The sequence below is a fragment of the Kribbibacterium absianum genome, from assembly GCF_030067705.1.
GTDB classification, from domain to species: domain Bacteria; phylum Actinomycetota; class Coriobacteriia; order Coriobacteriales; family Atopobiaceae; genus Kribbibacterium; species Kribbibacterium absianum.
On sequence record NZ_JASJEX010000001.1, the window covers coordinates 1 to 57,457 of the forward strand.

Annotated in this window: 48 protein-coding genes, 1 tRNA gene and 1 rRNA gene (1 of these 50 cut by a window edge); 43 read left to right on the forward strand and 7 right to left on the reverse strand. The window is 67.8% G+C overall.

The features are described 5' to 3' along the window. The 12 genes from rrf to QJ043_RS00060 all read left to right on the forward strand — a co-directional run. Nucleotides 1-104, forward strand: a 5S ribosomal RNA gene (rrf, locus tag QJ043_RS00005); the annotation flags it as partial. A 187-nt stretch (nucleotides 105-291) separates the two neighbouring features. Further along, nucleotides 292-1,746: a basic amino acid/polyamine antiporter gene (locus QJ043_RS00010; protein WP_283712119.1), complete on the forward strand. Its 1,455-nt coding sequence runs from the start codon at nucleotides 292-294 to the stop codon at nucleotides 1,744-1,746. A 168-nt stretch (nucleotides 1,747-1,914) separates the two neighbouring features. Next, on the forward strand, nucleotides 1,915-3,282 hold the full coding sequence (locus QJ043_RS00015) for a C45 family autoproteolytic acyltransferase/hydrolase (protein ID WP_283712120.1): 1,368 nt from the start codon (nucleotides 1,915-1,917) through the stop codon (nucleotides 3,280-3,282). Nucleotides 3,283-3,567: 285 nt separating this feature from the next. After that, the gene (locus QJ043_RS00020; RefSeq protein WP_283712121.1) at nucleotides 3,568-5,784 is read left to right on the forward strand and encodes an APC family permease; all 2,217 of its coding nucleotides are present in this window, start codon (nucleotides 3,568-3,570) and stop codon (nucleotides 5,782-5,784) included. Between the two features lie 220 nt (nucleotides 5,785-6,004). Then, nucleotides 6,005-7,669, forward strand: coding sequence for an APC family permease (locus QJ043_RS00025; protein ID WP_283722684.1), 1,665 nt, complete (start codon nucleotides 6,005-6,007; stop codon nucleotides 7,667-7,669). A 193-nt stretch (nucleotides 7,670-7,862) separates the two neighbouring features. Beyond that, nucleotides 7,863-8,258, forward strand: a complete 396-nt coding sequence (locus QJ043_RS00030; RefSeq protein ID WP_283712123.1) for a desulfoferrodoxin family protein — start codon at nucleotides 7,863-7,865, stop codon at nucleotides 8,256-8,258. A gap of 205 nt (nucleotides 8,259-8,463) precedes the next feature. Beyond that, nucleotides 8,464-10,260 (forward strand): nitrilase-related carbon-nitrogen hydrolase, encoded by a 1,797-nt coding sequence (locus tag QJ043_RS00035; protein WP_283712124.1) that lies wholly within the window; start codon nucleotides 8,464-8,466, stop codon nucleotides 10,258-10,260. Nucleotides 10,261-10,337: 77 nt separating this feature from the next. Continuing rightward, entirely contained in the window at nucleotides 10,338-10,856 is a 519-nt protein-coding gene (gene ruvC / locus QJ043_RS00040; protein WP_283712125.1) for a crossover junction endodeoxyribonuclease RuvC, read from the forward strand. Continuing rightward, the gene (gene ruvA, locus QJ043_RS00045) at nucleotides 10,853-11,479 is read left to right on the forward strand and encodes a Holliday junction branch migration protein RuvA (protein WP_283712126.1); all 627 of its coding nucleotides are present in this window, start codon (nucleotides 10,853-10,855) and stop codon (nucleotides 11,477-11,479) included. Before ruvC ends, ruvA begins: the two co-directional genes overlap by 4 nt. Further along, nucleotides 11,476-12,540 (forward strand): Holliday junction branch migration DNA helicase RuvB, encoded by a 1,065-nt coding sequence (ruvB, locus tag QJ043_RS00050; protein WP_283712127.1) that lies wholly within the window; start codon nucleotides 11,476-11,478, stop codon nucleotides 12,538-12,540. The genes ruvA and ruvB overlap by 4 nt, the downstream gene beginning before the upstream one ends. Before the next feature lie 30 nt (nucleotides 12,541-12,570). Further along, nucleotides 12,571-13,023: a hypothetical protein gene (locus QJ043_RS00055; RefSeq protein ID WP_283712128.1), complete on the forward strand. Its 453-nt coding sequence runs from the start codon at nucleotides 12,571-12,573 to the stop codon at nucleotides 13,021-13,023. A 257-nt stretch (nucleotides 13,024-13,280) separates the two neighbouring features. Further along, nucleotides 13,281-13,484: a cold-shock protein gene (locus QJ043_RS00060; protein ID WP_283712129.1), complete on the forward strand. Its 204-nt coding sequence runs from the start codon at nucleotides 13,281-13,283 to the stop codon at nucleotides 13,482-13,484. Between the two features lie 76 nt (nucleotides 13,485-13,560). Here the strand turns inward: QJ043_RS00060 and QJ043_RS00065 are convergent, their stop codons facing one another. Further along, nucleotides 13,561-14,244: an HAD family hydrolase gene (locus QJ043_RS00065; RefSeq protein WP_283712130.1), complete on the reverse strand. Its 684-nt coding sequence runs from the start codon at nucleotides 14,242-14,244 to the stop codon at nucleotides 13,561-13,563. A gap of 121 nt (nucleotides 14,245-14,365) precedes the next feature. Here QJ043_RS00065 and QJ043_RS00070 point away from each other — a divergent pair, with 121 nt between their 5' ends. The 4 genes from QJ043_RS00070 to QJ043_RS00085 all read left to right on the forward strand — a co-directional run bounded on the left by QJ043_RS00070 (nucleotide 14,366) and on the right by QJ043_RS00085 (nucleotide 18,799). Further along, nucleotides 14,366-15,775 carry a Sapep family Mn(2+)-dependent dipeptidase gene (locus tag QJ043_RS00070; protein ID WP_283712131.1) on the forward strand — a complete coding sequence of 470 codons (1,410 nt, stop codon included), beginning with the start codon at nucleotides 14,366-14,368 and terminating at the stop codon, nucleotides 15,773-15,775. An 83-nt stretch (nucleotides 15,776-15,858) separates the two neighbouring features. Beyond that, nucleotides 15,859-17,217, forward strand: a complete 1,359-nt coding sequence (locus tag QJ043_RS00075) for a threonine/serine exporter family protein (protein ID WP_283712132.1) — start codon at nucleotides 15,859-15,861, stop codon at nucleotides 17,215-17,217. A gap of 56 nt (nucleotides 17,218-17,273) precedes the next feature. Beyond that, a complete protein-coding gene (locus QJ043_RS00080) occupies nucleotides 17,274-18,026 on the forward strand; it encodes a tRNA threonylcarbamoyladenosine dehydratase (protein ID WP_283712133.1) in 753 nt (250 codons plus the stop codon). After that, a complete protein-coding gene (locus tag QJ043_RS00085) occupies nucleotides 18,023-18,799 on the forward strand; it encodes a TatD family hydrolase (RefSeq protein WP_283712134.1) in 777 nt (258 codons plus the stop codon). Before QJ043_RS00080 ends, QJ043_RS00085 begins: the two co-directional genes overlap by 4 nt. Nucleotides 18,800-18,829: 30 nt before the next feature. On the opposite strand, the gene QJ043_RS00090 is transcribed toward QJ043_RS00085, so the two are convergent. The 3 genes from QJ043_RS00090 to serC form a co-directional block, all read right to left on the reverse strand. Next, the gene (locus QJ043_RS00090; protein ID WP_283712135.1) at nucleotides 18,830-20,059 is read right to left on the reverse strand and encodes a DUF1015 domain-containing protein; all 1,230 of its coding nucleotides are present in this window, start codon (nucleotides 20,057-20,059) and stop codon (nucleotides 18,830-18,832) included. A gap of 137 nt (nucleotides 20,060-20,196) precedes the next feature. Then, entirely contained in the window at nucleotides 20,197-21,366 is a 1,170-nt protein-coding gene (locus QJ043_RS00095) for a 3-phosphoglycerate dehydrogenase family protein (protein ID WP_283712136.1), read from the reverse strand. A gap of 81 nt (nucleotides 21,367-21,447) precedes the next feature. Beyond that, nucleotides 21,448-22,536, reverse strand: a complete 1,089-nt coding sequence (serC, locus tag QJ043_RS00100; RefSeq protein ID WP_283712137.1) for a 3-phosphoserine/phosphohydroxythreonine transaminase — start codon at nucleotides 22,534-22,536, stop codon at nucleotides 21,448-21,450. 125 nt (nucleotides 22,537-22,661) lie between these two features. Between serC and QJ043_RS00105 the strand changes: the two genes are divergently transcribed. From QJ043_RS00105 to QJ043_RS00150, 10 genes are all read left to right on the forward strand, one after another. After that, on the forward strand, nucleotides 22,662-23,387 hold the full coding sequence (locus QJ043_RS00105) for an HAD family hydrolase (RefSeq protein ID WP_283712138.1): 726 nt from the start codon (nucleotides 22,662-22,664) through the stop codon (nucleotides 23,385-23,387). A 62-nt stretch (nucleotides 23,388-23,449) separates the two neighbouring features. Continuing rightward, a complete protein-coding gene (locus tag QJ043_RS00110) occupies nucleotides 23,450-23,860 on the forward strand; it encodes a hypothetical protein (RefSeq protein ID WP_283712139.1) in 411 nt (136 codons plus the stop codon). A 10-nt stretch (nucleotides 23,861-23,870) separates the two neighbouring features. Next, nucleotides 23,871-25,586 (forward strand): ABC1 kinase family protein, encoded by a 1,716-nt coding sequence (locus QJ043_RS00115; protein WP_283712140.1) that lies wholly within the window; start codon nucleotides 23,871-23,873, stop codon nucleotides 25,584-25,586. A 148-nt stretch (nucleotides 25,587-25,734) separates the two neighbouring features. Beyond that, nucleotides 25,735-26,172: a MarR family winged helix-turn-helix transcriptional regulator gene (locus QJ043_RS00120; RefSeq protein ID WP_283712141.1), complete on the forward strand. Its 438-nt coding sequence runs from the start codon at nucleotides 25,735-25,737 to the stop codon at nucleotides 26,170-26,172. Further along, on the forward strand, nucleotides 26,165-27,991 hold the full coding sequence (locus tag QJ043_RS00125; protein WP_283712142.1) for an ABC transporter ATP-binding protein: 1,827 nt from the start codon (nucleotides 26,165-26,167) through the stop codon (nucleotides 27,989-27,991). The genes QJ043_RS00120 and QJ043_RS00125 overlap by 8 nt, the downstream gene beginning before the upstream one ends. Further along, entirely contained in the window at nucleotides 27,984-29,894 is a 1,911-nt protein-coding gene (locus QJ043_RS00130; protein WP_283712143.1) for an ABC transporter ATP-binding protein, read from the forward strand. The genes QJ043_RS00125 and QJ043_RS00130 overlap by 8 nt, the downstream gene beginning before the upstream one ends. A 663-nt stretch (nucleotides 29,895-30,557) precedes the next feature. Next, nucleotides 30,558-31,130, forward strand: a complete 573-nt coding sequence (locus tag QJ043_RS00135; RefSeq protein WP_283712144.1) for a Rossmann-fold NAD(P)-binding domain-containing protein — start codon at nucleotides 30,558-30,560, stop codon at nucleotides 31,128-31,130. Further along, nucleotides 31,111-31,593, forward strand: a complete 483-nt coding sequence (locus tag QJ043_RS00140; protein WP_283712145.1) for an Rrf2 family transcriptional regulator — start codon at nucleotides 31,111-31,113, stop codon at nucleotides 31,591-31,593. Before QJ043_RS00135 ends, QJ043_RS00140 begins: the two co-directional genes overlap by 20 nt. A gap of 185 nt (nucleotides 31,594-31,778) precedes the next feature. Next, on the forward strand, nucleotides 31,779-33,206 hold the full coding sequence (locus QJ043_RS00145) for an alpha/beta fold hydrolase (protein WP_283722686.1): 1,428 nt from the start codon (nucleotides 31,779-31,781) through the stop codon (nucleotides 33,204-33,206). 125 nt (nucleotides 33,207-33,331) lie between these two features. After that, complete coding sequence (locus QJ043_RS00150) at nucleotides 33,332-33,787, forward strand: PTS sugar transporter subunit IIA (protein WP_283712147.1); 456 nt, start codon at nucleotides 33,332-33,334, stop codon at nucleotides 33,785-33,787. A gap of 492 nt (nucleotides 33,788-34,279) precedes the next feature. Here the strand turns inward: QJ043_RS00150 and QJ043_RS00155 are convergent, their stop codons facing one another. Beyond that, nucleotides 34,280-36,352 carry a class I tRNA ligase family protein gene (locus tag QJ043_RS00155; RefSeq protein WP_283712148.1) on the reverse strand — a complete coding sequence of 691 codons (2,073 nt, stop codon included), beginning with the start codon at nucleotides 36,350-36,352 and terminating at the stop codon, nucleotides 34,280-34,282. Nucleotides 36,353-36,493: 141 nt separating this feature from the next. Here QJ043_RS00155 and QJ043_RS00160 point away from each other — a divergent pair, with 141 nt between their 5' ends. The 3 genes from QJ043_RS00160 to queA all read left to right on the forward strand — a co-directional run bounded on the left by QJ043_RS00160 (nucleotide 36,494) and on the right by queA (nucleotide 38,969). Further along, nucleotides 36,494-37,048, forward strand: a complete 555-nt coding sequence (locus QJ043_RS00160) for a DUF3267 domain-containing protein (protein ID WP_283712149.1) — start codon at nucleotides 36,494-36,496, stop codon at nucleotides 37,046-37,048. Then, on the forward strand, nucleotides 37,045-37,701 hold the full coding sequence (locus QJ043_RS00165) for an epoxyqueuosine reductase QueH (RefSeq protein WP_283712150.1): 657 nt from the start codon (nucleotides 37,045-37,047) through the stop codon (nucleotides 37,699-37,701). The genes QJ043_RS00160 and QJ043_RS00165 overlap by 4 nt, the downstream gene beginning before the upstream one ends. Nucleotides 37,702-37,808: 107 nt before the next feature. After that, nucleotides 37,809-38,969 (forward strand): tRNA preQ1(34) S-adenosylmethionine ribosyltransferase-isomerase QueA, encoded by a 1,161-nt coding sequence (gene queA, locus QJ043_RS00170; protein WP_283712151.1) that lies wholly within the window; start codon nucleotides 37,809-37,811, stop codon nucleotides 38,967-38,969. A 193-nt stretch (nucleotides 38,970-39,162) separates the two neighbouring features. Here queA and QJ043_RS00175 read toward each other — a convergent pair whose 3' ends face one another. After that, nucleotides 39,163-40,617: a coiled-coil domain-containing protein gene (locus tag QJ043_RS00175; RefSeq protein ID WP_283712152.1), complete on the reverse strand. Its 1,455-nt coding sequence runs from the start codon at nucleotides 40,615-40,617 to the stop codon at nucleotides 39,163-39,165. 244 nt (nucleotides 40,618-40,861) lie between these two features. Here QJ043_RS00175 and tgt point away from each other — a divergent pair, with 244 nt between their 5' ends. The 14 genes from tgt (at nucleotide 40,862) to QJ043_RS00245 (ending at nucleotide 57,378) form a co-directional block, all read left to right on the forward strand. Beyond that, nucleotides 40,862-42,007 (forward strand): tRNA guanosine(34) transglycosylase Tgt, encoded by a 1,146-nt coding sequence (tgt, locus tag QJ043_RS00180; protein WP_283712153.1) that lies wholly within the window; start codon nucleotides 40,862-40,864, stop codon nucleotides 42,005-42,007. A 356-nt stretch (nucleotides 42,008-42,363) separates the two neighbouring features. Further along, nucleotides 42,364-46,023, forward strand: a complete 3,660-nt coding sequence (gene recJ, locus QJ043_RS00185) for a single-stranded-DNA-specific exonuclease RecJ (RefSeq protein WP_283712154.1) — start codon at nucleotides 42,364-42,366, stop codon at nucleotides 46,021-46,023. 187 nt (nucleotides 46,024-46,210) lie between these two features. Continuing rightward, nucleotides 46,211-48,583, forward strand: a complete 2,373-nt coding sequence (locus tag QJ043_RS00190; protein ID WP_283712681.1) for a RelA/SpoT family protein — start codon at nucleotides 46,211-46,213, stop codon at nucleotides 48,581-48,583. Continuing rightward, nucleotides 48,584-49,216 carry an MBL fold metallo-hydrolase gene (locus QJ043_RS00195; protein ID WP_283712155.1) on the forward strand — a complete coding sequence of 211 codons (633 nt, stop codon included), beginning with the start codon at nucleotides 48,584-48,586 and terminating at the stop codon, nucleotides 49,214-49,216. Nucleotides 49,217-49,288: 72 nt separating this feature from the next. Further along, nucleotides 49,289-49,374 (forward strand) — tRNA-Leu (locus QJ043_RS00200). A 114-nt stretch (nucleotides 49,375-49,488) separates the two neighbouring features. Continuing rightward, a complete protein-coding gene (locus tag QJ043_RS00205) occupies nucleotides 49,489-49,944 on the forward strand; it encodes a potassium channel family protein (protein WP_283712156.1) in 456 nt (151 codons plus the stop codon). Further along, on the forward strand, nucleotides 49,941-50,630 hold the full coding sequence (locus QJ043_RS00210; protein WP_283712157.1) for an NAD-binding protein: 690 nt from the start codon (nucleotides 49,941-49,943) through the stop codon (nucleotides 50,628-50,630). The genes QJ043_RS00205 and QJ043_RS00210 overlap by 4 nt, the downstream gene beginning before the upstream one ends. A gap of 41 nt (nucleotides 50,631-50,671) precedes the next feature. Next, nucleotides 50,672-52,153: a TrkH family potassium uptake protein gene (locus QJ043_RS00215; RefSeq protein WP_283712158.1), complete on the forward strand. Its 1,482-nt coding sequence runs from the start codon at nucleotides 50,672-50,674 to the stop codon at nucleotides 52,151-52,153. Between the two features lie 175 nt (nucleotides 52,154-52,328). After that, nucleotides 52,329-52,778: a PTS sugar transporter subunit IIA gene (locus QJ043_RS00220; protein WP_283712159.1), complete on the forward strand. Its 450-nt coding sequence runs from the start codon at nucleotides 52,329-52,331 to the stop codon at nucleotides 52,776-52,778. A gap of 88 nt (nucleotides 52,779-52,866) precedes the next feature. After that, nucleotides 52,867-53,871: a 1-phosphofructokinase family hexose kinase gene (locus QJ043_RS00225; RefSeq protein WP_283712160.1), complete on the forward strand. Its 1,005-nt coding sequence runs from the start codon at nucleotides 52,867-52,869 to the stop codon at nucleotides 53,869-53,871. A 128-nt stretch (nucleotides 53,872-53,999) separates the two neighbouring features. Next, nucleotides 54,000-54,263 (forward strand): HPr family phosphocarrier protein, encoded by a 264-nt coding sequence (locus QJ043_RS00230; RefSeq protein ID WP_283712161.1) that lies wholly within the window; start codon nucleotides 54,000-54,002, stop codon nucleotides 54,261-54,263. Between the two features lie 128 nt (nucleotides 54,264-54,391). After that, the gene (gene ptsP, locus QJ043_RS00235; protein WP_283712162.1) at nucleotides 54,392-56,095 is read left to right on the forward strand and encodes a phosphoenolpyruvate--protein phosphotransferase; all 1,704 of its coding nucleotides are present in this window, start codon (nucleotides 54,392-54,394) and stop codon (nucleotides 56,093-56,095) included. A gap of 254 nt (nucleotides 56,096-56,349) precedes the next feature. Beyond that, nucleotides 56,350-56,856, forward strand: coding sequence for a DUF5626 family protein (locus QJ043_RS00240; RefSeq protein WP_283712163.1), 507 nt, complete (start codon nucleotides 56,350-56,352; stop codon nucleotides 56,854-56,856). Nucleotides 56,857-57,057: 201 nt separating this feature from the next. Then, entirely contained in the window at nucleotides 57,058-57,378 is a 321-nt protein-coding gene (locus tag QJ043_RS00245) for a winged helix-turn-helix domain-containing protein (protein ID WP_283712164.1), read from the forward strand. A 33-nt stretch (nucleotides 57,379-57,411) separates the two neighbouring features. Here the strand turns inward: QJ043_RS00245 and QJ043_RS00250 are convergent, their stop codons facing one another. Continuing rightward, nucleotides 57,412-57,457: the final stretch of a diacylglycerol/lipid kinase family protein gene (locus QJ043_RS00250; protein WP_283712165.1), read on the reverse strand. It continues 980 nt past the right edge of the window; 46 of the gene's 1,026 nt are visible here — the last part of the coding sequence; its start codon lies off the right edge, out of view — the gene reads right to left on this strand; its stop codon occupies nucleotides 57,412-57,414.

Sequence of the window (57,457 nt, forward strand, 5' to 3'; positions counted from 1 at the left end):
GGCGGGGGTGGCACACCCGGTCCCATGCCGAACCCGGAAGTTAAGGCCCCGAGCGCCGATGGTACTGCAGCGTCAGGCTGTGGGAGAGCAGGGCGCCGCCGGCCCGCGAGGGACGCTTCGAAGAGGCCCCGCCGATTCGTCGGCGGGGCCTCTTCGTGTTTGACGACGTGTGCGCTGCCGTCCTCTCTGTTTGGGTTCGGGCGGCGCCTCACCGCCGGCATGAAGCGATGCCATGTCGTGGCTCCTGCTGGCGAGTCGCCCTATTCTTTGCAAGCTTGTGAGGCGCGCAGCATGGCTCAGACTCCATCTCGGGATTCGTCGCCGACCACCAAGGTCGGTCTCGTCGGTCTTGTCGGCATTGTTGTGTCTGCCATGGTGGGTGGTGGCATCTACACGCTGCCCGCATCGGTGGCCACCCATGCATCAGCCGGCGCGCTACTCGTCGCGTGGCTGGTGACGGGCGTCGGTATGTGGTTCGTGGTGGACACCTTCCGTGAGCTTGCGGTCATTCGACCGGACCTCACCAACGGCATCTTCTCGTATGCGGAGACCGGCTTCGGGAAGCTTGTCGGCTTTCTCGTCGCGTTCGGGTATTGGATGACGTCCTGTTGTGCCATGGCATCGTACGGGATCTTGGTCATGGCCACGCTGTCCGCGGTCTTCCCGGCATTGGGGGCGGGCAACACGTTGCCGGCGCTCGTTGGGGCGTCTTGCCTGGTCTGGGGCGTGTTCGCCATCGCACGGCGTGGGGTGGAGCAAGCGGCGATCATCAATGTGGTCGGCACCGTAGCGAAGTTCGTGCCGGTGGCGGTGTTCATCGTGGTGGTGCTGGCGTGCTTTTCGCCGGCAGTGATGCAGGGAGACTTCTACGGTTCCGCCGTGGACGGGTCCCGTGCGGCGGGCACGTTCGACAACCTGCTGCCTCAGGTTTCGAGCGTCATGATGGTCACCCTCTGGGTGTTCATCGGGATCGAGGGCGCGGTGGTCGTGTCCGGGGAGGCGAGGAGCCAGAAGCTCGTGGCGCGAGCGACGGTGGTGGGGTTCGCGATCGCGCTCGCGTTCTATGTGCTCGTGAGCGTGCTTCCCTTTGGCCTCATGTCCCAGAGCGAGCTGGCGGATCTCTCCTCTCCGTCCACTGCGGCGATCTTACAGTCGCTCGTGGGGCCGTGGGGGCGCGTCCTGATCAGCGTCGGCATTGTGGTGTCCATCCTGAGCTCCTGGCTCGTGTGGATGTGCCTGCAGGGTCAGATGCCCACCAGTGCGACTGAGGCCGGCATCTTCCCGACGTTCTTCAAGAGTCGCAACCGGTTCGGGGCACCGGAGACGTCCCTTCTCTGGAGCGCGATTGGGACGCAGCTGTTTCTGGTGCTGGCGTTCGCGCTCGGGAGCTCCGCCTGGGGAATCCTTGTCTCCATCACGAGCACGATGGCCATCCCCGCTTACTTCTTTTGCAGCCTGTTTCTGCTCAAGTCTGCCGTGACGGGCCACTGGGCCGGCCCGCGGGCGTCCCGCGAGCGTGCCCGCCTTGTGGGCATTGTCGGTTCGTTGTTCGGACTTTGGCTCGTGTACAGCTCGGGGCTGCAGAACCTGCTGACGGCGTCGGTGGTGTTCGCGCTCGGGTTGCCGCTCTTCTTCGTCGGCCGCGCTCAGGCTGGTCATAGGGGGCCCCTGCCGCGGCGCGAGCAGGTCATCGTTGTTGTGGTCGCCTGCTGCGCCCTGGCTGCCGTGGTGATGCTCGCCGTCTGACGCGGGACGGACGCGTCCGGCACCGGCGTCCCATGCGGGACGGATGTGCCCGGCACCGGCGTCCCATTCGCTGGTTTGGTGCGGACGGTTTGCGGCTCTGTGCCGTGGGCGATATAGACCCTGGAACACCGAGGGCCCTCGCTGCCCTCCAACGGGAAGGGAGCCCACATGGCTGAGCTGACGCAGGAACAACAGGCCATCGTCGCAAAGGGGTCGCGCAGGGACATCAACGGGTGGCTGCACGTCAAGGTGCAGGGGAGCCCCTACGAGTGCGGCTTCCAAGAGGGCTACCTGACGGCCGACGAGTACGCGGACGCGATGCGCGTGTACGACTACATGACCTACCAGGTCTACGGCATGACGTACCAATGGTTCGTCGAGCAGGCCGTCAAGCTGCACAAGGACAAGATCCCCGAGGACCTCATGGAGGAGCTGCAGGGCATGGCCGACGGCCTCACGGCCGCAGGCGTGCCGCAGACGGTGGACGACCTGATCGGCTGGAACGCCTACTACGAGATCACTGGCTACTGGTGGCCGCTCAACGCCCCGAAGGTGGTGGGCGCGATGCCGGAGAACATCATGGTTCCGAAGGCGTCGCATTGCTCGGCCATCGCGGCCACCGGGTCGGCGACCAAGGACGGCAAGCCGGTGCTCGGGCACGAGTCCTTCGACGACTTCTGGAGCGGCCAGTACTTCAACGTGTGCCTCGACATCACGCCCGAGAAGGGCAACCGCATCGTGATGCAGACGGTGCCGTGCTACCTGGACTCCATGACCGACTACTACGTCACGTCCGCCGGCCTGGCGATCACGGAGACAACGCTCGCCGGCTTCTCCGGCTACGACGACAACGGGGTCCCCGAGTACGTGCGCGTGCGCCAGGCGGCCCAGTACGCCACCGACATCGACTCTTTCGTGGAGATCATCGACAAGGGCAATAACGGCGGCTATGCGAACGCGTGGCTCATCGCCGACACCAACACCGGTGAGATCGCCCGCTACGAGCAGGGCCTCAAGTTCCAGGCGCTCGAGAAGAAGACCGGCGGGTGCTTCTTTGGCTGCAACGCGGTCTTCGACCCGCGCATCCGCAACCTCGAGTGCAAGGACAACGGCTTCAACGACCCGCGCCAGCAAACGGGCGCCCGTCGCCAGCGCTGGATGGAGCTCATCGACCAGTACGAGGGCCGCATCGACGTGGACGTGGTCAAGAAGATGCTCGCCGACACCTACGACGTGTACCTCGGCTACAACAACCCGTCGAGCCGCTGCATCTGCTCGCATTACGACCAGGACCCGCAGTACTACGCGGACGACCCCAACGCCGTGTGGAACATCCCGTTCTATCCGGCGGGCAGCTGCGACGGCAAGTGCGCCGGCTACGACGACATTCGCTCGATGCACCTGTGGGGCCGCTACGGCCGTGCCGACGGCGTGGAGTTCGACGTGGACGAGTTCTTCCGCGAGCACCCGCTGTGGAAGTGGCAGGAGGGCTACCTGAAGTCGCGCCCGACGCAGCCGTGGACCTATTTCGACTAGCTCTGTGCCCGCTTGTCGGACGCCAGCAGGAAGCGCAACGAAACCCCTCGCGCACGCGAGGGGTTTCTTCTTTGGCGAGCTTGTTCATTCTGTGACGAAACCGCAGGGCAGACCCCCGAAAATCCCGCATGTGCGGGTGTCCCTTCATATCGACTGGTATTTGTACGTCCGCTTAAAAAACGGATGCGCAATTGGGGGTACAACCCCAGTGCCAATGGATGGACTCAGGACTCGCCGGCGGGCCCTGGCCGGCCCATCACGACATCTGCGTACAAAGGAAGTGCCATGAGTTTCCATCACCACCACGACGGCTCCGGCGGCGCGACGGCAGCCGCGCGGCCGGCCAAAGCCCAAAAGGGCGGGGCCCAGTACATCTCGCTGATGGCCCTCGTCATGATGAACGTCACCATCATCGGTTCGGTGGCCAATGACGTTCAACAGGCCTTTTACGGTCTTTCCTCGGTCACGCTGTTCATCATCGGCGCCTTGGTCTTCTTCCTGCCCACCGGCTTGGTGGCGGCAGAGCTGGCCTCCGGCTGGGGCCAGCGCGGCGGCATCTTCCGCTGGGTCGGCGAGGCCCTGGGCCCCGGGTTCGCCTTTGCCTGCCTGCTGATCCTCTGGTTCCAGACCTCGATCAACTTCGGCTCCGGCGTGGCGAGCGCCGCGACCACCATCGGCTTCTACACGCCCGATTGGGACTGGGCCGTCCAGTTCATGAACCATCCCAAGTTCCAGCTGCTGATCATGTGCGCCTGGCTGGCCTACTATTGGCTGCTCACTTGGATGTCCACCAAGGGCGTCAAAGTGTTCGCCAAGCTCACCAAGTACGGCGTGATCATCGGCACGTTCATCCCGCTGGCCTTCATCGTCATCTTCACGGTGGTGTGGCTGGCCCAGGGCAACGTGTCCAACGTCACCCCCACGCCCGAGGCCTTCAACCCCCTCGCTGGCGGCTTCAGCCTGACCACCATGTCCCTGGCCGCCGGCGTGTTCTTCAGCTTCGCGGGCATCGACATGAACGCCGCCCACATCAAGCAGCTGAAGAACCCCCAGAAGGAGTTCCCGGCGTCCATTTTCATCGCGATGATCCTGACGCTGATCATCTTCATCGCCGGCACTGTGTGCATCGCCATCGTCACTCCGAAGCAGGACATGAACCTGGTCTACGGCCTGTTCCAGACTTACAAGATCCTGGGCGCCACCTTCAGCTGCCCGTGGATCTATGTGGCCTTCGTCTGGGCCGGTCTCGCCACTTCCATGGCCTCGCTCGTCACCAACATGGCCGGCCCGTCGTTCATGCTGGGCCAGGCCGCCCGTTCCGGCTTCCTGCCCAAGGCCCTCCAGTCCAATAACAAGCACGGCATGCCGAGCCGCCTCATGTACGCGCAGATGGGCTTCATGACCGCCATCGGCTTCCTGGTCTTCCTGATCCCGAACATCGAGGGCTTCGTGATCCTGATCACCCAGTCCATCACCGTGCTGTACATGCTCTACTACGTGCTGATGTTCGTCTCGTTCCTCAAGCTGCGCCACGACCAGCCCAACCGTCCGCGCCTCTTCAAGGTGCCCGGCGGCAACTTCGGCGCCTGGCTCGTCTCGATCCTGGGTCTGGCCTCCTGCATCTTCGGCATCACGTTGGCCATCATTCCGCCGGCGCAGGTCAAGGAAGAGGTGGGCAGCCCCGTCACCTATGTGGCCGTGATCCTTGCGCTGATCATCGCTGTCATCGCCATCTGCTTCGTGATGTACCGCGTCTCCAAGAAGCACCCCTACAAGGGCGCCACCGACACCGGCTGGGTGGACCCCACCAACCAGTTCGCGCCCTTCACCTGGCAGATCGAGGGCCTGGAGAAGCCGGCGAAGGTTCTCTCCAACGTTCCTTCCGAGGTCATGTGCGCCGGCCAGAACCCCATGGGCATGCCCATCAAGAAGCTCTGGAACCCCGACGAGCAGATCCCGCTGCCTCCTGAGCACACTCCGGGCATCCACCATCCCAGCAGCCCTGCCATTGAGGCCGGGGACGACCCTGCGGCCCTGAACCATCCGGTCAAGACCAACGGCGTCATGAACACGGCCGTCGCCATCCCGATGAGCCAGCCGACCGTGATCTCCAAGGCCGCCGGCATGGACACTGCGGCCACTGCCGGGACCCGTGGCGGCAGGCCCTACGTGCAGACCCAGCCCGTGGCTGCCGCGCCCAACGTTCCGCCCGCGCCGGCGGCGGAGGTGGCCGCCGAGAAGATCCCGAGCGATCCGGCCGCCGACGCCAAGGCCGTCCAGGCCAAGCTGGAAGCGGTGCAGTCCGCCGAGGCCCGCGTGGCCGCTGACGAGCAAGCGTTGAAGGTGGAGGAGCAGGCCTACAAGGACCAGATCTCTGCCGACAGCCAGCTGGCCGACGCCGAACGTGCCGCCAAGACCGCCGAGGCTGCGGCCGCCCAGGCAACGGCTGACGCCGTCAAGACCGCCAAGCCCGACACGAAGGGCGACGCGTCCACCGAGTAGCTCGCATCGGCACCATGGAGGGGCGCTCTTCCCTTGGGGAGGGCGCCCCTTCTCGTAGCGGCGGGGCGAAGCGGGACAGAGGCGTCCGACACCTGCGTCCCGCGAGGGCTCCCTCATTTTCACGTGCATCGATAACAGGGGGAGCTTCTGCGGCGTTTCGCCCTGAATGAAAGCGAACCGGCTTTAGGGGAATCGAGACCTCGAACACCCCATGACACACATGCCTCGTCGCGACCGTGGGTCGCGCGAGGGCGAGAAGAGGGAGACCACGGCAATGAGCGCGAGCGATCCAACCAAAGCCACCACCCCGTCGGGGGGCGCTGCGACCAAGCCCGTGGACGCGACGGCGGAGGCCCTTGCCGCCGATGCCGCCCAGGCCACGGCGCATGCCGCCACCTCTGCGGCCGATAAGGGCGCGACCAACCCGAAGGCGCCCGCCACGACCCAGCCGACCTCCGGAAACGGGGGCGCCGGCTATCAGCGCACGCTGACCGTGTGGGACATGGTCATCTACGGCATGATCTTCATGGTGCCCATCGCGCCGTTCGCGATCTATGGCTCCATCTTCCAGACGTCCAACGGCATGCCGGCCCTGGCCTACGTGATCGCCGGCGTCGCGATGATCTTCACGGTGTTCTCGTTCGGCGTGATGATCGACCTGTTCCCGAGCTCCGGGTCCATCTTCACCTACGCGTCCAAGACGATGAACCCCGCCATCGGCTTTGTGACCGGCTGGCTGATGCTCCTCCAGTACGCCATCACCCCGGCCATCATGTACATCATGGCCGGCACGGCGTTGCAGCAGTACCTGCCGCAGGTGCCGGTCTGGGTCTGGTGCCTGGTGTTCCTGGCGTTCACCACTGCGGTGTGCACACACTCCACCAAGGCCATGATGCGCATCGACCGTATCGCGCTGGTCTGCGAGCTCGTGGTCCTCGCGATCTTCTTGGTCTGCGGCATCGTCTACTGCTTCTCGCACCCCTCCAGCGGCTTCAGCCTCACCGCCGTCTTCAACCCGTCCAAGTTCAACATGAGCGACATGATGAGCGCCGTCTCGCTGGCCGCCCTGTCCTATGTGGGCTTTGGCTCCGTCGCCACCCTCACCCAGCAGGCCAAGAACGGCAAGACCGGCCCCTCGAAGGCCATGCTGATCATCGTCGTGGCGCTCATCTGCATGTTCTTCGGCATGTGCTACATCGCCACCTGCGTCGACCCCACCGGATCGCTGTTCGACCAGAACGCCACCAACATCAACAACGGCTTCTACATCGTGGCCCAGGAAGTGGGCGGCACCTGGCTCGGCGTCCTCTGCGTGCTCGCCAACGCCCTCGCCCTCGGCCTCTTCACCGGTATCGCCGGCGTGACCTCTGTGAGCCACATCATGTACGCGATGGGCAAGGCCGGCCAGCTGCCCGAGCGCTTCGGCACGATGGGCAAGGGCAAGCGCGCCACCCAGCCGATGTTCGCCATCCTCTTCGAGTGCGGCCTCACGCTCGTGCTGATCTTCGCGCTCATCCCGGTGGGCATGGACACCGCCGCGAAGTTCTCCAACTACGGCGCCCTCTCCACCTACTGCGTGCTCAACCTGTGCGTGCTCTGGTACTGCTGGTTCAAGCAGAAGGAGCACAAGAAGGTCGGCCGCTATCTGGTGATGCCGCTGCTCGGCGCGGTCTTCACCGGCGTCATCTTCTGCTCGCTCGGCCAGCTGCCGCTGATCGTCGGCACCATCTGGGCCATCATCGGCATGTTCTACTTCATGTTCCAGACCGAGGTGCAGAAGAAGAAGGTGCAGATCAGCGACGTGGACGGCACCGAGACGACTTGGCGCTTCGGGAAGGTGCTCGAGGACGTCAAGAAGTCGGTCAAGAAGGTCGAGAAGGCGTAGCCGTCGGCTACGACGCGCGTGACCTGAGTGGGACGGACGTGCCGGACGCGTCCGTCCCACGTTTCTTGTCAATACGTGCAGGGCTCGCGATGGGCGGGGCTCCATGGTTTGCTGGGGAGTCCTCCGGGGTAGCATCAAACGTGTCTGAAAGAGCGGGCGCATCCCGCGCCCCATGAGAGAAGGGACGTCTCCGATGGCTGACGTCAAGTTCTGGTACTGCACCCACTGTGGCAACCTTTTCTACACCGTCCAGGACGGCGGCGTGAACCCCGTCTGCTGCGGCGAGCCGATGGTTCTTCTGGAGGCCAACTCCACCGACGCCGCCGGCGAGAAGCACGTGCCGGTCGTCACCAACGACGGGGAGCGCATCGAGGTCCACGTGGGCGAGATCGACCACCCGATGCTCGACGAGCACTCTATCAAGTGGGTCGCGGTCGTGGCCGACAACGGCGACGTGCAGATCCGCTACCTGCGTCCGGGCATGGCCCCCAACGTCGTGTTCTCGAGCCGCGACATCACCTGCGGCACCGCGTACGCCTACTGCGACCTGCACGGTCTCTGGAAGACGGACTTCTGCTTCGCCGAGTAGCGCACGCTCCCGGTCGACTCGAGGCGCCCTTGGCCCCACGCGGGTCGGGGGCGCTTGCCATATCCCGGGACGTATCGACTGAGCTGGGTTTTTGTCGTTCGTCGGGGCATTGGGCCTTTCTCGGGCGTCCTGCGGTCGACCCACCTATCCTGAAGGCGAAAGCGTGGGCCCGGTGCCCAAGAGACCCCAAGAGAGGAGTCCTCGTTTGAAGATCGCGCTCGTGCAGATGAACTCGACGATGGGTCACTTCGACGGCACGCGGGAGCGCGTGCTGGCCCACGACCGCGCCTTCGCGCGACAGGGGGCCGAGCTTGCCGTGTACCCGTCCACGGTCGTCACGGGCTACGATCCCCAGGCGCTCCTCACCGAGCCGGGCTTCCAAGCGGACATCGCCACAATGCTCGAGCAGTTGGCCAACGAGTGCACGGTCCCGACGCTCCTGCCCTTCACGTTCGAGTTGGCCGGCGAGCCGGTGTTCGAGGTCGCCTACCTGAGCGAGGGGTCGGTCGTGCCGCTGCGCATGGCGTCGATCCTGGCGTCGCTGGGAAGCCTCGGGACGGCCCCTGTGGGGGATGCCCCCATTCAGTTCTCGCTCGGCGACGTGGACTTTGGCATCGCCTTCGACCTCACCATGCTCGATGCCTACGCCTCGGGCTCGCAGAACGCCGACGTCGTGATCTACCTGCCCTTTGACGGCTACAACACCGACGACGAGGCCAGCGCGATGGCCCACGGCGTCGGTGACGGCTTCTACCTCAAGGAGGCGGCCGAGGCCAACGCGTGGCTCGTGGCCGTGAACGGCGTGGGCGCCCAGGACCAGATCGTGTTCTCGGGCTCCTCGTTCGTGCTGGCGCCGTGGGGAGAGCTCGCCTGCGTGCTGCCGGCCTTCGAGGAGGTCGCCCGGGTGGTGGACGTGGATCCCCTCTCGGAGGGGCCGCTGCGCTCGCCACTGGCGCCTCCGGTGTACAACCGCACCCAGTTCCTGTGGAGCGCGCTCACGCTGGCGACCCATGACTTCGCGGTCAAGCAGGGCATGGGTGGCGTCGGCGTCCTCATGACCGGCGACCTCATGAGCTCTGCGGCCGCGGCGCTCGCCGTGGACGCGCTCGGGCCAACGCGGGTGCACGGCGTCGTCGCGCCGGTGCTCGGCGCCAAGGAGGCGGCCGATGCCAAGCGGCTCGCCCAGAACCTCCGTATCCAGGTGACCGAGATCGCGGGCGAGGAGCTCGACGCGGCGGCGAACGCGCTCGGCCTGACCTATCAGGCTGCTGCCCTCTCGTTGGCGCGGATCCGCGCCAACGCGCTGTTCCGCGCGAAGGGCTACCTGAGCCTGTCCGGGGTCGACAAGACCGCGCTCGCGGTGGGCCAGGACTTCGACGCCTATGCCTCCTGCGACTTCGCGCCCTTCTCGGACGTGTACCGGACCGACCTGTTGGCGCTCGTCTCCAACCGCAACCTCAAGAGCCCCGTGGTGCCGCGCACGGTGCTGTCCCGCGTCGAGGTTCCCCGCAACCTGCGGCTGGAGACCAGGTTGCGCTCGGACGCCCTGATTCTCTCGGACCTCGATTCCATTCTCTTGCGGCACGTGGAGCGGGGTGAGACGCTCTCGGAGCTCGTCCGCGACGGCTGCGACGAGATGCTCGCCCAGTTCATCGTCGGCCGCTACGATGCCTCGGAACTCGTGCGGCGCAGCTGCCCGGTGGGGCCGGTGGTCTCGGACCGCTCGCTGCTCGAGAACCGCCTGCCCATCTGTTGCGCGTGGCACGACCACGTGCGGGAGGACGTCGTCGCGTCCGACAGCTCCGAGCCGGCGGCGCTCTATGGCCTCGACGAGCTCATGGAGCGCTTCGCGCAGGTCACGGGCACGGCCCCCGGTGCGATCGAGCCTGCCGTGGGGGGCCAGACAGACATTCCAGGGTTCCTTCGGGACTTTGCCTCTGCTGGCGGCTTCTCTGCAGAAGGCGACGACGTCTGGGGCTCGGGCCTGTTCAGCAAGAACTGAGGGGGTTTTCTCCCGGCGCGTCTGCTATCCTGTTCTCGTTGACGAACGTGTGTTCTTTGTGACGCGAACGGAGGGGCATGGTCATTCTCGGCATCGACCCGGGCCTGGCGAACACGGGCTGGGGCGTCGTGGAGACGCGGGGGTCCCTCTGCCGCGCCCGAGCCTACGGCAACATCTCCACCGGGGCGGACGAGCCGCTCGACCTCCGGCTTCGGGCCATCTATGACGGCCTGGCCGAGGCCATCGAGCGGTACCGGCCCACGGACGTCGCCGTGGAGAAGATCTTCTTCGGCCAGAACACGAAGTCGGCCATCGCCACCGCCCATGCCCGGGGCGCGGCCCTCGTGGCCTGCGCGCACGCTGGGGCGGCCGTGGGCGAGTACACGCCGATGCAGATCAAGCAGGCGGTGGTGGGCACGGGAGCGGCCGACAAGCACCAGGTCACCTATATGGTGCGGCGCCTGTTGGCGCTCGACCACGACCCGAGGCCCGACCACTGCGCGGACGCACTCGCGGCGGCCGTGTGCCATGCGAACCTGACGCGCACCCAGGCGATGGTGGGGAGCGCGGCCTCGACCCGAGGGAGGACGGCATGATCGTCCAATTGACCGGCACGCTGGTGGAGACCGCCGGCGCCTCTGTGGTGCTCGATGTGAGCGGCGTCGGCTACGAGCTGGGGGTCTCCCACGCGACGTTGGCCGACCTGCCCGCGCGGGGCACCCCGGGCGTGACGCTGCTCGTGCGGATGCGGGTGACGGACGCCGGCCCCGCGCTCTACGGGTTCTCCACCCGTGAGGAGCGCACGCTCTTCGACCGTCTCGTCCAAGTGAGCGGGGTCGGCCCCAAGATGGCCCTCTCGGTGCTCTCGAGCTTCCGCCCGCGCCAGCTGGCCGAGGTGGTGGCGACCGGCGACCTGCAGCGGCTCACGTCCGTGCCGGGCGTGGGCAAGAAGTCGGCGTCCCGGCTCCTGGTGGAGCTGGAGGGCATCTTCTCCAAGGACCCGGGGCTCAAGAGCCTCGCCGCCAGCGCGACGCTCGACCTGGACGGCCCTGCGCCTGCCGGCCCCGCGCCGTCGGTGCTGGCCGACGTGGTGGACGGCCTACTCTCGATGGGGTTCTCGCCTCAGGAGGCCGAGCTCGCATGCGAGGGGCTCGACGAGTCGCTGTCCGTTGAGCAGGCGCTCGGCCAGGCGCTCAAGCGCTTGGGAGGCAGGTCATGAGGTGGGAGGCCGACGACAACCGCGACCTTTTCGGCGACACACGGCCGGACCCGGTGGCGCCCACGGCCCGTGCGGTCACGCCCGAGCTCACGGCGGACGACCTGGACCAGGAGCGCAACCTGCGTCCGCAGACGCTCGCGGACTATTGCGGGCAGGCACGCGTGCGCGAGAACCTGCGCGTGCTCATCGATGCCGCGAAGAGCCGGCACGAGCCCTTGGATCATGTGCTGTTCTCGGGCCCCCCGGGTCTCGGGAAGACCACGCTCGCCGCCATCGTGGCCAACGAGATGGGCACGTCGATGCACGCCACCTCGGGCCCGGCCATCGAGCGCGCCGGCGACCTCGCGGCGGTGCTCACGAACCTCGAGGAGGGCGACGTCCTCTTCATCGACGAGATTCACCGGCTCAACCACAACATCGAGGAAGTGCTCTACCCGGCGATGGAGGACTTCTTCTTGGACATCGTGATCGGCAAGGGCCCCGCCGCGCGCTCCATTCGGCTGGACGTGCCCCGGTTCACGCTCGTGGGCGCCACGACGCGCACCGGTCTTTTGACGGGGCCGCTGCGCGACCGCTTCGGCATCTCGTACCGGCTCGACTTCTACCGCGTGGAGGAGCTGGCCCAGATCGTGCTCAGGAGCGCCGGGATCCTCGGCGTGGCCATCGACGAGGGCGGCGCGATGGAGATCGCGAGCCGCAGCCGCGGCACGCCGCGCCTGGCGAACCGCCTGCTCAAGCGCGTGCGCGACTACGCCCAGGTCAAGGCCGAGGGCGACGTCACGTGGCAGGTGGCGGCGGAGGCCCTGTCGTTCTTCGAGATCGACGAGCTGGGCCTCGATTGGATGGACCAGAAGGTGCTCGGCGCCCTCTGCCGCACGTTCCGCGGGCGCCCGGTGGGCCTTTCGACCTTGTCGAGCGCCGTGGGCGAGGACGCGTCCACTCTGGAGGATGTATACGAGCCCTTCCTGCTCCAGCAGGGCCTGATCGTGCGGACGCCGCAAGGGCGCAAGGCGACGCTGGCCGCGTTCGAGCATCTGGGTATCCCCTTTGTGGGCGACTGAACCACTGACGACCGCGCGGGAGGCTGCGCCATGATTCAAAAGGACTATCTGAGCAAGATCATCGAGTCGTTCAACAAGCAGGTGAACGTCACGCTCAAGGACGCGCTCGTGGTGCGCTCCGAGGAGGGCATCCGTGCGACCGAGGAGGCGGTGGGCGAGCTGCTCGAGCTGGACGCGGCCACCGTCCTTGCGCTGACGCCGGAGTCCTTCCTGACCATGGTGCAGCTGAGCGGCACCGGCGACGTGGTTGGGGACTACCTCGCCTACGCCTTGGACGGCCTGGCCGACGCCTACCTGCTCCAGCTGAACGGGTCGATGAGCGAGGAGCAGCGGGCCGAGGTGCGCGCCGTCGCCAAGTTGCGGAGAGCGCAGGCCCGCGCCGTCGCCCTGGCCTTTGGCATCGACCGCAGCGGGGTGCCGGAGCCGTTCCGGGAGCTGGACCGCGAGGTCCAGCGGGCACGCAGCGAGGCCGGTGCCCGCTAGGGCGGACTTCACGGCTCTGAAGGTCCCACAAAGCGCATGATTCCGGAACCACGGCAGGGTGTACCTGCGGCTTTATATGGTGCGTATCCATCAGTGTGAAAGCAACCTAAAGCCGTTCAGGATTCAGGGATTGAAGGCCTCCGCAATGGGCTACACTTGCCCTTGCTGTCTTCGGGCAGCGTTGTTCGAGCGTGGTTAAGAATCTCCGCGCATCATTAAGTCGCGTCCAGCCGGCGCGACGGAAAGAAGGGCACGTCATGGCTCACGGTACTGTTAAGTGGTTCAACCCCGACAAGGGCTACGGCTTCATCTCTCGCGAGGACGGCGACGACCTCTTCGTCCACTACAGCGAGATCCAGATGGACGGCTTCAAGACCCTGGACGAGGGCCAGATCGTCGAGTTCGACATCACCACCGGCCAGAACGGCAAGCTCCAGGCCTCCAACGTCCGCAAGGCCTAGTGGTCGGACTACACCAGCCAGCTTTGCCAGGGGCTCCGCGCGGGGCCCCTTTTTCGTGCGCACGGAGGGCTCGGCCCTAGGCGCAGGCCAAGGACTGGAAGTCGGGGATCGTGATGGCTGCGGCGGCCGCCAGCGCGTCCCGATCCTGGTGCGGGTCCTCGGAGAGGACGCCGACCCCCGTCATGCCGATCCGCTTCGCCGAGGAGAGCCCCACCGCGATGTCCTCGAACACGAGCGCCCTCTCGGGCCGCGCCCCGAGCCGGCGGGCACCCTCCGCATAGATGTCCGGGAAGCGCTTGTCCCGGCGCACCTCGCGACCGTAGACCTCGGCGTCGAAGAGCCTCCGGTCGATGTGGGGCCCGAGGGCCGCGATCACGCCCGGGTCGTTGTTCGTGACGAGGGCCGTCTTGACCCCGGCGCCCTTGAGGGCGCGCAGGTACTCGCTCACTCCGGGTCGCAGCCGCACCTGCTCTAGGTACAGCTCCGCGCCGAGGGCGTTCCACTCGTCGCAGACCTCGTCGACGGTCTCGTCGAGGCCGAAGCGGTCGATGAGCCAGGCGGCCCCTGCGCGGAAGCCCCGTGATGCCAGCTCGGCGCCAAGGCCGTCGGGGCAGGGAATGCCGCGGCGCGCGAGGAACGTCTCGTCCACCCGTCGCCACACGTGGTAGGACTCGGCGATGGTGCCGTCGAAGTCGAACAGCGCGGCCTCGAACCTTCCGGCCACGCGGGCCGGTGCCAGGTCCTGGTCAGTGAGCGTCATCCGTGTGCCTCCTTGCGTTCCGCCGAAAAGTATAGGCAGGCGGACTTCGAGGGACGCGAGCGGCTGCTAGGGTGTGGTTCGACAGCGTGAGGCCGGCGGACCCGGCCGGGAGAGGAGACCCATGGCAGAGAAGAACGAGGAGCGCCTCGCCGACATCAAGGCGTTCGTGGGGCGCGTGTGGCCCGATGTGCTGGACGACATCGCGACGCTCGTGGCGATCGACTCCGTCGAGGACCTCGAGGCGGCCGCGCCCGGCGCTCCGTGGGGCCCGGGGCCCAAGGAGGCGCTCGATGCCGCGCTCAACATCGCGCAACGTCTCGGCCTGGAGCCCACGGATGCCGACGGCTACATCGGCTTCGCCGACCTGCCGGGCGAGAGCGACACGCAGCTGGCCACGATCGCGCACGTGGACGTTGTGCCCGCCGGTCCCGGCTGGACCTGCGACCCCTTCACGATGGAGCGTCGCGACGGCTACCTGATCGGGCGCGGCACGCTCGACGACAAGGGCCCGCTCGTCCTGACCCTCTATATGGCCAGGTACTTCGCCGAGCGGCCCGAGAGGCCGCGCTACACGATCCGGTGCATCGTGGGCGCCAACGAGGAGACCGGCCTGGCCGATGTCGAGTACTACAACGAGCACTATCCGCAGCCGGCGTTCCTCTTCACGCCCGACGCGGAGTTCCCGGTGTGCTGCGGTGAAAAGGGCGGCTTCTCGGCCACCATCACGAGCGGCCCTGTGGCCGGCGGCGCCATCGTGGAGCTGGAGGGCGGCACGGCCGGCAACGCCATTCCGTCGCTGGCCCATGCGCAGGTCCGTGCGGACGTGGCGGCCCTCCCGCCTGCGGACAACATCGAGGTGGAGCGGCTCGACGACGGCCTCGTGCGCTTGACCGCCCACGGCATCGGGGGCCATGCGTCGCTGCCCGAGGGCACCCGCAACGCAATCGGCATGCTCGTCGACTACCTCTGGGAGAACGGCCTCTACAGCGAGGACCAAAGGCCCTTCCTGGAGATGGAGCGGCTCGTCTTTGGCTCGACGGACGGCTCGACGCTCGGGATCGCCGCGACCGACGACGTCTTCGACCCGCTCACCTGCATCGGGGGCACCGTCGCCACCGTCGACGGGCGCTTCGAGCAGACCATCGACTCGCGCTTCCCCAAGTCCACGACGGCCGAGCATCTGGAACGGACGGTGCGCGCCCTCGCCGAGGAGCACGGCTGCACGCTGACCGTGGACCTCTCGATGCCCCCGTTCTACGTGGACCCCTCCTCGCCGGAGATCCAGACCTGCATCCAGACCTACAACGACCTCACCGGCAAGGACAAGAAGCCCTTCACCATCGGCGGCGGCACCTACGCCCGCGACTTCGCGAACGCCGCGAGCTTCGGGCCGGAGGAGCCGGACCTGGTCGACCCGGAGTGGGTGGGCCAGATGCACGGCCCCGACGAGGCGGTGTCCGAGCAGCTGCTCAAGGACTCGCTCGCCATCTACATCGAGGCGATGGCGCGGCTGCAGGAGCTTGACCTGTAGCGCCACTGTTGTCTCACGAGGGCGGATGCGGACGGCTTCGGGAGTATGGTAGGGAAACCGTCCCTGCGTCTCCCGGAGCCGCTTTGCCTTCTGAACCCCATGAGCCCATCACCACCTACCTCGACCGCACCGAGCCCCGCCAGCACATGGCGGTGCCGTGGCACGAGGTCATCTCCGGCATGCAAGTGCCGGCTCCCGAGGCGCCCCTTGCCGACAAGGTCACCGCCATTCTCCGCACCGGCCAGTTGTCGCTCTCGTCCGGCGACTCCGCCTGGCGTGTGCGCGACTACATGAACCGCGTGGGCCACGTGCTCGGCGTGACGGTGCACGCGGACATCTCGCTCGTGAACATCGAGCTCACCTGCATCCAGGGCACGGAGTCCATCACCGAGGTGGCCGCCAATGCGTCGGCCGGCGTCAACACCGAGCGCGTGATGCTCGTCGACCAGTTCGTGCACGAGGTGGAGGCCATCGGCACCGAGATAACCCTCGAGGCGTACCACCACATGCTCGACGTGGTGGAGTGCAAGAGGGCCCGCTACCGACCGTGGCAGAGCGGCCTTGCGTCGGGGATCGCCTGCGCGAGCTTCATGTTCCTGCTCGGCGGCGGCCCCATTGAGATGATCGGGGCCGGGCTCGGCTCCGGCTGCGGGCAGTGGACCCGCGTGAGGCTGCTGGGTCGCCGGATCAACCAGCTCGTGGCCGTGGCGGCGGGCGTGGCGGTGGCGGGCGTCGTGTACCTGCTCTGGCTGCACCTGTTGTCGCTCGGGATGGCGGGCGCGATGAGCCATGAGGCCGGGTACATCGGCGCGCTGCTCTTTGTGATCCCCGGCTTCCCGTTGATCACGAGCGGGTTCGACCTGTTCCAGTCCGAGATGCGGAGCGGCATCGAGCGCTTGGCCTACGCGCTCGTGATCATCGTGACGGCGACCGCCGTGGCGTGGCTTGTGGCCGAGACCGTGCAGCTCTTTCCGGACGACTTTGCCGACCAGGGGCTCTCGCCGGTGACCCTCACGCTGCTGCGCGTGGTCGCGAGCTTCGCCGGTGTCTACGGCTTCTCCGTGATGTTCAACTCGGCTCCCAAGATGTGCGCGACGGCCGGGTGCATCGGCGCCGTGTCCAACACGCTCCGGCTGTCGCTCGCGGGCTTCACGGGCATGGCGCCGGAGGCGGCCGCGTTCCTCGGCGCCCTCTGCGCGGGGCTCCTCGCGAGCGTCTCGGCACGGCGGCTGTCCATTCCGAGAACCGCCGTCACCGTGCCGAGCATCGTGATCATGGTGCCGGGGCTCTATATGTACCGCGCCGTGTACTACATGGGCGTGACGCAGGTGGGCGACGCGGCGGAGTGGTTGATCCGCGCGGTGATGATCGTGCTGTTCCTGCCCATCGGGTTGATCGCCGCGCGCGTGCTGACGGACCCGCGCTGGAGAAGGACATCATAAGGAGCGAAGCGCGAACCTGTCCGCCCAAGTACAGTGCCCTGTGAGGTCGATGTGACATGGCCGAGGAAGTCCCCCTGCACGACCTGAACCACCCCAAGGAGCGCCTGGCCCGCATCATGGGCCAGGAGGGCCTCGAGCGGCTGGCCGACGCGCGCGTGCTTGTGCTCGGCATCGGCGGCGTGGGGTCCAACTGTGCGGAGGCGCTCGTGCGCGGCGGCCTCGGGGGCATTGTGGCGGTGGACGGCGACGTCGTTGCGCCGAGCAACATCAACCGCCAATCCATCGCGTTCCTGAGCACGGTGGGGCTGCCCAAGGTGCAGGTCTTCTCGGCGATGGCGGCGGACATCGACCCGGCGTGCACGGTCGAGCCCGTCCAGCGGTTCGTGCACGCGGAGGACGTGGCTGCGTTCCTCGACGAGGTCGGCCCCGTTGACTGGGTCGTCGACGCCTGCGACATGGTGTCCACCAAGCTGGCCCTCGCCGAGGAGTGCGAGCGGCGCGGACAGCCGCTCATCAGCTCCATGGGGGTCGCGAACAAGCTGGACCCGAGCGCCGTCGCCGTTGCGGACATCTATCAGACCGTGAACGACCCTCTGGCGCGCGTGATGCGCAAGGAGGCACGCAAGCGGAAGATCCGCTCGCTCACGGTGGCCTACTCCAGCGAGGTGCCGCACAAGGGCGCCCAGCTCCCCGGCAGCGAGCGGCGCGAGCGCACGGACCTTGGCACCTGCTCGTACATGCCGGCCGTCATGGGGCTCACCATCGCCGGCCACGTGATACGCCAAATCAGCGGGGTGGGGCTCGCGTGACGCCGCTCTACGACATGCACCTTCACCTGGACTGGTTCGCGGATCCAGGCGCCGCGGCGCGGGCCATGGCCGGCGCCGGGACGGGCTGCCTGGGCTGCACGGTGACGCCCGACGGCTATGTGGCCCTGGCGCCGCAGGTGGAGGGTGTCCCGGGCGTGCGCGCGGCGCTCGGGCTGCACCCGTGGCACCTCGGTCGCGGGACGCAGGCGTCCGGCACGTTCGTCCCAGCCGTGGCCGAGGCACAGACGGAGCGGTTCTGCGCGCTGGCGGCGGGGACGCGGTTCATCGGCGAGGTGGGGCTCGACTTCGGGCGCGCCCATCAGGGGACGCGCGAGGCCCAGCTCGCGACGTTCCGGCGGATCGTCGCGGCCGTGAGGCCGGGCAGCGTGGTCTCCGTGCATGCGGTCCGGTCCGCCGGCGTCGTGATGGACGTGGTCGAGGAGTGCGGCGCGCCGTCCTGCGCATGGGTCTTCCACTGGTTCAGCGGCAGCTCGGAGGAGCTGGCGCGCGCCCGGCGTGCCGGGTGGCGCTTCTCGGTGGGGCCGTTCATGCTGCGCTCCAAGCGCGGGCGCGAGTACGCGCGCCAGATTCCGCAGGGCCGGCTGCTCCTCGAGACGGACCTGCCGGAGGGGCGGGGCGCGACGATGGACGCGGAGGCTCACCGTTCGCTGCTGGCGGCCGCCTGTGAGACGATCTCGACTCTCAAGAATGTGGGCGGGCCGGAGCTTGCGACCGTTCTTGCCGAGAACAGCGCCGCGCTGCTGGACCGGTAGCCGCAGCCCACAAGGGACGCGACGGCGCTCCTAGATGCGGTGGAACAGGAGGCCGCTCCGCAGCTTGGGCTCGAACCACGTGCTCTTGGGCGGCATCAGGGCGCCGTCGTCCGCCACCGCCATCAGCTGCGCGGCGCTCGTGGGGAAGCAGCTGACGGCGATCCCGTCCTCGCCGGCCGAGGCGGCCAGCTCGTCGAGGCCGCGGTTGCCGCCCATGAAGTCGATGCGCGGGTCCTCCCGTGGGTCACCGATGCCGAGGATCGGCCCCAACACGCGGTCCTGGAGCACGGCGACGTCGAGCTGCTCGGCCGGCGGCAGTTTCGCGACCTCGGCCGCCAGCTCGGGGCCGACGGCGACGGTGAACCACCGGCCGTCGGTGAAGAGGCCGAAGACCCCCGGCGCGTCCGGCTGCACGGGGGCCGCGGCCGGAGCGACGACGAAGCCGGCCCCTTGGATGGCGCGGAGCAGTCCCTCCGGAGAGAGCCCGTTGCAATCGGCCACCACTCGGTTGTAGGGGAGCACGGTCAGTTCGCCTGCGGGGAAGAGCACGGCCATGAGCCCGGTCGCCTCGCCGCCCCGCTCGGCGGCCACGCGGGCGGCGCTCGCGGCGCGGTGATGCCCGTCGGCGATGTAGGCGCAGGGCAGCGACGCGGCGCGCCACTCCAGCTCGCCCATCGCCTCGGGGTCGCTCACGGCCCACAGCTGGTTGCGCACGCCCCATCGGTCTCTGAAGTCGTAGACGGGGGCGCCGAGCATCCGGCTCAGCTCCGTGGCCTCTCGGAGGAAGTCCCCCTCCGGCGTCTCGTCGCGATAGGCGAGGAACACCGGCCCCGTCTGCGCCGCGAGCGCCCCGATGTGCCGCACGCGGTCGTCCTCCTTGGCGCGCCGGGTGTTCTCGTGCCGCTTGACCAGGCCCCTCTCGTAGTCCGCCACATCGACCAGGCACACGAGCCCTGTCATGGCGCCCTGATCGTTTGAGAGCTCGTACACGTAGAACGCCGGTGTCGGGTCCTGGACGAGCAGACCCTGGTCGCCGTAGTCCTGGAACAGCTCGGCGCCCTTCTCGTACACGTCGGCGGCATAGGGGTCGTGGCCGGGCTCGAACGCGGTCTCCGGCAGGTCGACGGCCAAGAAGGAGAGCGGCTCGTCCGCCACGACCTGGCGCGCCTCGTCGGCCGAGACAACGTCGTAGGGGAGCGCGGCGATGCGGGGGGCCGCTTCGGGAACGGGACGAAGCGCAGCAAACGGGCGAACGTGCATGGGAACCTCCAATGGGCACCGAAGTCGCAGGCGGAGCGGGGCCGGGCGGGACGAAGGGCTACGGCACGACCGTCCCCGTCTCTCGGGGCGTGGGACACAGGGCTCCGGCACCGGTGTCCCACGTTGGCACCGGGCCGCTACTGGATCACGCGGACGCGCCACATCTGCGGGATGTCGCGGAGCGCGTCGATGATCCGGGGCTCCAGGTGCTCGTCGGTGTCGAACATCGTGTAGGCGGCCTCGCCGGCGTTCTCGTTGGTCATGCGCTGCACGTTCGCGGAGGCGTTGCTCAGCACCGCGGTGATCTGGCCGATCATGCCCGGCACGTTCGCGTGGAGGCACGCGATGCGGCTCGCCCCTCGGCACGTGCCCATGTGGCAGTCGGGGAAGTTCACGGAGTTGGTGATGTTGCCGTTCTCGAGGTAGTCCACGAGCTCGTGGATCGCCATGCGGGCGCAGCTGGCCTCGGCCTCGACGGTGCCGGCCCCGGCGTGCGGGGTCACGAGCGTGTGGGAGAGGTGCAGCGCCTTGCGCGTCGCGAAGTCCGTGAAGAACGTGCTCACCTGGCCCTTGTCGATGGCGCGCTCGATGGCGTCCTCGTCGACGATGTCCTCGCGGGCGTAGTTGAGCACCACGGCGCCGGGGTTGAGGAGGTCGAGCAGCTCGTCGCTCACCATGCCGATGGTGTCGCTCTTGCGCGGGACGTGGACGGTGAGGTAGTCGGCGCCGGCGCAGAGCTCGGCGACGTCGCTCACGCGCTTGACGTCGCGGGACAGCTGCCAGGCGTGGTCAACCGAGAGGTACGGGTCGTAGCCGTAGACGTCCATGCCGAGGTCGATGCAGGCGTTGGCCACCTTGGAGCCCACCGCGCCGAGCCCGATCACCGCGATCTTGCGGCCGCGGACCTCCTGGCCCACGAAGGCCTTCTTGGACGCCTCGGCGGCCTTGTACGCGTCCGGGTCGTCCTCATGCTGGCGGCACCACTGCATGCCGCCGAGCACGTCGCGGGACCCCATCATGAGGAGGCCGATGACGAGCTCCTTCACGGCGTTGGAGTTGGCTCCGGGCGTGTTGAAGACCACAACGCCCTGCTTGGCCAGGTCCTTGGCGGGGATGTTGTTGGTGCCGGCGCCCGCGCGGGCGATGGCGCGGACGGAGGCCGGGACCTCGACGCCGTGGATGTCCGTGGAGCGCATCAGGACGGCGTCGGCGCCGTCCATGTCGGGCACGATCTCGTAGCCCTCCGCGATGGAGTCGAGGCCGTCCTTCACGATGTCGTCGATGATCTTGATGGAGCGGGTGGGCATGGGTTCTCCTTGGATGACGGGCGCGAAACAGCAGATGAGGTGGCCATCGGGCGGACCGGTGCCAGGGGTCCGGCTCGATGGCTAGAGGAATCGCTCGAAGGAGCGCATAAGGCCGGCGAGCGCCTCGACGGACTCGAGGCGCACGGCGTTGTAGATGGAGGCGCGCATGCCTCCCACGAGCCGGTGGCCGCCGAGGCCCACGAGCCCCTGGTCGGCCGCCTCGCTGACGAAGCGCTTGTCGAGGGCCGGGTCGCCGGTGGTGAACGTCACGTTGCAGATGGAGCGGCTCTCGGGCTGCGCCGTGCCGTGGAACAGCTTGCTCTCGTCGATCGTGGAGTAGAGCAGGCTCGCCTTCTCGCGGTTGCGGCGCTCCATCTCGGCCAGGCCGCCCTGCTCCTCGACCCAGCGGAACACCTTGCCGCACAGGTAGATCCCAAAGGTGTTGGGGGTGTTGTACATGGAGCCCTTGGCGGCCTCGAGCCGCCAGTCGAGGTACGTGGGGCAGACGTCGAGCGGCCCCGCTGCAACGAGGGCCCTTCTCACGAGCACCACGGTCACGCCGGCCGGCCCCGCGTTCTTCTGGGCGCCCGCATAGATCGCGCCGTAGCGGGCCACGTCGATCGGCAGCCCGAGGAAGCAGCTGCTCACGTCCGCCACCAGGGGCACGTCGCCGGTTCTCGGCAGCTCGTGGTACATCGTGCCGAAGATCGTGTTGTTCTGGCAGATGTGCAGGTAGTCCAGGCCGCCGGCCGCGCAGGCCTCGTTCACCGGCCCCAAGTCCGGGATGCGCGAGAAGCGCTCGTCCGCAGAGCTCGCCAGCACGCGGGCGTCCCCGTACTTGGCGCCCTCCTGCGCGGCCTTCTCCGCGAAGTGCCCGGACACCACGTACCCGGCGGTGCCGGAGCGCATCAGGTTGAGCGGCACGCCGGCGAACTCCAGCGTCGCGCCGCCCTGCAGGAACAGCACGGCCCAGTCGTCGTCGAGCCCCAGAAGACGCCGCAGCGTGGCCTCCGCGTCGTCGATCACGGCCTGGTAGGCGGCCGAGCGGTGGCTCATCTCGAGCACGGACATCCCGGTGCCCCGGAAGTCGAGCAGCTCGTCGGCGCATTCCCGGAGCACGCGCTCGGGAAGGGCGGCCGGACCTGCAGAGAAGTTGTGCACGCGCGCCATGCTCGTCCTTTCTTGGGGGCTGCCCCGCGAAGGGCCGCAGGTGCAGTTGTTTTAGTGTAGGGGGACAACGGCCGCCCACGGGTTTTGGCCATGGTATTGAAACGAGAGGGTCGAGGGGGTTCCACGTGGTGTGGCTTGCGCAAGGATGGGGTCGCGGGGACTTCTCGAGCCGCGCGTGCGTGTTCTTCGACTTCGACGGCACGGTGGCCAACACGGTGGACGGCATCAAGCGCACCGCGCGCGACACGCTCCTCGCCCGGGGGCTCTCGGACGAGGAGATCGGCGACGTGGGCTGTGTGATCGGGCCCGCCTTCCCGGGCGCGTTCGAGCAGGTCTACGGCATGTCGGCCGAGGAGGCGGAGGCCGTGACCGAGGACTACCGCCGGCGCTACGACCTGCTCGGCCCGGGGGCCTACGCCGCCTATGGCGGGGTTCCCGAGCTGCTGGAACGCTTGCGCGCCGCCGGCCGCTGGCTCTGCCTCACCACGTCCAAGCGCCAGGACCTCGTCACGCGGCAGGCCACGGAGAACGGCCTGGTCGGCCTCTTCGACCGCGTGATAGGCCAACGAGGGCCCGGCCACGACACGAAGCCGCTCCTGGTGGGGGAGTCCATCGAGGCGGCCGGCGGCGACCCGGCCCGGTGCGTGATGGTGGGCGACCGCTTCCATGACGCGGAGGGCGCCGAGGAGAACGGCATCCCGTGCGTCGGCGTCACCTGGGGCGCGGGCACGGCGGACGAGCTGGCGGCCGCAGGCGCGGCGGCTCTCGTGGACACGCCGGGGGAGCTGGCCGCGCTCCTCTTGGGCGAACGTGACATGACCGTGAGTCCCCTTGCGAGGCCCTTGAGATAGGGTAGGAACCAACCATTGACGCCAACGACGCGCAGGGGCGCGTCCGGAGAAAGGATGGCACCATGGCTGACGACAAGAAGGGCCTCGACCTGGGCGAGCTGGCTCACAACCTGTTCCTGGCGGGCGTGGGCGCCGCCGCGATCGCCGGCGAGAAGGTCTCCGACGTTGCCGACGACCTCGTCAAGAAGGGCAAGCTGACCGTCGAGCAGGGCAAGGCCGTGAACCAGGAGCTCTCCCAGAAGGCGAGCGACGCCGTGGCCGAGTCCACTGCCGCGATGCTCAAGGCCCAGATGAAGCAGATGACCCCCGAGCAGCGCGAGGCGTTCGTGGAGCGCGTGCGCAAGATGGCCGACGATGTGGAGGCCAAGGCCGCCGAGGCCAACGCGAAGACCGAGGAGGCCGTCGACGACGCCGCCGAGGACATGACCGAGGACGTCGAGGACGCCGCCATCGACCCGGACGACGTCGAGTAGCCGAGGCGCCGTGGCAGAGGACGGGCGGAAGGTGTCGCTGGACGCCGACCAGGTCGACGAGGCCTTGTCGGCGTCCGGCTCTCAAGAGGTGACCATCGGGCTGTTTGGCGAGCAGGTGCACTCGTCGGGCGACCTGTCGCCGTCTGCGCGCCGCAAGCGCCTGCGCCAGATCTTCTCGATCCTCCGCAAGTACGACATCGTCAAGGGGCTCACGCCGCAGAAGCTCGTGGACATGCTCGAGGACCTCGGCCCCACCTTTGTGAAGGCCGGCCAGATCCTCTCGATGCGCTCGGAGATTCTGCCCGAGCCCTTCTGCAAGGAGCTGGAGAAGCTCCGCACCAACGTCGAGCCGATGACCTACGCCACGGTGCGCGAGGTCCTGCAGGCCGAGTACCCGGTCCCGCTCGACGACATCTTCTCGTCCATCGACGAGACGCCCCTGGGATCCGCGTCCGTGGCACAGGTGCACCGGGCGCGCCTGAAGACCGGCCAAGAGGTGGCCATCAAGGTCCAGCGCCCGCGCGTGCGCGAGGTGATGGGGCAGGACATCGAGATTCTGCGCTCGCTCGTGAAGCACGCGTCGCCCTTCATGGGGAACGACCAGTTCCTCGACCTCAAGAGCGTGGTGGACGAGCTGTGGGACTCCTTCAAGGAGGAGACGGACTTCCTCATCGAGGCCGCCAACCTCAAGACCTACCGCGAGCTCAACGCGGACGTTCGGTACGTGACGGCCCCGCGCCCGTACCTGCAGTGGTGCACGAGCCGCGTGCTCGTGATGGAGTACGTGGACGGGCTCACGATCTCGCACCCTCACAAGATCGTGGCCGAGGGCTACGACCTGACCCAGATCGGCCAGGACCTCGTGGAGAACTACGCCAAGCAGGTGCTCGACGACGGCTTCTTCCACGCGGACCCGCATCCCGGCAACATCATGATCGCGAACCGCAAGATCGTGTGGATCGACTGGGGCATGGTGGGTCGTCTGAGCGCCCACTACCGGCAGATCCTCAAGGACATGATGATGGCCGTGGCCACGCACGACTCACCGCAGCTCAAGCAGGGGCTGCTCGAGCTGTCCGAGAACCGCGTGACCGACGACATCGACCACGGCGCCCTGCTCGCGGACCTCGACGCGATCGTGGCCGCCTATGGGTCCGTGTCCCTGGAGGAGCTGGACCTTGGCGCGTTCCTCGGCGACCTCGTGAACCTGGCGCGCCGCTACAACATCGAGCTGCCTGGCGCGATGACGATGATCGCCCGCGGCATGGTGACGCTCGAGGGCGTGCTCGACGAGTTCCTTCCCGGCGTGTCGATGATCCAGATCATCCAGCGGCACATCATGGAGTCGCAGTCGCCCGAGGCCGCGGCCAAGGACGACCTCAAGGAGCTTGCCATCGAGGCCCACAAGGCCCTCCATGGCGTGCTCGAGGCGAGCGCCCAGCTGGGGCTCGTGACCGACATGCTCACCCGTGGCCAGCTCAAGCTGAACCTGGACTTCTCCGGGTCCAAGGACCCCATCGAGGACCTCTCCCACATCGCCGACCGCCTGACGCTCGGCATCATCATCGCCGGTCTGCTCGTGGGGAGCTCGATCATCTACTTCGCCGGCGCCGGCTACGACATCCTCGGCATCCCGCTCCTCGGGTTCCTCGGGTTCCTGTTGGCGATCGGGCTGTCCGTCTACATGGCCAACGACATCTTGGGGCACCGTCGCAGGAAGCGCTGAGCCCGACGCCCGGTGCCGCAGGGGGTCGGCTTAAGCCATCGTTGGCGCCATGGACGTTCTGTGGAGTTGTTCGGTACCTAATCGTTAGGCACCTTGTAATCAGCTCCTGCGGGGACTACCCTCCTTGAACCAACAAAAGGAGGGGCCAATGGGCCAGTGGACGAACGCGGACGCCGAGCGCGTCACCGCCATCATTCACGACCTCAAAATGCTCGGGCACTTCCTCAACTACCAGCGGGGCGGCATCTCTGGCCGCAGGCACATCCTCTGCCTGCTCTACGACCTCGGGGGCACCGTCCCACAGCGCGAGCTGGGGGAGCACTTCGGCATGAAGGCGGCGACGCTTTCCGAGGTCCTGGCAAAGATGCAGAACGACGGGCTCGTGGAGCGCACCCGCGACGACGATGACAGCCGCAAGCTCTGGGTGCGGCTCACCGAGAAGGGCGCGCAGGCCGGCGCCGAGGAGGTCGAGAACCGTAGGCGGTTCCAGAAGCGCTGCATGGCGGCGCTCACCGTGCCGGAACAAGAGGAGCTCCTCGGCCTTCTGGACCGCCTGCGGGCAGATTGGGAGACGATAGATGATTAGAACGCTCATGCAGAGCATCCGGGAGTACAAGCTCCTGGCCATCCTCACGCCCATTCTCGTCATCGGCGAGGTGGTCATCGAGGTGCTCATCCCGTTCCAGACGGCCACCCTCATCGACACGATCAACGCCGGCGCCGATGTGGCCCAGATCATGTCGAGCGGGTCGGTGCTGCTCGTCATGGCGGTCATCTCGCTCGGCTTTGGCACCGCCGCCGGCGTCACGTGCTCCAAGGCGTCCGCCGGCTTCGCGAAGAACCTGCGCCGCGACATGTTCTACAACATCCAGACCTTCAGCTTCGCCACCATCGACCGGTTCTCGACGCCGTCGCTCGTGACCCGCATGACCACCGACGTCACGAACGTCCAGATGAGCTTCATGCAGATCATCCGCACCGCGGTCCGTGCCCCGATGATCATCGTCTTCGCATTGGTCATGGCCTTCACCATGGCCGGCGACCTCGCGTTCGTCTACCTCTATGTGACGATCCCGCTCGCCATCGGGCTCTTCTTCGTGATCAAGAGCGTGCTGCCGGTCTTCCGCCGCGTGTTCCGCAAGTACGACGCCCTCAACGAGTCCGTGGAGGAGAACATCAAGGGCATGCGGGTCGTGAAGTCCTTCGTGCGCGAGAAGTTCGAGATGGAGAAGTTCGACATCGCCGCCACCGACGTCCAGAAGGACTTCACCCGGGCAGAGAAGCTCCTGGCCCTCAACGGCCCCATGATGAACTGCGCCGTCTCCGTGATTTTCGTCTCCGTGATCTACTGCGCGAGCCAGGTCATCGTCGTCTCCAAGGGCGTCGCCCTCAACATCGGCCAGTTCTCCTCGATGTTCACCTACGGCTTCATGATCTTAATGTCCCTCATGATGTTCTCGATGATCTTCGCGATGATCGCGATGTCGCTGGAGAGCGCCCACCGCATCGTCGAGGTGCTCGAAGCCAAGACCACGATCAGTGACCCTGAGAACCCCGTGACGTGCGTCAAGGACGGCTCCGTGGACTTCGACGAGGTGGCCTTCGCCTACAACGGCGACGCCGAGAACCTCGACCGCGCCGCCCTCCACAACATCGACCTGCACATCAAGAGCGGCGAGGTCATCGGCGTGATCGGCGGCACCGGCTCCGCCAAGTCGACGCTCGTGCAGCTGATCCCGCGCCTCTACGACGTCACCGCCGGCTCCGTCAAGGTGGGCGGCGTGGACGTGCGCGAGTACGACCTCGACACGCTGCGCCACGCGGTCTCGATGGTGCTGCAGAAGAACGAGCTCTTCTCCGGGACCGTGGCCGACAACCTGCGCTGGGGCGACCCCGACGCCACGATGGACCAGGTCATCGAGGCCTGCCGCCTGGCCCAGGCCGACGAGTTCGTCGAGCGCATGCCCGACGGCTACGACACCTGGATCGAGCAGGGCGGCGCCAACGTCTCCGGCGGCCAGAAGCAGCGCCTCTGCATCGCCCGCGCCCTTCTCGCGAAACCCAAGGTGCTGATCCTCGACGACTCCACGAGCGCGGTCGACACCAAGACCGACGCGCTCATCCAGCAGGGCTTCACGTCCTTCATCCCGGACACGACCAAGATCATTATCGCGCAGCGCACCAGCTCCGTGAAGGACGCCGACCGCATCGTCGTGATGGACAACGGCACCATCGCGGACGTCGGGACCCACGAGGAGCTGCTCCGTCGCTCGCCGATCTACCGCGAGGTCTACACGTCCCAGAACAAGCAGTCCCACGACGAGAAGATCGGGACCGTCGCGGACGAGACCTCGCAGTTCGCCGCCCAGCCCGCAACGACCACCCCGGGGGTGCAGCATGCCTAAGGAACAGACCGCGACCAAGCACGCATCGGTGAACCCCGGCACCCTGGGCCGCGTGCTCAAGAGCATTCTCAAGTTCTATCCCGTGCTCCTGCCGGTCATGGTGGTGTGCCTGCTCGTCAACGCCGTGGTCAACGCCGTGCCCGCCATCTTCATGCAGCAGGCCCTCGCGGTGGTGCAGGCCAACTGGCAGACCGGGGACTGGGCCGCTGCGGCCGGCCCCCTCGGGCAGATCGCCCTCACGCTCGGCTGCTGCTACGCGGTGGGCCTCGTCGCCAACTTCACGTGGAACCGCATCGGCGCCGTCATCACCCAGGGCTCCCTCAAGAAGTTCCGCCAGCAGATGTTCGACCACATGCAGACGCTGCCCATCAAGTACTTCGACATGCACCTGTACGGCGACATCATGTCCCACTACACCAACGACGTGGACGCGCTGCGCCAGATGATCTCGCAGTCGCTGCCGCAGATCACGATGACGTCGCTCGTGCTGGTGTCCGTGCTCTTCATCATGCTCTGGTACTCCGTGTGGATGACGATCGTGGTGCTCTGCGGCGTGGCCGTCATGGTGCTCTGCTCGCGCGCGCTGGCCGGCCGGTCCGCCAAGAACTTCCTGGCCCAGCAGCGCGAGATCGCCGCCGTCGAGGGCCGCGTCGAGGAGTACATGAACGGCGAGCGCGTGGTGCAGGTGTTCTGCCACCAGAAGGGCGCCGAGGAGGACTTCGACCAGTACAACGAGCGCCTCTACGAGGCCTCGCGCAAGGCCAACACCTTCGCGAACATCCTGGGGCCCGTCCTGATGAACATGGGCAACGTGATCTACGTGGTCGTCGCCGTCGCGGGCGGTCTCTTGCTCGCGCTCGATGCGCCGAGCCTGTCCATCTCGGGGATGGCCTTCTCCATCTCGGTCGCCGTGCCGTTCCTCAACATGACCAAGCAGTTCGCCGGGCAGATCGGCCAGATCTCGCAGCAGGTGAATCCCGTGATCATGGGCCTTGCCGGCGCCGAGCGCATCTTCGCGATGGTCGACGAGGAGCCCGAGACCGACGACGGCTACGTGACGCTCGTGAACACGCACATGGAGAACGGCATGCTCGTGGAGGCCGGAGAGCGCACGGGCATGTGGGCCTGGAAGCACCCGCACCACACGGGCGAGACCACCTACACGCCCTTGGCCGGCGATGTGCGCTTCTACGACGTGGACTTTGGCTACCGGCCGGACCACACCGTGCTGCACGACGTGTCGCTCTTCGCGAAGCCGGGCCAGAAGGTCGCGTTCGTCGGCGCCACCGGCGCGGGCAAAACCACGATCACCAACCTGATCAACCGCTTCTACGACATCGCCGACGGCAAGATCCGCTACGACGGCATCAACATCAACAAGATCAAGAAGTCCAGCTTGCGCCACTCGTTGGGCATCGTGTTGCAGGACGTGAACCTCTTCACTGGCACCGTGATGGAGAACATCCGCTACGGGCGCCTGAACGCGAGCGACGAGGAGTGCGTGGACGCCGCCAAGCTCGCCGGGGCCCACGACTTCATCATGCGCCTGCCGGACGGCTACGACACGATGCTCACCGACAACGGCTCGCAGCTCTCCCAGGGGCAGCGCCAACTGGTGTCCATCGCCCGTGCCGCCGTGGCCGACCCTCCCGTGATGATCATGGACGAGGCCACAAGCTCCATCGACACGCGCACGGAGGCCATCGTGCAGCGCGGCATGGACGCGCTGATGAAGGGCCGCACCACCTTTGTGATCGCGCATCGCCTGAGCACGGTGCGCAACAGCGACGTGATCATCGTGCTGGACCACGGGCGCATCATCGAGCGTGGCAGCCACGACGAGCTCATCGCGAAGAAGGGCACCTACTACCAGCTCTACACCGGCGCGTTCGAGTTGGAGTGACCGGCGGGGCATCTGCGTTGGAGCGACCGTGAAAGACGGGGCCGCGGCGTCTTCGGAAGGGGGCGTCGCGGCTTTTTGGTGCATGTGGTGGAATGGGCAGGTGCTAAGAACCTGCTCTAAGAGGCTATTGGCGAAGGCACCCAGGAAACTGCGAGAACACCAACGGCGATATTGATGGATCCGTGCTGGTACGATGGCAACGCTGCCGGCACTGATCCAAGGATATCGATGCTTTGCCTAGCTGACGACTGCGCCCACGCCGTCTATGTGGGCGGGATTCCTCTGGCCCGTTTTGCCACCGCCGAGGCCGAGCGCAGGGCTCTGGCCTCGTGTCAGGCGTCGAAAGCGCTGCGCCGCGAGGACCTCGTCTGGGCGCCGGTGGGCGGGTGGCTGCCTACACGACGCGCACAGTGGGCGTCCTATCGGTGCGTTCTGTAGGTCGGACGCCTGAGGGCAGGTGGCAAGAACCTGCCAAAAACGCTCTCTAGCCCTGCATCCTCCCCATATGTCGCGAGAAACCGCCAGACATGCTGGTGCGGCAGGTTCTCATCGCCTGCTGCATTCATTGGCGGCCCGCCCCTGCGGTCCCCTTTTCGCCAAACCAAGGATATCGTATAACCATGGATACGTAATATCCTTGGAATGTCGGTCGAAGGAGGCCCCATGGCTCACACCATCGTCATGCTCGGCGGTAACGGCTACATCGGACGCAATGTCATCGACGTGTGGCACCGGCAGTGCCCTCACGACCGCTTCGTCGTGGTGTCCCGTTCCGGAGTTGGGGCGCCGGCGATCCCGGAGGTCACCAATGTCATCACCAACGCCGACGACTACGACGCGGTGAGCAGGGCGCTCCCGACCTCTTTCGATATGATCTGCGACTTCGTGGGCGGCATGGATCCGTCGGCGAACATGCCGGCCGCCAAGGTGATGGCCAGGCTCGCCGAGACACATCACTGCCTCTGCATGGGCTACGTGCAGGGACGCTTGGGCGGCAGGGAGTTCGTCGAGTCCAAGGAGGCCGTCGCGAGGTTCCTGGAGCAGCAACCGGTGCCGGTTGCCATCGTCGACCCGACGCTCGTGTACGGCAATGGTCGCAACGACAAGCTGAGCCGGATGGTGCCGTTGCTCAGGTTCTGTGGCATCTTTGTCAAAGGCCTGCGCCCGGATCCTGTGGGTCAGGTGGCCGAGAAGCTCGTGAAGGAGATGCGCGCCCGTGCCAGTCAAGCCCACTGACCGCAGTTTTGAACAGGGCCTGTGCGTCCTGCTCATGCTGGCCCTGCAGGACGGCCATGTGCCCGTGGGCAGCAGCGCGCTGGCGGGATGGCTCGAGGTCTCCGACTCCTACCTCAAGAAGATTCTCCGCAAGTTGACCGTCGCGGGGCTGGTGCGGAGCCGCGCCTGCCCTCGCGGCGGCTTCACGCTGGCGCGGTCCCCTGAGGACATCACCGTGGCCGATGTGCAACGTGCGCTCCACCCGCTCCGTGCCTTCGAGCCGAGCGGCCTCGGCGCCCGGGTGTTCCCCGACGCCGAGCACGCGGTCTCGGTGGGGGAGGAGCTGCGCGGGCTCTTCTCCCGGGCGCGCGCCGCCTACGAGGCCCAGCTGGAGACCGTGTCGCTCGCCGACCTGCTGCTCCCCGACGCCTGGCCGAAGGGCTCGGTGGACTGGCGCGATCTCGCGCGGCGCGACAACGGGTAGGCGCGGTGTCGCAGGGTGGCATCTGTCGGGCGACAACAGCCTCTGCGCGCGTCCCGGCGACCGGCGCCGGCGTCAACCATTGCAGTGCCGTCACCTCCCTTGTTGGGCGCACGCCGAATGGCTAGGGTGTAGCTCTTGGACGTCTGGCACATCTCGGAAAGGGGTGTTTCGTGGCCGAGTCCCTCATGGCCCCCACTTCCCGCGTGATGGTCGAGCGCGAGGACGGCGCGATGATCTCTGCCGCGGTGTACTCGCCGGATGGCATGACCGAGGAGCCCGGCAAGCCCTTTGGCATCGACATGGGCGTCCCGCCGCTCGTGCTGCTGCACGGCAACGGCGAGGACTCGACGACCCTCGCGCCCCTTGTCGAGACGTTCCGCCAGGAGCGCTCCGTGATCGCCATCGACTCCCGCGGGCAGGGTCTCTCGTCGCGCGGCACGGCGCCGCTCACGTACGAGACGATGGCCGCCGACGCCCTCGAGGTCATGAGCCGCATGTCTGTCACGAGGGCCCACGTGATGGGCTACTCGGACGGCGCGATCATCGGCCTTTTGATGGCGTCGGGCGCCCGGCACCGCGTGCTCACGCTCACGGCCATGGGCGCCAATGTGACGCCGGAAGGCCTGACCCCCGAGACCCGCGAGGAGATCCGCGAGGCCGTGGCGTCGCTCCGCGCCTCAGGGCGCCCGGCGGTGGGCGATCCCGAATGGCACGCCGCCGCCCGCGAGCTGCTCGAGCTCATGCTCACCGGCCCGCACATCGTGGGGGAGCGGCTCCGCTCGATCGTGTGCCCCACGCTCGTGCTGGTGGGCGAGCACGACGTGGTGCTGTTGCCGCACACGTTGCGCATCGTGCGCGAGGTGCCGGACGCGCGGCTCTGCCTGATCGGCGGGGCCAGCCACGAGCTCGTGGTCGAGAAGCCGGACGTGGTCGTCGCCGAGATGCGTGCGCAGATGTCGCTCAACGACCCCCGGTTGGCGGTGCGCGCCCCGCGCGCTCGCGAGAACCTTGCGGTGGTGCCGCTCGGCCCCGAGCACTGGGGGCTCGTGGAGGAGGTGTACGAGCGGGTGCTCGACACCTGCGAGGGCCCCGACGCCGACACGTCGGGCTGGAAGCGCGGCCACTGGCCGGACTATGACAACGTTCGCAACCATCTGGCCGCCGGGTCCATGCGCGGGTGCTTCCGCGTGGAGGACCTTAACAAGGGCGAGAACGGCCTCGAGCCCGCGCCGGACGCTGCCGCCCTTGGCGTGATGTCGGTGGACCACGACATCGCCGTGGACGAGGCGGTCATCAACTGGCCGGCCCGTGACGCCGAGGACGTGTTCTGCCTGCACTTGTTCGCGACCAACCCGCAGTTTCGCGGCCAAGGGGCGGCCGACGCGCTGCTCGCCGACTTCATCGACGAGGGGCTTCGGGAGGGCGTCGACGCGTTCCGGCTCAACACGAGCCCGGAGAACGTCACGTCCAACGGCCTGTACCAGGCGCGCGGTTTCGAGCTGTACCGCGCGGCGTACTTCCCGTACCGCGGCCTCGCGCTGACCCCCTGGTCCAACTGCTACGAGCTGACGGCCGAACGCGCCCGCGAGCTGCGGGACGCCGACCGGTCCTGAGCCGGGTGCCGCGCTTTTCGCGAGGGTGCCGCAGCGTCGCGCATCTCTCGGCCCACGTCCGTTTACTATAGGGAAGACGCAGGCGCCGGATGGGCGCCACTGTATCTGAGATGAGGAGTCAAAGCATGAGCGATTTCGTCAAGGAGTCCGCCGTCTTCGTCGATAGCCCTGCTGCCAGCCGCGAGGAAGTCCTTCAACTGCTGAGCGACGAGGCCGTCGCGCTCGGGTACGCCGAGGACGCCGCCGCCGTGCGCGCCGCCTTCGACGCCCGTGAGGACATGGGCGCCACCGGGATGCAGGACGGCTTCGCGATCCCGCACGCCAAGAGCGACGCCATCAAGGAGCCGGGCGTTGTGGTCGTGAAGCTGCAGAAGCCGGTGGACTGGCCGTCGTTCGACGACAAGCCCGTCGACGTCGTGATCTCGCTGCTCGTGCCCGACGGCGAGGCCGGCACCACCCACATCAAGCTGCTGTCCAAGGTCGCCGTCATGCTGATGCGCGAGGAGTTCCGCGACGCGATGCGCGAGACCAACGACGCCGCGAAGATCGCCGAGGTCATCAACGACGGGCTCGACGACTAGTCGACGAGAAACGTCAGCGAGTCAGTGTCACGTTCGGTCAGCGGGGCCTTCGGGCCCCGTTTTCGTTGGCGCTGAACGAGGCGGTTGCGTCCGTGATCCCGAGTTGGGCCTCTCGCGCGAGACGGCTGACTCGGGATCATGTCTTTAACGATGGGCTGATGGACGCGACGCTCTGAGTCACTCGACCTGCGGTTTTGTCGTGAGACTGTCTGTCTTCGCAGGTCTCAAAGGACTCGCTGGCCGAGAAATGGCGCTCTTGGTTGAACCGGTGATCCCCAGTTGACTCTTCGGCGCGAAAGGCCCAACTGGGGATCAATGCGTGAACCATGGAGGCTGGCTGCGACGCCAAGGGGTCTCGAGGCGTGTCTCGGTGTCCTCATCCCGCCCGTTTGGCGAGTGCGGCTCGCTCGATCCGGCCGGGCGACAGCACCCGCCCGGGTCGTGTCCCATCGACCAAGGCCGACGAGCAAAAACCCGACGGGTGCCGTCCCATTACTTCTTGTACTGCGACGGGTGCTTCGAGAAGAAGTCCGTGCGCGGGGGCAGCTCGACCATCGCGTGGGTCTCGGGCGTCTCGCCCATCACGTCCAGCAGCTCGGGGACGCCGTCGAAGGCGTGCTCCCACGAGAAGAAGAGCCCCGCCGGGACCGCGAGGTGCTCCGCCACCATCTCGCAGCCGCTCGGCGCGGCCGGGTGCATCAGAAGGGCGAGCGTGCGGAGCGACCGGAACGCGTCGGCCAGCGCGGCCACGTACGCAGCCTCGTCCTCCTTGGCGGCCTTGCTCGCCGCGTCCCAGCGCTTGTTGGCCTCGCGCCCGAACTCCTCGGCCACGCTCATGGCCCCGTGCAGGTCGAGCCCGTGGCAGCACCGCTCGAACGCCAGCGTCGCCTCGTCGCACGCGGCGACGCACTCCGGCGACGGCGCCACGCTCGGCACGTGACCGCCGCAGTGCCTCTGCGCCCCGTAGAAGCAGCTGCGCGCCAGACGGTTGAAGATGTTCGTGAGAAACGCGCTCTCCTTCAAGGCCGGGTCCACCACGCGCGGGTCGTCCTTCACGAGCACGTCCTCGCCGGTCTTCTTGTCCTTGTGGCTCACCGACGTGTCGAAGGCCTTGGGCGCGAAGCTCACGGCCTTGGCGTCGAGGCCGAGGCTCAGCCAGTGACAGCGCAGCTGGTCGGGCGTGTAGTGGTCGAGCAGCTCGGCAGCCATCGGCGGTTTGATCTGGCCGGAGCTCGACGCCTTCTTGTTCATAAAGAGGATGTGGTAGTTGGCCACCGGCGTGTCCTGGAAGAGCCCCCAATCGAGCGCCTTCCAGAGGGCGGGCTGCGCCACGCAGTAGAAGTAGATGTTGTCCTGTCCGATGAACTGGAACACCTGCGCGTCGTCGGCGCACCACCAGTCGTGCCAGTCGCTCGCGGAGTACGCGGGCGCCTTGCGGTCCGGGCGCTTGACCAGCACATCGGCCGTCGTGCGGCCGGCTGCCGCCTCCTGCAGCGCGGTGATGCAGAAGCTGATGGGCGCCCAGAGGCTCTCGGGCCAGCACCACACCGTGAGGCCCTCCACGCCGTCGATGTCCGGCGCCGGCACGCCCCAGTCGATGTTGCCCGTGATGCGGAACGGCAGGAGGCACTTGCTCGCGCGGAAGCGCACGCCGGCCTTCTCGAGCAGGGCGCGGGCCCGGTCGCGGTCCTCCCAGTCCTCGAAGGTGACCGAGAAGCTCTGCTGGTTGCCGGTGGGCTCGGTCACCCGGTGCGGCGGCAGCTGGGCCGCGACGGCGTCGAACGAGTCCCGCAGCTCCACCTTGATGTAGAGCGCCGGCGCCACGAGGCTCTCGCGCACGGTCTTCACGACCACGTCGCGCACCTGGGGGTCACAGGCCCACTCGTCCATGAGCTCTTCCAGGTAGCCCTCGAAGTGCGGCAGGTCGAAGTACCAGTTGGCCACCGGGCGCAGCTCGGGCGTGGTGCCCGTGAGCTGGCTCACGGGGTTGATGAGGTCCTCGGGGTCGAACTGGTGGCCCATGTCGCACTCGTCGGCGTAGGCCTTCTCGCCCTTGCAGCCGCGCACGGGGCAGGTGCCCTGCACCTGGCGCCCGTTCAGGAACGTCTGGGCCTCGGTGTCGTAGAACTGCAGCGTCTCGAGGCGCCGCAGGTGCCCCATCTCGTGCAGGCGGCGGATCAGCTCGTCCGTCAGGCGCGCGTGCACGTCCTTGGCGGGGCCGAGGCCGCTGCCCGCGTAGAGGTCGAGCGACACCTCGTACGCGCTGAGCGCGTCGCGCTGCAGCTCGTGGTTGCGGGCCACGTAGTCCGTGATCGTGGCGGGCGCGTCGGGCGTGCCCTGGAGCTTGCGGAAGCCCTCCATGATGGGCGAGCCGTAGCAGTCGGTGCCCGAGACGAAGAGGACGTTCTCCGGCCCGATGCGGTCGCGCAGGAAGCGCGCGAAGAAGTCCGCGGGCACGAAGACGCCGCCGATGTGGCCAAAGTGCAGGTTCTTGTTGCCGTACGGCATGCCGGCCGTGACCACGGCGCGGGCCGGGAATGCGGGGCGGTCAGAGGTGTGAGCCATGGGACCCTCTCGGATGTGATTTGCCGGCGCGCTCGGCCGGACGTACCCTGAACTGGCTCAGTATCCCACAGGTGCGGGGGAAGGATCCCAGCCACGTGCGGGGGTGGGCCTGTTGGGCGGCACCCACGAGAGGAGGCGCTCATGAGCTATTCCGTGATCGAGTCCGTGGACGTGCTGGACGACCGGGTTCTGCAGGGACGCCTTGTGCGGTGGGGCGCCATGGTGTTCGTGGTCGGCGTGTTCCTGACGGTGGCGTGGGCGCTGCTCGGCGGCCCGATGGGGCGCTGGGGGCAGTGGCCGGAGTGGCTCGTGGCGAGCGCGGTGGGCTCGTTTGTCGCGCTGCCGGTGCACGAGCTGGTGCATGCGCTGTGCTTCAAGCTGCTGGGGCCAGCGGGACTCAAGGTCCGGTTCGGCTACCAAGACGGCATGCTGTACGCGGGCGCGCCGGGCGCGGTGCTGACGCGCGATGCGATGCTCGTGGTGTTGCTGGCGCCAGCTGCGGTGCTGACGGTCGGGTTTGTTGTCCTGGGCTGCGTGCTGGACGCGCCCTTTGTGGCGATGGTCTGCATCTGGGTGCACCTTTCGGGCTGCGTGGGCGACGTCCTGATGGCGGTTCAGATCTGGAAGCATCCGGAGGCGTCGCACGTGCGCGACACCGAGACGGGCATCGCCCTGCTCAAAGAGGTCGCATCATGAATGTGCATTCAGGGACAGTCCCCAAATGCACATCGCGGCCGCTCGCGGTGCACGCCTGCTGCGGCCCCTGCTCGCTGGAGCCCGTGCGGCTGCTGCGCGAGGAGGGCTGGGAGCCGACGATCTTCTGGTGCAACCCCAACATCCAGCCCCGCGCGGAGCACGACCGACGGCTCGCGACGCTCCAGGAGTGGGCCGCGGGCGAGGGCATCGAGGTGGTGGTGTGCGCCGACGACCGCGCGCTCTGGGAGCGTGCCGTCGCGCCGCGCGGAGCCGCCGGTGCGGTGGGCGTCACGGGCGAGGACCGCACGGATCGCTGTCGCGCCTGCTACGCGCTGCGATTGGCAGAGACCGCGCGGCAAGCGAAGGGCCTCGGATTCACGGCGATGACCACGACGCTGGCCGTCTCGCCCTACCAGTTGCACGACGTGTGCGACGAGGCGCTCGTTGCCATCGCGCGCGCCCATGGCCTCACGCCCGCGGTGCGCGACTTCCGCCCCTACTACCCGGAGGCCACGAAGCGCTCGCGCGAGCTGGGCATGTACCGCCAGAACTACTGTGGGTGCCGGTTCTCCGCTGCCGAGGCGGCGGTGGAGCGTCAGGTCCGCCGTGACGAGCGGAAGCGGGCGAAGCGCGAGGGGCGCGCGTGCATTTAGGGACAGTCCCCAAATGCACGTCCCGCGTTCTGCGTCTCTTGAAGACGTCTGAGCAAAGCCGCTGCTAGACTGGGGCGCGTTTGAACCGCGACACCCGGGAGGCGCCCATGCGCACCGATGACTTCGATTACCCGCTGCCCGACGAGCTGATCGCCCAAGAGCCGGCCGAGCCCCGCGACTCCTGCCGCCTGCTCGTGCTGCACCGTGACACCGGCGAGCTCGAGGACCGGCGCTTCTCCGACATCGGCGACTACCTGGCGCCCGGCGACCTGCTCGTCGTGAACAAGACCCGCGTCCTCCCGGCGCGCCTGGTGGGCAAGAAGCCCACCGGCGGCGTTGCCGAGACGCTCCTGCTCAAGCGCCGCGAGGACGTCGATCCGCTCGGGACCGTCTGGGAGTGCCTCGTGAATCCCGGCAAGCGCCTCAAGCCGGGCGCGGTGATCGAGTACCGCGCGGGCGGCCTGCACGCGCCCGACACGGCCGACGTGGTGCTCACGGGCACCGTCGAGGACTTCGTCGAGGACTCCAAGGGCGGTCGTCTCGTGCGCTTCGCCCCGCAACAGGGCCGCACGCTGGACGAGGCCATCCATGCCGCCGGACATGTGCCCCTGCCCCCCTACATCACGGATTACTCGGGCGACCCCGAGAAGTACCAGACGGTCTACGCGATGCGCGAGGAGCACTCCGCCGCCGCGCCGACCGCCGGCCTGCATTTCACGCCCGAGCTGCTGGAGCGCCTGCAGGAGAAGGGCGTCCGCGTGGCGCAGGTGGAACTGGAGGTGGGCATCGACACGTTCCGCCTCGTGGAGGAGGACGACCCCCGCGACCACGCGATGCACACCGAGCGGTACCACGTGCCGGCCGAGGTGGTTGAGGCCGTGCACGAGACCAAGCTGGCCGGCAAGCGCGTGGTGGCCGTGGGGACCACGTCCGTGCGCTCGCTGGAGAGCGCGTACGACGCGGGCGCGCCGGCGGCCAAGCCGCCGATGGTGGCGCGCCGCTTCGAGAACTTCGACGACTCCTCGGTGCGGACGGGGGAGGGCGACCTCGTCGAGAGGCGCGACGCGACCACGGACCTCTACCTGATGCCCGGCAGCTGCTACCACGTGGTGGACGCGCTCGTCACGAACTTCCACGTGCCGCGGTCGACGCTCATGATGCTCGTGAGCGCCTTCGCGACGCGCGAGCAGATCATGGACGCGTACGCCCACGCGATGGACGAGCGGTACCGCTTCCTGTCCTTCGGCGACGCGATGCTCATCCTGTGAGCCGCGGGCGGCGATCGCGGCGTCAGCGGTCCCTCGACGGCGGACCTGCAGAACGAGGCTGCGTCGTTCTGCGGATTGCGACGGCGCACGGGGGCGAATCCGCCGAGCCGCGGCTTGGTTCTGTGGCTCGGCCGGGTGAATCCACAGAACCAAGCCGGGCGCCGATCCAAAAACGGCGCTTCCGCCTCGCTCGTCACTGTCCGTTCAGCATCAGGAAGACCAGCACGAGGATGATGACGGCCGCGGCCACCACCAGCACGAACACGACGCGGCTCGACAGAGTCTTCTTCCGTACGTCCTTCTCGGCCTGCGCAAGGGCATCCACCTGCTGCGACTGAAGCTCGGCCGCCGCGCGGTTGTCGGCCACGGAGTTCTCGAGGTCGCGGATCTTCTCGGGGTGGGCGTGCACCTCCTCGGCCTCGTCCAGGGCTGTCTGTGCGTCGTCGGCCGCCTGCTGGTGCTGCGCCGCCTCGTTCTTGAGCCGGCGGCATTCCTTCTGGGCCTCGATGACCTTGTCCTCCACGGCGTCCTCGTGCTTCTGGAACGCCGCCGCTTCCTCGTCGTGCTCGCGTTTGGCCTGCTTCCAGGCCTGCTTGGCGGAGTCCGCCTCGCGCTGGGCGTCGTCTCTGGCGCTCGTGGCGTCGGACACCCGCTCCTTGGCGTCGGCGATGGGGCCCGCCAGCTCGGTGGGCGCCGCGTCCACTTCTTCGCGCGCCTTCGAGAGGCGCCCCATCTCGGCCGCGTGGTCACTGCGGAGCCGGGCCACGTCGCCGCTCGATGCGTCGGGGTTCCGCTGCGCCGACGCGAGGTCCTCCTGCAGCTGCGCGATGCGCCGCTGCGAGGCGTCGATGGCGCGGTTCGCCTGGCTCACGCGGTCGTCCCGCCGCTTGACGAGGTCCTTGAGCGCCGACTCCGCCGAGCGCAGGGCTTTCTTGGCGTCCGAGAGGCGCTTGTCGGCGTCGCCGGACGCGGACTTGGCCTTGTCCAAGGCCTGCTTGTAGGGACGGAGCGCCTTGGCGTCGTCCTTCTTGAGGGCCTCGAGCTTCTTTTGGTAGCGACCGGCCTTGTCGTTCTGCGCGTCCGCCTCGTCGAGCAGCTGGTGCATCGTCTGCAGCGCCTTGTCGCGCGCCTCGGTCTGCGCCGCGACGATCTCGTCGTAACGGTCGAGCAGGCCCCGGCGCTTGGCAAGGTCGGCGGAGTCCGCGTCGATCTGGGCCTGTAGCTGGGCGAGCTGCTCTTTCGCGTGGGCGTGCTCGCGTTTTGCCTTGCCTACCGCACGGAGCGCCGTGAACCCCTCGCTCGTCTGCTGCGTCAGCGAGGTGCTGGCCTTCTTGGCGGCGGTGGTGACGGTCTTCATGTGCTTGACCACTGGGCTCGGTGCGGGAGCGGCCTGGGGGGCGTCTTGCCCCATGGGCTCTGCGGGCGCGGGTTCTTCGTCTGCGTCGGTGGGCTCTTCGTCCTCGTCCTTGGCTTCGGCTTGGACGGTGTCCTCGACCTCGTCCTTCTCGGGCACGTCCTCTTCCACGTCGAGCTCGGCGTCGTCCTCGGCGGCCTCCTCGGTGGGGGCCTCGATGTGGGCGTCGTCCTCGGGCCCCTCGACCGTGTCGGGCTCCTGAGGCTCCACGTCCTCGCGCTTGGTGTCGTCCATGGCAGCTCCTTCGGGCCGGGTTGGTTTCTCGTGCCTTGTTCAACACCTTAAGGTACCCATGTCGCTGCTGTCCCCAGAAACGGCGCCGGCGGGACAGACGCGTCCGGCACCTGCGTCCCGCGACGGGGCGTGGACAAACGGCTCTCTCCGAAGCGTCCAGGCGTGGACAAATGGCTTTGACCGAAGCGTCCACGTGCCGCTGGTAGACTTAGCCGCCGAGAAACCCGCGCGCCCAGGAGGTGCCATGCCCCAAGACCAGCTCTTCTCCTTCGACATCCAGGCCGAGGACCCCCATTGCGCCGCCCGCGCCGGCGTCTTCCACACCGCGCACGGCGACGTCCCGACGCCCATCTTCATGCCGGTCGGCACCAAGGCCACGGTCAAGGGCATCACGCCGGACCAGCTCAAGCAGCTCGGTGCGAAGATCATCCTCGCCAACACCTACCACCTCTCCCAGCGCCCGGGGCCCGAGCTCATCGCACACATGGGCGGCCTCCACGCCTGGGAGCGCTGGGACGCCCCCATCCTCACTGATTCCGGCGGCTTCCAGGTCTTCTCTCACAACGACTTCGTGAAGCTCTCCGACGACGGTGTCAGCTTCCGCGTCGTGGACTACGACGGCCGCCACGTCACGTGGACGCCCGAGGAGAACATGCGCATCGCCGAGTTGCTCGGCGCCGACATCGTGATGCAGCTCGACGTGTGCCCGGGCTACCCGTGCGACCGCGCGTACCTGGAGCGCGCGGTGCAGCTCTCGAGCGCGTGGGCGGCCCGCTGCTGGCAGGCCCACACGCGTCCCGACCAGGCGCTCTTTGGCATCGTGCAGGGTGGCATGGACCTGTCCCTGCGCGTCCAGAGCCTCCGCGTGCTCGAGGAGTGCGGCGACTTCCCCGGCTACGGCATCGGCGGCTACTCGGTGGGGGAGAGCCACGAGACCATGTTTGAGTCCCTCGCGCCGCTGGCCAGCGAGTACATGCCAAAGCACAAGCCCCGCTACCTGATGGGCGTCGGCAACCCGGCCACGCTCGTGCGCGCGGTGGGCTGCGGCGTCGACATGTTCGACTGCGTGCTGCCCACCCGCACGGCGCGCATGGGGACCGCGTTTTCCAGCGAGGGGCGCATGAACCTCAAGCACGCGCGCTTCATCGACGACCCGCGCCCCATCGACGAGACCTGCGGCTGCCCGGCGTGCGCCCAGGGTTTCTCGCGCAGCTATCTCAACCATCTCGTGCGGCAAAAGGAGATGCTCGGCTCGATCCTCATCTCCCTGCACAACATCTGGTACCTGCTCGACCTCATGCGCCGCGCGCGGAACGCCGTGATCGAGGGCTGCTACCCGGCGTTCGAGCGGGCGTTCCTCGAGAGCGAGGCCGGGCGCCGCGACTTCTGAGCGTGCCGGGTCGCTGCGCTGGCGACGCGCGTGCCGATGCGGGGCGCGTCTGGGCGCGGGCGTGCCCCGCATCGGGTCGTTCGCGCGGCAGGTCCGATAAGGGGTAAACCGTTGTGCCGCTTGCCCCGTATAGAGGGCATCGCGGCGCTTGGAGCCGCAGTGTGCCGCCGTGCGGCCGATAAAGGGTAAACCGTGCAGACTTTTGCCCCGTAGGAGGTCAGCGGCGCGAGCGGGCCGATCCGGGGCTCCCCGGGCGCGCGGCCCGGTCGCCCGCGCCTGATACCCTCCGCCTCCGGCCTATACTGATCGGCACCGACACGATGAGACGAGACGACCGCGCAGGGGAGGGGGGCGACATGGCCGGAGTGCTGGAAAGCGACCGCTGGTGCGTGCTCGCCCCCGATGCGGCGGCCGAGAGGACCCTTCGAGAGGCGCTCGGCCTTGGCTCCCTGGCCGCTCGCGTGCTGGCCGCCCGCTGCGTCACCGACGTGGACGCGGCCGAGCGGTTCCTGACTCCGTCGCTCGACCGCGACTGGCACGACCCTCTGGAGATTCCCGGGCTTGCGGACGTCGCGGACCGTGTGGAGCGCGCGCTCGACGACGGCGAGGCGATCGCGGTCTTCGGCGACTTCGACGTCGACGGCATGACGTCGGCCGCGCTCCTCACGTTGGGGCTGCGCGCGCTCGGCGGCTCGGTCGAGCCATTCATCCCGCGGCGCTTCGACGAGGGTTATGGGCTCTCGAGCGAGGCCGTCAACCGCGTGGTGGACCAGGCCGCCCCGTCCCTCATCGTCACCGTCGACAACGGCATCGCGAGCGCGGACGAGGTGGCCCGTGTCCGCGAGCTCGGCATCGACGTCGCCGTCACGGACCACCACGAGCCCGGCGAGTCCGTGCCCAAGGGCGTGCCCGTCTGCGACCCCAAACTGGACCCGGCGTGCCCCAGCCGCGATCTGGCGGGCGTCGGCGTAGCGCTCAAGCTGCTGCAGGAGCTGGGGCGCCGCCGCGGCCAGCCCCGGCTCTGGCTCGACTACCTCGACCTCGCGTGCCTCGGCACCGTGAGCGACATGATGGAGCTCACGGCCGAGAACCGCGCGCTTGTCTCGGCGGGCATCCGGCAGCTGCGCGAAGGGCGCCGGCCCGGGCTCGTGGCGCTGGCGGCCGAGGCCCGGTGCGACCTTTCCACCATCGAGGCCGACGGGCTGCCCTTCTCGCTGTCCCCGCGCCTCAACGCGGCCGGGCGCATGGGCGACGTGCAGATGGCCTTCGACCTCTTGATGGCCGACGACCGGCGCGAGGCCCAGGCCCTGGCCGAGAAGCTCGAGGCCGTCAACCAGGAGCGCCGTGCCATCGAGGGCGAGCTCTCCGACAAGGCCCTTGCCGAGGCCGAGCACGCCTACCATGGCGAGCCCTGCGTGGTGCTCGGCGGCGAGGGCTGGCACGAGGGCGTCAAGGGCATCGTCGCGAGCCGCGTCGTGAGCCACTTCCATGTGCCGAGCCTCGTCTTCTCGATTCAGGACGGCGTCGCGCGGGGCTCTGGCCGGTCGGTGGGGTCCGTGGACCTCTACCACGCGGTGGACGGGTGCCGCGACCTGCTCACGCGCTTCGGCGGCCACGCCGGCGCGGTGGGCGTGACGATGGACGCCGACAAGCTCGACGAGTTCCGCGACCGGCTCACGGCAGAGCTCTCAGCGCTGCCGGCCGAGCAGTTCCAGAGCCGCGAGGAGGTGGCCTGCGTGGCTCGGCTCGACGAGCTGACCCTCGACGGCGTGGCCGGCCTCGACGCGCTCCGACCCTTCGGCCAGGGCAACAAGGTGCCGCTCATGGCCGTGCGGGGCGTGACCATGCGCGGACGCTCGCTTGTGGGCGCCGGCGCCGAGCACCTGCGCTTTTTTGCGAGCGACGGCGTGTCGAGCGTCGCCTGCATCCAGTTCCGCGCGCCGGACCCCGCCAAGGCGGCTGCCTACGACGGCCTCGTCGACCTCGTCTTCGAGCCCGTCGTGGAGGTGTGGCAGGGCCGCTCCAAGGTCAAGCTCATGGTGCGCGACGTGATCTTCCGGGAGCCCGAGGCGTCTCCCGGCGCGCCTGGCCTTGTGGAGGCGCTCTTCGAGCGTGCCCCCCAGATCCTCGTGCGCGACTCCTACGCCGGCGTCGCCGACGAGGACTCGTTCTTCACGAAGGCCGTGGGGGTGACGCAGCCGGGTCGGCAGGAGACGGTGGCCTCGCTCGTGCCCGGCCAGGAGCTCCTGCTTCGGCGCGAGCCCGACAACCCTGCGGACCCTCAGGCGATCGCGCTGTTCACGCAGGACGGCGCCCCCGTGGGCTACCTGCGGCGCCAGATCGCGGCCGCCATTGCCCCCGTCATGGACCGGGGCCAGGCCTACCGCTGCGTGGTGACGGACGTCACGGGCGGGGTTCCCGACGCGATGGGCACCGAGCGCGCCTGGGGCGCGAACCTCGAGGTCTCAAAGGTGAGCGTGGCCGCGGTGGAGTCGGTCGCGGCCGCGGCCGCTCGTCCGGACCTCGCCGGCCTCGACGCCGAGGGGCTCACCGACGCCCTGCGCCGGGCCATGATCGGCGACCACGCGCTGCTGCCGGCCCAGGCCCGCGCCCTGGAGGAGCTGGCCGCCGGCCGCTCGACCCTCTGCGTCATGGCCACCGGCCGAGGCAAGTCGCTCATCTTCCACATCCATGCCGCGCGCCGCGCCCTGCTCGACGGCCGGGCGAGCGTCTTCGTGTACCCGCTCCGGGCCCTCGTGAACGACCAGGCCTTCCACCTGGAGGAGGCCCTCGAGCCCTTCGGCATCAGCGTGCGCCGGCTCACGGGCGAGTCGGGCGCCGAGGAGCGCGCCGAGGTCTACGCCGGGTTGGCGGACGGCTCGGTGGACGTCGTGCTGACCACCCCCGAGTACCTCGCGATCCATTCCCAGGAGTTCGCGAAGGCCGGTCGCGTGGGGTTCGTCGTCATCGACGAGGCCCATCACGCTGGCGCGTCCAAGGGCGGCGACCGCGGCGCCTATCAGGAGCTGCCGCGCGTGCTCGACGAGCTGGGCCGCCCGGAGGTGCTCGCGGTCACGGCCACGGCGAGCGACCCGGTGGCGCAGGAGGTCTGTCGGCTCGGGGGCATCGAGTCGGTGGTCAAGGACGTCTCTGTGCGCGCCAACCTCGCCATCGACGACCGTCGCGACCTTCGGGACCGCGAGGGCTTTGTGACCGGGGTCGTGGGCACCGGCGAGAAGACCGTGATCTATGTGAACTCGCGCGACCAGTCCGTGGCGCTCGCGCGGATGCTGCGCCAACGGCTGCCCCAGCTGGGCCAGAGGATCGCGTTCTACAACGCCGGCCTCACGCGGTCCGAGCGTGTGGAGGTGGAGCGCGCCTTCCGCGACGGCCGCCTCAGCTGCATCGTGTCCACCTCGGCCTTCGGCGAGGGCGTCAACCTCCCGGACATCCGTCACGTGGTGCTCTACCACCTGCCCTTTGGAGCGGTCGAGTTCAACCAGATGAGCGGCCGCGCGGGCCGGGACGGGCGTCCGGCGCAGGTGCACCTGCTCTTCGGCTCCGGCGACGCGCGCATCAACGAGCGGATCCTCGGGTCCCAGGCGCCGGGCCGCGAGGACCTCGTGGCGCTCTATCGGGCCCTCAAGGCCTACCAGGCCCAGGCCGACGCGGCACAGGAGGGGTCCTTCTCGGTATCGAACCAGGCGCTGGTCGATGCCGCCAGGGTGGCGGACCCGCGCACCAAGCTGGACGAGCACGCCGTGAGCGCCGGCGTCGGCATCTTCCGCGAGCTGGGCTTCCTCACCACCTCGGGCCGAGGCACCGCCCGCCGCATCGCGCTCAGCCCGTCGCCGGCCAAAATGGACCTCTCGTCCTCGGTGCGCTATCGCGAGGGGCTGGGAGCCCTCGACGACTTCGGCCAGTTCCGTGACTGGGCCCTGACCGCGGATGCCGCCGAGCTGTTGGCGCGTATCAACCGGCCCATCGCGCCGGGTTTCGGTGAGACCTGCGAGTGACCGAGCGCGTGCCAAGGCCCTGTGTCCGCCCTCCGTTCGGTCGAGAAGGGGGCGGCTCCGGTCGCCGGGTGTGCCCGCACGCAGGCGTTCGGGCCCCTCCGACAAGCCCGTTTGTTGAATGGAAGCTTTCGAAAGCTAGACTTACATGCTGTTCAGCTGGCCGACGAGAGGAGCACCCATGAGCGACATGCCGAACGAGGCCACTCCCGCTCCGCCCGAACCGCTCGGCCCCGGCCCCGACGTCCCGCGCATCCCCAAGGTGCCGGCCGACAACTATCCGCAGCTGCGCGCCGCGTGCCAGCTCTACATGACGCCCGAGCAGCTCCAGCGCGTGGAGGACGCCTACCTCTTCGCGGCGGACTTCCATTCCGAGCAGCGCCGGCGTTCCGGCGAGCCCTACATCAACCATCCGGTGGAGGTGGCGCTCATCCTGGCCCACGACCTCCGCATGGACGACGACGTGATCTGCTCGGCCCTCCTCCACGACACCGTCGAGGACACCCCGGCCACCAAGGAGCAGCTCACGAACCTCTTCGGCGAGTCCGTCGCGGAGCTCGTGGACGGCGTCACCAAGCTCACCAACATCGACGTGGGCACGATGGACGAGAAGCAGGCCCTCAACCTGCGCAAGATGTTCCTGGCCATGAACAAGGACATCCGCGTCGTGATCATCAAGCTCGCGGACCGCCTCCACAACATGCGGACGCTCGCCGCGCTGAAGCCGGACCGGAGGCTCTTCAAGGCCCGCGAGACGATGGACGTCTACGCGCCGCTCGCCGACCGTCTCGGCATGAGCTCCATCAAGTGGGAGCTCGAGGACCTCGCGTTCTTCTACCTGGAGCCCGAGCAGTACCAGCGCATCGCCCGGATGGTGCAGGAGTCACGCGAGCAGCGCCTCGCCGCCACCGACGAGGCCATCAAGGTGCTCGACGACGAGCTCAAGAAGGAGGGGCTCACCGACTACCAGATCACGGGCCGCGCGAAGCACCTCTGGTCCATCTACCAGAAGATGCGCCGCAAGGACAAGGACTTCTCGGACATCTACGACCTCATCGCCCTGCGCGTGATCACGAAGACGGTGGGCGACTGCTACTCCGTGCTCGGGGCCGTCCACTCGCTCTGGCACCCGCTGCCCGGGCGTTTCAAGGACTACATCGCGACGCCCAAGCCCAACCTGTACCAGTCGCTCCACACGACGGTCGTGGGCCCCGAGGCGCGGCCCATCGAGATCCAGGTTCGCACCGTCGAGATGCACGAGCAGGCCGAGTACGGCATCGCCGCCCACTGGCTCTACAAGTCGAGCGGCAACTCGATGGGCGTGATGGCCAACGACGACAAGGGCGTGGACTCGCGCATCTCCTACATCCGCCGCTCCATCGACTGGGCCACCGAGGGCGACATCACGGACGCCTCGAAGTTCCTGCAGGAGCTCCGCGTTGACCTCTACGACGACGAGATCTTCCTCTTCACCCCCAAGGGCGAGGTGCTGAGCCTCCGGCGCGACTCGACGCCGCTCGACTTCGCGTACGCCGTCCACACCGAGGTGGGCAACCACTGCGTGGGCGCCAAGGTCAACGGCGCGGTGGTGCCGCTCACCTACAAGCTCCAGATGGGCGACCGCGTGGAGATCATGACCAACAAGAACTCCAAGCCGTCGGCCGACTGGGTCAACATCGTGCGGACCCCTTCCGCGCGCGCCAAGATCCGCAAGTACTTCTCGAGCGCCAACAAGGACACCGACGCCGAGTACGGGCGCTCGATGCTGGCCGCCGAGCTGCGCAAGAAGGGCTTCGGCATCTCCACGCGCCGGTCGGTGAAGGCCATCGCGCAGGTGTGCGAGACGCTCAACTTCCGGACGCCGGAGGACCTCTTCGCCGCCATCGGCTCCAACAAGCTGAGCCCCAAGACCGTCGCGAACAAGGTGCAGGCCATCCTCGACGAGGGGTCGCCCCAGCAGCTGGCGGCCGAGGCCAAGGCCAAGGCGCAGGCCGAGGAGCTCAGACAGTCCTTCTCAGAGGACCGCCCCATCATGCCGCAGCACGTGGCCAAAGGCCGGGCGCAGGACCGCTCCAAGCGCCCGAGCTGCGGCGTCGTGGTCAAGGGCGACCCGGACCTCCTCGCGCACCTGGCCCATTGCTGCAACCCGGTGGCGGGCGACGACATCTGCGGCTTCATCACGCGCGGCCGGGGCGTCTCGGTGCACCGCGCCACCTGCCCCAACGTGAAGGGCCTGATGGAGCACCCGGAGCGCATGATCGAGGTGGCCTGGGACACCTCGGGCGCCACGCAGTTCCAGGTGGAGATCGTCGTGGAGGCCACGGACCGCATCGGCCTCCTCAAGGACGTGACCATCGCCCTCGGCGACGCCGGGGGTAACATCCTCTCCGCTGCCACCCAGGTGTCGAGCGACGGCGTCGCGAAGCTGCGGTTCCTGATCGCGATCTCCGACGCGAGCCTCCTCGACCCCCTGCTGGCGGCCGTGAGCCGGGTGCCGAGCGTGTACGACGCACGGCGCATCATGCCCGGCGAGGGGGCCAACCAAATGAAGAGGAGGGTCTAGATGGCCGAGAAGACGTTGCCGGAGATCCGGCAGTTCGTGGTGGGTCCCATCGAGACCAACTGCTACGCGCTCGTGAGCGACGGCCACGCCGTGGTGGTCGACCCGGGCGCGGCCGGCGCGCGCATCGCGCAGGAGCTGGGGGACGTCACGGTGGACGCGGTCATCGCGACCCATGGCCATGGCGACCATGTGGGCGGCGTGAAGGGGCTCGTGGACGCGCTGCCCTACGACGTGCCGTTCTGGATCCACGAGGCCGACGCCGCCCGCGCGAGCCGTGCGGGCACCCCGGGCAACCTCGGCATCGCCTATGACGATGACGCGCCCGCACCTGCGCGGCACCTGCACGACGGCGACCGGATCGACGTGGGCGACGTCTCGATGCGCGTCATCGAGACCCCCGGCCACACGCCGGGCGGCGTCGTGCTTCTGGGCGACGGCTTCGCCTTCACGGGCGACACGTTGTTCGCGGGCAGCGCCGGGCGCACGGACTTCCCCGAGGGGGACCACGCCACACTGATGGCGTCGCTGAGGCGCCTCATGCAGGAGGTGCCGCCCGAGACCGTGGTGCTCCCGGGCCACAACGCCGTCACGACGATGGAGCGCGAGCTGGCGACGAACCCGTTCCTGCAGTAGCGCACCGAACGGGGCGGAGCGCTTGAGCGCCGTCGACAACGGAGCGCCCGTTGTGGCACACTGACCAAGCTCGCCCGAGTGGTGGAATGGCAGACACGGGGGTCTCAAAAACCCCTGGGGGCAACCCCGTGTGAGTTCGAGTCTCACCTCGGGCACCATAAGAGAATCAAGCGCCTCTTGGCATCTGGCCGGGAGGCGCTTCTCGTAGGCCCGCGCAGATGGGTAAGGACTACCATCAAAGACCGAACACCGTCCATGCAAAGGGGGCGTCCATGAGCCTGCTGGGCCCGAGCAAGGCCGACTTCTACACGGTCATCGTGGGGTGCGGCCGCCTGGGGTCGATGCTCGCCAACGACCTCTCCAACGCTGGCGGCGAGGTGCTCGTCGTGGACAAGGACCCGGGCGCCTTCGTGCGCCTGTCGAGCGGCTTCGGCGGCCTCACCGCCCAGGGCGACGCGACCAACATCGACTTCCTCACCGAGACCTGCCGCCTGAGCGACGCCTTCGCCGTGGTGATCGTCACCGACGACGACATCATCAACATCATGGTGGCCCAGATGGCCCACGAGATCTACCACGTGGAGCATGTGATCACGCGCATCTACGACCCGGACCGCGAGGGGCTCTACCAGGAGCTCGGCATCGAGACCATCTGCCCCGTGCGCCACAGCGCCAAGAGGATCAAGTCCATGCTCACCACCTCGCACGAGGAGGGGGCGTCGGCATGAAGCGCAGCGTGCTCCTCATCGGCGGGTACTCGAAGACCCGCTCGCTCGCCACGTCCCTCATCGCGAAGGGCTACGCGGTCACGGCGATCAACGACAACCCCACCATCTGTGACGAGCTCTCCTCGATCGACGGGCTCGAGGTGGTCTGCGGCGACTCCTGCGAGGCGGGCATCCTCGACGAGGCGGGCGCCGGCAGCTGCGACATCTCCATCGCGCTCTCCAACTCGGACGCGCGGAACCTCGTCTCGAGCGAGCTCTGCAAGGAGCGCTTCGGCGTGCCCAAAAGCGTCTCGATCGTGAACGACGCCAAGAAGCTCGAGTTCTTCCACTCGATGGGCGTGAACGCGCCCATCTCGGTGGCCCACATGATCACGTCCCTGATCGAGCAGCAGGCTTTTGTGGACGACCTCGAGAACGTCATTCCGATGGACCATGGGCAGATCGAGGTCATGGAGCTGCGCGTCCCCAAGGACAGCCCGCACGCGGGCAAGCGCATCCGCGAGCTCGACATCCCGGGCGACGTCATCGTGGCGTGCCTGCTCCGCGGCCCCCGCACCATCGTCCCCAACGGCAACACCACGGTGCTGCCCGGGGACCGCCTGATCGTGATCAGCGGCCAGCACCTCGAGAGCGACTCCTCCGACGACAGCGAGTTCCTGAACGACATGCAGGACGTGCGCTCGTGATCGGGGCGGCCAGATCGAACGAGCGCCTCGTGGAGTGGGCCATGCGCTTCCGGTACGGCAGCAACATCGGCAAGCTGATGGTGCTGCTCGGGTGCCTCATGTATGTGCCGCTCGTGGTGATCCTGTTCCAGCCCGACCAGCTCCGCTACGCCTACGCGTACCTGATCCCCGCCTCGGCCTCGGTGGCCCTCGGGCTCATCGTGCTCTACTTCACCACGCCCGACGAGGACAAGCCCCAGAACTACCGCGCCGTGCTGGCGAGAAGCTCCTGGGTGGTGCTCTTCATCTGGATCTGGGGGTCGCTCGTGGGCGCCGCCCCCTTCGCGCTCGGGCTCCACATGACGTTCCTGCACGCGCTCTTCGAGTCCGTGAGCGGGTGGACCACCGTGGGGCTCTCGATCATCGACGTGGGCGCCACGCCGCAGATCTTCATGTTCCACCGCTGCTTCATGCAGTACTGCGGCGGCCTCGGCTTCGTGCTGATCATGATCCTCATCATCAGCAACCGCGACTCGATGAACCTCTACGACGCCGAGGGCCACCCCGACAAGATCCTGCCGTCCATCCGCCGCACGGCCCAGGCCATCTTCCTCGTCTACAACATCTGCCTCGTTGTGGCGACGGTGGCCTACATGCTGGCGGGGCTCTCCTTCTTCGACGGCCTCTACCACGCGATGTGCGGCCTCTCCACCGGCGGTTTCACCAACAAGCTCGGCAGCGTGGGCGATTTCCAGTCCGTCCCGGTGGAGGTCATCACCGTGGTGCTCATGCTCGTGGGCGCCACCAACTTCGCGACGCTGCTGCTCTTCGTGCAGGGCAAGTGGCGGCGCGCGTTCAAGACCACGGAAGTGCGCTTCATGCTCGGCTCGCTCGTGGTGGTGACGGCGGTGGTGTCGGCGGACCTGGCGATCGAGGGGGGCCTCGGGCTCGTCGAGGGCTTCCGGCAGGGGTTCTTCTCCTGCGTGACCGCGATGACCACGACGGGCTTCTCCATCTGCGACTTCACCACGTGGCCGCCGGCCGCGGTCGGCGTGCTCATCGTCGTGATGCTCGTGGGCGGCGGCTTCGGGTCCACGGCGGGCGGACTCAAGCTGCGCCGCGCCTACATCATGCTGCGCGTGATGGTGCAGGACGTGCGCCGGCGCGTGCTGCCATCGAGCCGCGTGGCGCCCATGTACTTCACCACCGCCCAAGGGCGCAACAAGATCGACCCGGCGCTCGTGTCGAACACGATGAGCATGTTCGTGATGTACATCCTCGTGTACCTCATCGGCGCCATCGGCATGTGCATGACGAGCGGGGCCCCGCTCGAGGGGTGCCTCTTCGAGTTCGCGAGCGCGTTCTCGAGCGCCGGCGTGTCGGTGGGCATCACGAGCGCGAGCGCCTCCAACGGCACGCTCATCATCGAGATGATCGGCATGCTGCTCGGCCGCCTGGAGATCGTGGTGGTGTTCGTCGGCTTTGGCGCCACGTGGGAGTACCTGAAGCAATGGCGCCGCCAGCGCTCGCGCCGGCGCCTCTAAGGGCGGCCTCTGGCAGCGGCGTCGGGCCTCGACGAGCCTTTGGCTCAGCCCGTGAGAGCCGGTTGTCCACCGGCCGCTGGCCAACTCGCGCGAATCTCTGATTATCCTGAGGCCGACGTGCGGAAACGCCCGCTCGGGTTACGATGAACTCAGTGTTCTGAATAAAGGAGCGCCCATGGCCCAGACGGTTCCGGCCGACCACGTCTTTCTTGACATCCCCGCCGCCAGTCGCGACGAGGTGCTCGACTTCCTCTGCGGCCAGGCCGTGGCGCTCGGGATCGCGTCGAGCGCCGAGGGGCTCAAGGAGGGCTTCCTCGCCCGCGAGACGGAGGGCTCCACGGGCATGGTCGCGGGATTCGCGGTCCCGCACGCGCAGTGCGATGCCGTCCAAGAGCCGGGAGTGCTCGTCGTGAAGCTCGCGCAGCCGGTGCCGTGGGAGACGATGGACGGCGCGCCCGTGGACGTCGCCGTCGCGATCGTCGCGCCGACGGACGCCGCCGGCCACCTGCGCATGCTCTCGAAGCTGGCCGTGGCCCTCATGGCGCCGGACTTCTCGGGGTCGGTGCATGAGGCGGTGACGCCGGAGGACGTGGCCGCGCTCGTGAACGAGGCGGTCTCGGACTAGCCCGCACACGTACTGAACGCGGCGACCGCACCGGCGCCGCGAGGAACAACTGCGGGCACGAGCGCCCGCGCCGGAGAGGGAGAGAGACTTGATCTACACCGTGACCTTCAACCCGTCCGTCGACTACGTGATGCACCCCACGACCCTCGACATGGGCTACACCAACCGCTCCACGGCCGAGGAGTTCTACGCCGGCGGCAACGGCATCAACGTCTCCACCATCCTCACCGAGCTCGACGTGGACAACGTCGCGATGGGCCTCATCGGCGGGTTCACCGGGGAGTTCGTGCTCGACACCCTGCAGGCCCAGGGCATCAACACCAACTTCGTGCGCCTCGACAAGGGCAACACGCGCATCAACGTGAAGCTCAACGGCATCATCATGACCATCATCAACGGTATGGGCCCCAACATCCCCATCGCCAAGGTGGACGAGCTCTTCCGCCGCATCGACCGCATCCAGGCCGGCTCCACGCTCGTGCTCACGGGCTCCATCCCGAGCTGCCTGCCGGACGACATGTACGACATCATGATGAGCCGCTTCGGCGACCGCGGCATCCGCTTCGTGGTGGACGCGCCGGGCGACCTGCTCATGAACGCCCTCGCCGCCAAGCCCTTCTTCATCAAGCCCAACAACCACGAGGTGGGCCGCATCTTCGGCGCGAACCCGGAGACCCCCGAGGAGGTGCTCCCGTACGCGCGCCTGCTCCACGAGAAGGGCGCCCAGAACGTGCTCGTCTCCTGCGGCGGCTACGGCGCGGCCCTCGTGGACGAGTACGGCCAGGAGCACACCACCAAGTGCCCGCCCTGCCGCCTGGTGAACGCCACCGGCGCCGGCGATTCCATGGTGGCCGGCTTCCTCGCCGCCCTCGACCGCGGTTGGGACTACGGCGACGCCCTCAACTACGCGAGCGCCTGCGGCTCCGCGACGGCCGCGTCCAACGGCCTTGCGAACCGTGAGACCATCGAGCGCTTCTACAACTCGCTGGTTCATCTGCTCGAGGACGAGGCCTCCAAGGCCGGCCAGGACCCGGTCGAGCCGGTGGCCCACGATGCGGGCGACGTGGAGAACGCGTCGGATAGCGAGGATTAGGCCTCTGGCCATGCCGTTCCCTTAAAGGGGACTGGTACACTACCCTATGGTTGCAACGGGCGGTCGCGACCACCGTCCGAGTGGCACACGAGATGTTTTCTAGTTGGCACGTCAAGAAGGAGAAGGACATGGTTTCTGAGACCGTCACCATCATCAACCCCACCGGCCTCCACATGCGCCCGGCCGGCCTCTTTGCCTCCACGATGGGCAAGTTCAGCTCCAACGTCACCATCAAGGGCAACGGCAAGGAGATCAACGGCAAGTCCCCGATGGCCATCATGGCCGGCGGCCTCGGTGCCGGCACCGAGATCGAGATCGTGTGCGAGGGCGACGACGAGGCTGACGCCCTGAAGGCCGCCGTGGACCTGGTGAACTCCGGCCTCGGCGAGTAACCTGCGCTTCAGACTTCGGGGCGCGAGCCCACCTGTGTTACAGCCTGAGGGGCGCCGTTCATGATGTGCGGCGCCCCTTTTCACCCCGCCAGCGAGATGCGCGTCCCCGCGCATGTTTGGAGGCTCTCATGTTCCAAGGCGTCAACGGTTCTGACGGCATCGGCATCGGCGTGGCCCAGGTGGCCGTCGAGCCCGACCTTACCTACACGGCCACCGCGCACAACGACCCGGAGGCCGAGCGCACCCGGTACGAGAAGGCCCTCGACGCCTTCTGCGACCGCACGCAGGCCCAGGCCGAGCGCATGGCCGTCACGGTGGGCGAGGAGGAGTCGCAGATCATGATCGGGCACATCAACATGGCCCGCGACCCGTTCATGATCGACGAGATCAACAACCGCATCAACTCCGGCATGTCCGCCGAGCAGGCCACCGACGAGGTCTGCGACATGTTCTACGGCATGTTCGCCGGCATGGACGACCCGATGATGCGCGAGCGCGCCGCCGACGTGCAGGACATCCGCACGGGGCTGCTCGCGAACCTGCTCGGCAAGGAGGTCGTGGACCTCTCCGTGCTCCCGGCCGGCTCCATCGTGGTCGTGCACGATCTGACGCCGTCTATGACCGCCGACATCGACAAGGAGAACGTCGCCGGCATCATCACCGAGACCGGCGGCCGCACCTCCCACTCCGCGATCATCGCCCGCGCGCTCGAGATCCCTGCGGTCCTCTCGGTGCCCAACGCCTGCACCGTGTGCCGCCAGGGCGACACCGTCGTGGTGGACGGCACCAAGGGCGAGGTCTACGTGAACCCGGACGAGGCCGCGCTCGACGACTTCAAGGCCCAGGCGGCCGCCGCCGCCGAGGCCAAGGCCGCCCTCAACGCCTACCGCGGCAAGCCCACCGAGACGGCCGACGGCGAGAAGGTGCTGCTCGTCGCCAACATCGGCAACCCCGAGGACGCCGCCGGCGCCCAGGAGCACGACGCGGAGGGCATCGGCCTCTTCCGTTCCGAGTTCCTGTTCATGGACTCCAAGGAGCTGCCGAGCGAGGACGAGCAGTTCAACGCCTACCAGAAGGTCGCGCTGCGCATGAAGGACCAGCCGGTCATCATCCGCACGCTCGATGTGGGCGGCGACAAGGAGATCCCGTACCTCGACCTCCAGAAGGAGGAGAACCCGTTCATGGGGTACCGCGCGGTGCGCTACTGCCTCGCGAACCCCGACCAGTACAAGGTGCAGATCCGCGCGCTGCTCCGCGCCAGCGCCTTTGGCGACATCAAGATCATGGTGCCGCTCGTCACCTGCCTTGAGGAGATTCGCCAGGTCAAGGCGCTCGTCAAGGAGTGCATGGCCGAGCTGGACGCCGAGGGCATCAAGTACAACCCGGACATCGAGGTCGGCACGATGATCGAGACGCCGGCCGCCTCGCTCATCGCCGACGACCTCGCCGCCGAGTGCGACTTCTTCTCCATCGGTACCAACGACCTCATCGGCTACACGATGTGCGCCGACCGCGGCAACGACCGGATCGCCTACCTGTACTCCGTGTACAACCCGGCGGTGCTGCGTTCCATCAAGCGCGTCATCGAGTGCGGCAACGAGGCCGGCATCATGGTGGGCATGTGCGGCGAGGCCGCGGCCGACCCGCTGCTGATCCCGATGCTGATCAGCTTCGGCCTGGGCGAGTACAGCGTGTCCGCGCCGTCCGTCCTCAAGACCCGTAAGATCATCAGCGAGTGGACGAAGGCCGAGGCCGACGAGCTGGCCGAGAAGGTCATGAAGCTCAAGACCGCCGAGGAGGTCAAGGACGCGCTGGCGACCGCTGCCAAGTAGGCGCGATTTCTCGTGAACAAAAGGGGCCGGGTGCTCCGCCCGTTGCTGGGCGGGGCACCCGGCCCCTTTTTTGGGCGCAGGGATGCCGTGGGTCGGCTTAGGGTCCGTTGAGTGGGGATTGTGGGGTCATTGAGAGCCTCTTGAGGGTCAGCAGCCCTTCGCGCGGGGCATGATGAAGGCGCCAGGACTCGGAGGGGAGGGTTCGCTCCGGTGATCCATGCTGAACGGGGAATGACAAAGAGGAGAGGGTGAACATGAGCACTCTTCGTACGCGCTGTCATAAGAAGTTGCGCATAGCTCTTGGTTTGGTTGTGTTCGCGGTGTGCCTTTGTCTCGCAACGCCTGCTCAGGCCAAGACCCTCTCTGCGACATTCGACCTAGAGACCTTGCAGCCCCAAAGTAAAACGTTCGTTCTTGAAGACGGGACAAAAGGGGAGCTGGGCATTAGTCCTGTCGTATACCCTGCTTTCTTTGATATGGGTTCCGGAAAGCATACGTACACAGTGTATTGGAACACAGGGACACTCAACACAAGCTTCAAGATTGACATTGATAACTACCGTATAACACGCGGTTACGATAAAACGTTCAGCGGAATATTCACTCGCGTGTCTCAGGAGTTCTCAAACAAAACTCCGAAAAAATACACTCTGAACACAGTTTTTTCGGGAGCTGTGGGAGGAATCACCGTTACTCAGACCCAGCTGCTCACAGGCGAAATCGTCAGTAAGGATCTCCAGACCTACGTGACCTACGCGTAGGAAGATGGGAGGGCTCCGGTGATTTCCGCTTTCATTACGGTCACCTCCCAAAGCCTCGGCCTCGTTCTGGGAGCTGCCCTCCTGGTGGCTATGGGGATATGGGGCGCCGTGCTTGTGCTGGTGCCCTTTCTCAAGGAGGTGCGCGCCCCTGACCCTGCTCCCGCTCCTACGGCAGAGGCTGCAAAGGCTTCGCAGGCGCGTATGGATGAGGCCCCCGCTCCCACCTGGGTGTCTCTGGGCAACGTCAGCTACAGCATCGTGGGCAGGCAGGCGTTCGTGGGTGACCGGGAAGTGCCTCTGAGCCCCATCGAGCACGATCTCTTGCGCTTCTTCTTGGAGCATCCCAACGAGGCGGTCTCGAAGCAGGCCTTGCAAGAGCGGTTCTGGGGATGCAGGGGCCCCGACACGCGCGCCGTCGAGGAGGCCAACCTGAGGCTGCGAAAGAAGCTGCAGGCCGCCGGGTCCACTGCCACAAATGAGGTCGTCCGGGGGTACGGTTACAAGTTCACGGTGCGCGACTGAACGGTGGCGACAGCCCCAAGAGAGGCCTTGCGGCTACTCTCCCCGCACCTTCTCCGAGAGCTTGGTGCCGAGCAGCCCG

Bases quoted from the DNA above. Each gene is read 5' to 3' on its own strand.
- QJ043_RS00010 (WP_283712119.1), top strand. From the start codon at position 292: ATGGCTCAGACTCCATCTCGGGATTCGTCGCCGACCACCAAGGTCGGT.
- QJ043_RS00015 (WP_283712120.1), top strand. From the start codon at position 1,915: ATGGCTGAGCTGACGCAGGAACAACAGGCCATCGTCGCAAAGGGGTCG.
- QJ043_RS00020 (WP_283712121.1), top strand. From the start codon at position 3,568: ATGAGTTTCCATCACCACCACGACGGCTCCGGCGGCGCGACGGCAGCC.
- QJ043_RS00025 (WP_283722684.1), top strand. From the start codon at position 6,005: ATGCCTCGTCGCGACCGTGGGTCGCGCGAGGGCGAGAAGAGGGAGACC.
- QJ043_RS00030 (WP_283712123.1), top strand. From the start codon at position 7,863: ATGGCTGACGTCAAGTTCTGGTACTGCACCCACTGTGGCAACCTTTTC.
- ruvC (WP_283712125.1), top strand. From the start codon at position 10,338: ATGGTCATTCTCGGCATCGACCCGGGCCTGGCGAACACGGGCTGGGGC.
- ruvA (WP_283712126.1), top strand. From the start codon at position 10,853: ATGATCGTCCAATTGACCGGCACGCTGGTGGAGACCGCCGGCGCCTCT.
- ruvB (WP_283712127.1), top strand. From the start codon at position 11,476: ATGAGGTGGGAGGCCGACGACAACCGCGACCTTTTCGGCGACACACGG.
- QJ043_RS00055 (WP_283712128.1), top strand. From the start codon at position 12,571: ATGATTCAAAAGGACTATCTGAGCAAGATCATCGAGTCGTTCAACAAG.
- QJ043_RS00060 (WP_283712129.1), top strand. From the start codon at position 13,281: ATGGCTCACGGTACTGTTAAGTGGTTCAACCCCGACAAGGGCTACGGC.
- QJ043_RS00065 (WP_283712130.1), bottom strand. From the start codon at position 14,244: ATGACGCTCACTGACCAGGACCTGGCACCGGCCCGCGTGGCCGGAAGG.
- QJ043_RS00070 (WP_283712131.1), top strand. From the start codon at position 14,366: ATGGCAGAGAAGAACGAGGAGCGCCTCGCCGACATCAAGGCGTTCGTG.
- QJ043_RS00080 (WP_283712133.1), top strand. From the start codon at position 17,274: ATGGCCGAGGAAGTCCCCCTGCACGACCTGAACCACCCCAAGGAGCGC.
- QJ043_RS00090 (WP_283712135.1), bottom strand. From the start codon at position 20,059: ATGCACGTTCGCCCGTTTGCTGCGCTTCGTCCCGTTCCCGAAGCGGCC.
- QJ043_RS00095 (WP_283712136.1), bottom strand. From the start codon at position 21,366: ATGCCCACCCGCTCCATCAAGATCATCGACGACATCGTGAAGGACGGC.
- serC (WP_283712137.1), bottom strand. From the start codon at position 22,536: ATGGCGCGCGTGCACAACTTCTCTGCAGGTCCGGCCGCCCTTCCCGAG.
- QJ043_RS00110 (WP_283712139.1), top strand. From the start codon at position 23,450: ATGGCTGACGACAAGAAGGGCCTCGACCTGGGCGAGCTGGCTCACAAC.
- QJ043_RS00120 (WP_283712141.1), top strand. From the start codon at position 25,735: ATGGGCCAGTGGACGAACGCGGACGCCGAGCGCGTCACCGCCATCATT.
- QJ043_RS00125 (WP_283712142.1), top strand. From the start codon at position 26,165: ATGATTAGAACGCTCATGCAGAGCATCCGGGAGTACAAGCTCCTGGCC.
- QJ043_RS00130 (WP_283712143.1), top strand. From the start codon at position 27,984: ATGCCTAAGGAACAGACCGCGACCAAGCACGCATCGGTGAACCCCGGC.
- QJ043_RS00135 (WP_283712144.1), top strand. From the start codon at position 30,558: ATGGCTCACACCATCGTCATGCTCGGCGGTAACGGCTACATCGGACGC.
- QJ043_RS00145 (WP_283722686.1), top strand. From the start codon at position 31,779: ATGGCCCCCACTTCCCGCGTGATGGTCGAGCGCGAGGACGGCGCGATG.
- QJ043_RS00150 (WP_283712147.1), top strand. From the start codon at position 33,332: ATGAGCGATTTCGTCAAGGAGTCCGCCGTCTTCGTCGATAGCCCTGCT.
- QJ043_RS00155 (WP_283712148.1), bottom strand. From the start codon at position 36,352: ATGGCTCACACCTCTGACCGCCCCGCATTCCCGGCCCGCGCCGTGGTC.
- QJ043_RS00160 (WP_283712149.1), top strand. From the start codon at position 36,494: ATGAGCTATTCCGTGATCGAGTCCGTGGACGTGCTGGACGACCGGGTT.
- QJ043_RS00165 (WP_283712150.1), top strand. From the start codon at position 37,045: ATGAATGTGCATTCAGGGACAGTCCCCAAATGCACATCGCGGCCGCTC.
- queA (WP_283712151.1), top strand. From the start codon at position 37,809: ATGCGCACCGATGACTTCGATTACCCGCTGCCCGACGAGCTGATCGCC.
- QJ043_RS00175 (WP_283712152.1), bottom strand. From the start codon at position 40,617: ATGGACGACACCAAGCGCGAGGACGTGGAGCCTCAGGAGCCCGACACG.
- tgt (WP_283712153.1), top strand. From the start codon at position 40,862: ATGCCCCAAGACCAGCTCTTCTCCTTCGACATCCAGGCCGAGGACCCC.
- recJ (WP_283712154.1), top strand. From the start codon at position 42,364: ATGGCCGGAGTGCTGGAAAGCGACCGCTGGTGCGTGCTCGCCCCCGAT.
- QJ043_RS00190 (WP_283712681.1), top strand. From the start codon at position 46,211: ATGCCGAACGAGGCCACTCCCGCTCCGCCCGAACCGCTCGGCCCCGGC.
- QJ043_RS00195 (WP_283712155.1), top strand. From the start codon at position 48,584: ATGGCCGAGAAGACGTTGCCGGAGATCCGGCAGTTCGTGGTGGGTCCC.
- QJ043_RS00205 (WP_283712156.1), top strand. From the start codon at position 49,489: ATGAGCCTGCTGGGCCCGAGCAAGGCCGACTTCTACACGGTCATCGTG.
- QJ043_RS00210 (WP_283712157.1), top strand. From the start codon at position 49,941: ATGAAGCGCAGCGTGCTCCTCATCGGCGGGTACTCGAAGACCCGCTCG.
- QJ043_RS00215 (WP_283712158.1), top strand. From the start codon at position 50,672: ATGCGCTTCCGGTACGGCAGCAACATCGGCAAGCTGATGGTGCTGCTC.
- QJ043_RS00220 (WP_283712159.1), top strand. From the start codon at position 52,329: ATGGCCCAGACGGTTCCGGCCGACCACGTCTTTCTTGACATCCCCGCC.
- QJ043_RS00230 (WP_283712161.1), top strand. From the start codon at position 54,000: ATGGTTTCTGAGACCGTCACCATCATCAACCCCACCGGCCTCCACATG.
- ptsP (WP_283712162.1), top strand. From the start codon at position 54,392: ATGTTCCAAGGCGTCAACGGTTCTGACGGCATCGGCATCGGCGTGGCC.
- QJ043_RS00240 (WP_283712163.1), top strand. From the start codon at position 56,350: ATGAGCACTCTTCGTACGCGCTGTCATAAGAAGTTGCGCATAGCTCTT.
- QJ043_RS00245 (WP_283712164.1), top strand. From the start codon at position 57,058: ATGGATGAGGCCCCCGCTCCCACCTGGGTGTCTCTGGGCAACGTCAGC.